Source organism: Streptomyces sp. NPDC057616, from assembly GCF_042800575.1.
Taxonomy (GTDB): Bacteria; Actinomycetota; Actinomycetes; order Streptomycetales; family Streptomycetaceae; genus Streptomyces.
On the sequence record NZ_JBHVGU010000019.1, the window covers coordinates 82,774 to 138,556 of the forward strand.

At 72.0% G+C, this 55,783-nt stretch carries 49 protein-coding genes and 1 pseudogene (2 of these 50 running past the window's edge); 29 read left to right on the plus strand and 21 right to left on the minus strand.

What is annotated here, in order from left to right; genetic code table 11:
* The 6 genes from ACFU97_RS24175 to ACFU97_RS24200 form a co-directional block, all read left to right on the plus strand.
* Positions 1–134: the final stretch of an aspartate aminotransferase family protein gene (locus ACFU97_RS24175; protein WP_384259979.1), read on the plus strand. 1,150 nt of this gene lie to the left of the window's left edge; the window shows 134 of its 1,284 coding nt (coding positions 1,151–1,284); its start codon lies beyond the left edge, outside the window; its stop codon occupies positions 132–134.
* A gap of 27 nt (positions 135–161) precedes the next feature.
* A complete protein-coding gene (locus ACFU97_RS24180; protein ID WP_384259981.1) occupies positions 162–1,721 on the plus strand; it encodes a PucR family transcriptional regulator in 1,560 nt (519 codons plus the stop codon).
* Between the two features lie 155 nt (positions 1,722–1,876).
* Positions 1,877–2,719, plus strand: coding sequence for a nitrilase-related carbon-nitrogen hydrolase (locus ACFU97_RS24185; protein WP_384259984.1), 843 nt, complete (start codon positions 1,877–1,879; stop codon positions 2,717–2,719).
* Between the two features lie 31 nt (positions 2,720–2,750).
* Entirely contained in the window at positions 2,751–4,154 is a 1,404-nt protein-coding gene (hydA, locus tag ACFU97_RS24190) for a dihydropyrimidinase (protein WP_384259986.1), read from the plus strand.
* A gap of 10 nt (positions 4,155–4,164) precedes the next feature.
* Complete coding sequence (locus ACFU97_RS24195; protein WP_384259989.1) at positions 4,165–5,187, plus strand: TIGR03842 family LLM class F420-dependent oxidoreductase; 1,023 nt, start codon at positions 4,165–4,167, stop codon at positions 5,185–5,187.
* Positions 5,188–5,317: 130 nt separating this feature from the next.
* Entirely contained in the window at positions 5,318–6,853 is a 1,536-nt protein-coding gene (locus tag ACFU97_RS24200) for an NCS1 family nucleobase:cation symporter-1 (protein WP_384259991.1), read from the plus strand.
* 28 nt (positions 6,854–6,881) lie between these two features.
* Here ACFU97_RS24200 and ACFU97_RS24205 read toward each other — a convergent pair whose 3' ends face one another.
* Positions 6,882–7,547, minus strand: a complete 666-nt coding sequence (locus ACFU97_RS24205) for a hypothetical protein (RefSeq protein ID WP_384259993.1) — start codon at positions 7,545–7,547, stop codon at positions 6,882–6,884.
* A 601-nt stretch (positions 7,548–8,148) separates the two neighbouring features.
* Positions 8,149–9,150: a carboxymuconolactone decarboxylase family protein gene (locus ACFU97_RS24210; protein WP_384259996.1), complete on the minus strand. Its 1,002-nt coding sequence runs from the start codon at positions 9,148–9,150 to the stop codon at positions 8,149–8,151.
* A gap of 166 nt (positions 9,151–9,316) precedes the next feature.
* On the opposite strand from ACFU97_RS24210, the gene ACFU97_RS24215 reads away from it, so the two are divergent.
* Together ACFU97_RS24215 and ACFU97_RS24220 are read left to right on the plus strand one after the other, a co-directional pair.
* On the plus strand, positions 9,317–10,420 hold the full coding sequence (locus ACFU97_RS24215; protein ID WP_384259998.1) for a sensor histidine kinase: 1,104 nt from the start codon (positions 9,317–9,319) through the stop codon (positions 10,418–10,420).
* A gap of 97 nt (positions 10,421–10,517) precedes the next feature.
* The gene (locus ACFU97_RS24220; protein WP_384260001.1) at positions 10,518–11,180 is read left to right on the plus strand and encodes a response regulator; all 663 of its coding nucleotides are present in this window, start codon (positions 10,518–10,520) and stop codon (positions 11,178–11,180) included.
* Between the two features lie 21 nt (positions 11,181–11,201).
* Here ACFU97_RS24220 and ACFU97_RS24225 read toward each other — a convergent pair whose 3' ends face one another.
* Positions 11,202–12,194, minus strand: coding sequence for a phospholipase D-like domain-containing protein (locus tag ACFU97_RS24225; RefSeq protein ID WP_384260003.1), 993 nt, complete (start codon positions 12,192–12,194; stop codon positions 11,202–11,204).
* A gap of 272 nt (positions 12,195–12,466) precedes the next feature.
* On the opposite strand from ACFU97_RS24225, the gene ACFU97_RS24230 reads away from it, so the two are divergent.
* From ACFU97_RS24230 to ACFU97_RS24245, 4 genes are all read left to right on the plus strand, one after another.
* Positions 12,467–14,296, plus strand: coding sequence for a gamma-glutamyltransferase family protein (locus tag ACFU97_RS24230; protein WP_384260005.1), 1,830 nt, complete (start codon positions 12,467–12,469; stop codon positions 14,294–14,296).
* Positions 14,297–14,396: 100 nt separating this feature from the next.
* A complete protein-coding gene (locus ACFU97_RS24235) occupies positions 14,397–15,242 on the plus strand; it encodes an inositol monophosphatase family protein (protein WP_384260008.1) in 846 nt (281 codons plus the stop codon).
* A 111-nt stretch (positions 15,243–15,353) separates the two neighbouring features.
* Entirely contained in the window at positions 15,354–16,763 is a 1,410-nt protein-coding gene (locus ACFU97_RS24240) for a phytoene desaturase family protein (protein ID WP_384260011.1), read from the plus strand.
* Complete coding sequence (locus ACFU97_RS24245) at positions 16,760–17,269, plus strand: O-acetyl-ADP-ribose deacetylase (RefSeq protein ID WP_384260013.1); 510 nt, start codon at positions 16,760–16,762, stop codon at positions 17,267–17,269. Before ACFU97_RS24240 ends, ACFU97_RS24245 begins: the two co-directional genes overlap by 4 nt.
* Before the next feature lie 22 nt (positions 17,270–17,291).
* On the opposite strand, the gene ACFU97_RS24250 is transcribed toward ACFU97_RS24245, so the two are convergent.
* Complete coding sequence (locus ACFU97_RS24250; protein ID WP_384260015.1) at positions 17,292–17,708, minus strand: BlaI/MecI/CopY family transcriptional regulator; 417 nt, start codon at positions 17,706–17,708, stop codon at positions 17,292–17,294.
* Positions 17,709–17,809: 101 nt separating this feature from the next.
* Between ACFU97_RS24250 and ACFU97_RS24255 the strand changes: the two genes are divergently transcribed.
* From ACFU97_RS24255 to ACFU97_RS24270, 4 genes are all read left to right on the plus strand, one after another.
* A complete protein-coding gene (locus tag ACFU97_RS24255) occupies positions 17,810–18,493 on the plus strand; it encodes a DedA family protein (RefSeq protein WP_384260018.1) in 684 nt (227 codons plus the stop codon).
* 61 nt (positions 18,494–18,554) lie between these two features.
* Positions 18,555–18,938 carry a BlaI/MecI/CopY family transcriptional regulator gene (locus ACFU97_RS24260; protein WP_384260020.1) on the plus strand — a complete coding sequence of 128 codons (384 nt, stop codon included), beginning with the start codon at positions 18,555–18,557 and terminating at the stop codon, positions 18,936–18,938.
* 146 nt (positions 18,939–19,084) lie between these two features.
* On the plus strand, positions 19,085–20,569 hold the full coding sequence (locus ACFU97_RS24265; protein WP_384260023.1) for a DNA-3-methyladenine glycosylase 2 family protein: 1,485 nt from the start codon (positions 19,085–19,087) through the stop codon (positions 20,567–20,569).
* Positions 20,570–20,580: 11 nt separating this feature from the next.
* A complete protein-coding gene (locus ACFU97_RS24270) occupies positions 20,581–21,072 on the plus strand; it encodes a methylated-DNA--[protein]-cysteine S-methyltransferase (protein ID WP_384260026.1) in 492 nt (163 codons plus the stop codon).
* A gap of 93 nt (positions 21,073–21,165) precedes the next feature.
* Here the strand turns inward: ACFU97_RS24270 and ACFU97_RS24275 are convergent, their stop codons facing one another.
* Positions 21,166–21,903 (minus strand): NAD-dependent deacetylase, encoded by a 738-nt coding sequence (locus tag ACFU97_RS24275; RefSeq protein ID WP_384260028.1) that lies wholly within the window; start codon positions 21,901–21,903, stop codon positions 21,166–21,168.
* A gap of 87 nt (positions 21,904–21,990) precedes the next feature.
* Here ACFU97_RS24275 and ACFU97_RS24280 point away from each other — a divergent pair, with 87 nt between their 5' ends.
* Entirely contained in the window at positions 21,991–22,254 is a 264-nt protein-coding gene (locus ACFU97_RS24280) for a hypothetical protein (RefSeq protein ID WP_384260031.1), read from the plus strand.
* 7 nt (positions 22,255–22,261) lie between these two features.
* On the opposite strand, the gene ACFU97_RS24285 is transcribed toward ACFU97_RS24280, so the two are convergent.
* Together ACFU97_RS24285 and ACFU97_RS24290 are read right to left on the minus strand one after the other, a co-directional pair.
* Complete coding sequence (locus ACFU97_RS24285; RefSeq protein WP_384260033.1) at positions 22,262–22,756, minus strand: NUDIX domain-containing protein; 495 nt, start codon at positions 22,754–22,756, stop codon at positions 22,262–22,264.
* Positions 22,757–22,779: 23 nt separating this feature from the next.
* Positions 22,780–23,853 (minus strand): ADP-ribosylglycohydrolase family protein, encoded by a 1,074-nt coding sequence (locus ACFU97_RS24290; RefSeq protein WP_384260036.1) that lies wholly within the window; start codon positions 23,851–23,853, stop codon positions 22,780–22,782.
* A 216-nt stretch (positions 23,854–24,069) separates the two neighbouring features.
* Here ACFU97_RS24290 and ACFU97_RS24295 point away from each other — a divergent pair, with 216 nt between their 5' ends.
* Positions 24,070–25,188, plus strand: coding sequence for a glycerate kinase (locus ACFU97_RS24295; RefSeq protein WP_384260038.1), 1,119 nt, complete (start codon positions 24,070–24,072; stop codon positions 25,186–25,188).
* A gap of 181 nt (positions 25,189–25,369) precedes the next feature.
* Here ACFU97_RS24295 and ACFU97_RS24300 read toward each other — a convergent pair whose 3' ends face one another.
* Positions 25,370–26,566 (minus strand): PucR family transcriptional regulator, encoded by a 1,197-nt coding sequence (locus tag ACFU97_RS24300; RefSeq protein WP_384260040.1) that lies wholly within the window; start codon positions 26,564–26,566, stop codon positions 25,370–25,372.
* Positions 26,567–26,746: 180 nt separating this feature from the next.
* On the opposite strand from ACFU97_RS24300, the gene ACFU97_RS24305 reads away from it, so the two are divergent.
* From ACFU97_RS24305 to ACFU97_RS24325, 5 genes are read left to right on the plus strand one after another with little or no spacing between them, the layout of a single operon-like run.
* Positions 26,747–27,547: an ABC transporter ATP-binding protein gene (locus tag ACFU97_RS24305; RefSeq protein ID WP_384260043.1), complete on the plus strand. Its 801-nt coding sequence runs from the start codon at positions 26,747–26,749 to the stop codon at positions 27,545–27,547.
* Positions 27,548–27,555: 8 nt separating this feature from the next.
* A complete protein-coding gene (locus ACFU97_RS24310; RefSeq protein ID WP_384260220.1) occupies positions 27,556–28,347 on the plus strand; it encodes an ABC transporter ATP-binding protein in 792 nt (263 codons plus the stop codon).
* Entirely contained in the window at positions 28,344–29,234 is an 891-nt protein-coding gene (locus ACFU97_RS24315) for a branched-chain amino acid ABC transporter permease (protein WP_384260045.1), read from the plus strand. Before ACFU97_RS24310 ends, ACFU97_RS24315 begins: the two co-directional genes overlap by 4 nt.
* Entirely contained in the window at positions 29,227–30,372 is a 1,146-nt protein-coding gene (locus ACFU97_RS24320; protein WP_384260048.1) for a branched-chain amino acid ABC transporter permease, read from the plus strand. The genes ACFU97_RS24315 and ACFU97_RS24320 overlap by 8 nt, the downstream gene beginning before the upstream one ends.
* Positions 30,369–31,622 (plus strand): ABC transporter substrate-binding protein, encoded by a 1,254-nt coding sequence (locus ACFU97_RS24325; RefSeq protein ID WP_384260050.1) that lies wholly within the window; start codon positions 30,369–30,371, stop codon positions 31,620–31,622. Before ACFU97_RS24320 ends, ACFU97_RS24325 begins: the two co-directional genes overlap by 4 nt.
* 82 nt (positions 31,623–31,704) lie before the next feature.
* Here ACFU97_RS24325 and pssA read toward each other — a convergent pair whose 3' ends face one another.
* From pssA to ACFU97_RS24370, 9 genes are all read right to left on the minus strand, one after another.
* Positions 31,705–32,559, minus strand: a complete 855-nt coding sequence (gene pssA / locus ACFU97_RS24330) for a CDP-diacylglycerol--serine O-phosphatidyltransferase (RefSeq protein ID WP_384260052.1) — start codon at positions 32,557–32,559, stop codon at positions 31,705–31,707.
* Positions 32,546–33,202: a phosphatidylserine decarboxylase gene (locus ACFU97_RS24335; RefSeq protein WP_384260222.1), complete on the minus strand. Its 657-nt coding sequence runs from the start codon at positions 33,200–33,202 to the stop codon at positions 32,546–32,548. Before ACFU97_RS24335 ends, pssA begins: the two co-directional genes overlap by 14 nt.
* Before the next feature lie 170 nt (positions 33,203–33,372).
* A complete protein-coding gene (locus ACFU97_RS24340; RefSeq protein ID WP_384260055.1) occupies positions 33,373–34,578 on the minus strand; it encodes an acyl-CoA dehydrogenase family protein in 1,206 nt (401 codons plus the stop codon).
* 5 nt (positions 34,579–34,583) lie between these two features.
* Positions 34,584–35,090 carry a MaoC family dehydratase gene (locus tag ACFU97_RS24345; protein WP_383602233.1) on the minus strand — a complete coding sequence of 169 codons (507 nt, stop codon included), beginning with the start codon at positions 35,088–35,090 and terminating at the stop codon, positions 34,584–34,586.
* Positions 35,091–35,095: 5 nt separating this feature from the next.
* A complete protein-coding gene (locus ACFU97_RS24350; RefSeq protein ID WP_384260058.1) occupies positions 35,096–36,055 on the minus strand; it encodes an HpcH/HpaI aldolase/citrate lyase family protein in 960 nt (319 codons plus the stop codon).
* Positions 36,052–38,100: a protein meaA gene (locus ACFU97_RS24355; protein WP_384260061.1), complete on the minus strand. Its 2,049-nt coding sequence runs from the start codon at positions 38,098–38,100 to the stop codon at positions 36,052–36,054. Before ACFU97_RS24355 ends, ACFU97_RS24350 begins: the two co-directional genes overlap by 4 nt.
* Before the next feature lie 17 nt (positions 38,101–38,117).
* Positions 38,118–39,461: a crotonyl-CoA carboxylase/reductase gene (ccrA, locus tag ACFU97_RS24360; RefSeq protein WP_384260063.1), complete on the minus strand. Its 1,344-nt coding sequence runs from the start codon at positions 39,459–39,461 to the stop codon at positions 38,118–38,120.
* A 422-nt stretch (positions 39,462–39,883) separates the two neighbouring features.
* Positions 39,884–40,696, minus strand: a complete 813-nt coding sequence (locus ACFU97_RS24365) for a TetR family transcriptional regulator (protein WP_384260225.1) — start codon at positions 40,694–40,696, stop codon at positions 39,884–39,886.
* A gap of 241 nt (positions 40,697–40,937) precedes the next feature.
* On the minus strand, positions 40,938–42,752 hold the full coding sequence (locus ACFU97_RS24370; RefSeq protein ID WP_384260065.1) for a 3-hydroxyacyl-CoA dehydrogenase family protein: 1,815 nt from the start codon (positions 42,750–42,752) through the stop codon (positions 40,938–40,940).
* 395 nt (positions 42,753–43,147) lie between these two features.
* Here ACFU97_RS24370 and ACFU97_RS24375 point away from each other — a divergent pair, with 395 nt between their 5' ends.
* Positions 43,148–43,723, plus strand: a complete 576-nt coding sequence (locus ACFU97_RS24375) for an adenylosuccinate lyase (RefSeq protein ID WP_384260068.1) — start codon at positions 43,148–43,150, stop codon at positions 43,721–43,723.
* A gap of 36 nt (positions 43,724–43,759) precedes the next feature.
* On the opposite strand, the gene ACFU97_RS24380 is transcribed toward ACFU97_RS24375, so the two are convergent.
* From ACFU97_RS24380 to ACFU97_RS24390, 3 genes are all read right to left on the minus strand, one after another.
* Positions 43,760–44,152, minus strand: coding sequence for a RidA family protein (locus tag ACFU97_RS24380; protein WP_384260070.1), 393 nt, complete (start codon positions 44,150–44,152; stop codon positions 43,760–43,762).
* 60 nt (positions 44,153–44,212) lie between these two features.
* Complete coding sequence (locus tag ACFU97_RS24385) at positions 44,213–45,790, minus strand: alpha/beta hydrolase (RefSeq protein ID WP_384260072.1); 1,578 nt, start codon at positions 45,788–45,790, stop codon at positions 44,213–44,215.
* Between the two features lie 135 nt (positions 45,791–45,925).
* Positions 45,926–46,969, minus strand: coding sequence for an Rv2578c family radical SAM protein (locus ACFU97_RS24390; protein ID WP_384260075.1), 1,044 nt, complete (start codon positions 46,967–46,969; stop codon positions 45,926–45,928).
* Between the two features lie 167 nt (positions 46,970–47,136).
* On the opposite strand from ACFU97_RS24390, the gene ACFU97_RS24395 reads away from it, so the two are divergent.
* From ACFU97_RS24395 to ACFU97_RS24410, 4 genes are all read left to right on the plus strand, one after another.
* Positions 47,137–47,580 carry an SRPBCC family protein gene (locus tag ACFU97_RS24395; protein ID WP_384260077.1) on the plus strand — a complete coding sequence of 148 codons (444 nt, stop codon included), beginning with the start codon at positions 47,137–47,139 and terminating at the stop codon, positions 47,578–47,580.
* 168 nt (positions 47,581–47,748) lie between these two features.
* Positions 47,749–50,178, plus strand: coding sequence for an MFS transporter (locus ACFU97_RS24400; RefSeq protein WP_384260080.1), 2,430 nt, complete (start codon positions 47,749–47,751; stop codon positions 50,176–50,178).
* 217 nt (positions 50,179–50,395) lie between these two features.
* Positions 50,396–52,906: a SpoIIE family protein phosphatase gene (locus ACFU97_RS24405; protein WP_384260082.1), complete on the plus strand. Its 2,511-nt coding sequence runs from the start codon at positions 50,396–50,398 to the stop codon at positions 52,904–52,906.
* A 123-nt stretch (positions 52,907–53,029) separates the two neighbouring features.
* The gene (locus ACFU97_RS24410; protein WP_384260084.1) at positions 53,030–53,755 is read left to right on the plus strand and encodes a class I SAM-dependent methyltransferase; all 726 of its coding nucleotides are present in this window, start codon (positions 53,030–53,032) and stop codon (positions 53,753–53,755) included.
* A gap of 30 nt (positions 53,756–53,785) precedes the next feature.
* Here the strand turns inward: ACFU97_RS24410 and ACFU97_RS24415 are convergent.
* A pseudogene (locus ACFU97_RS24415) lies at positions 53,786–54,765 on the minus strand (aldo/keto reductase).
* 276 nt (positions 54,766–55,041) lie between these two features.
* Between ACFU97_RS24415 and ACFU97_RS24420 the strand changes: the two are divergent.
* Positions 55,042–55,783, plus strand: partial view of a M55 family metallopeptidase gene (locus ACFU97_RS24420; RefSeq protein ID WP_384260086.1) — the 5' portion only. Its footprint extends 92 nt past the window's final position; only the first 742 of its 834 coding nucleotides appear in the window; the start codon lies at positions 55,042–55,044; its stop codon lies off the right edge, out of view.

The window sequence follows — 55,783 nt, forward strand, 5'->3', positions numbered from 1 at the left end:
GCGGGCTGCTCATCGGCAAGGGAGGCGGCCACGACACCAGCGCCCTGCGCATCGCGCCGCCGCTGTCCCTCACGGTCGCGGAGGCCGAGGAGGGCGCCGCGATCCTCGAAAGCGCCCTGAGGAGCCTCGCGTAGCGGCGCACTGAGCAAGGGATGACTGCCATGACCACCACCTTCGGGACCCCCGAACCCGCCCTGTCGGTGCGCCAGGTGCTGACCCTGGAACGGGTGCTCGCCGGGGAGCCCGAGGTGGTGGCTGGCGCGGGCCAGCTCGACCGTCCGGTGCGCTGGGTGCACGTGGCCGAGGCGCCCGACGTGGGCGTGATGCTCACCGGCGGCGAGATGGTGCTCACGACGGGGGTGCTGCTCGCCGGGGACGAGGAGAAGCAGGCCGAGTACATCCGCTCGCTGCACCGCGCGGAGGCGGCGGCCGTCGTGCTCGGCCTCGGGCGGGCGTTCCCCGCCGCGCCGGACGTGATGCGCCGGGCCGCCGAGCGCTGCGGCTTGCCCATGGTGGTGCTGCACCGGCCGTTTCCCTTCGCCGAGTTGACCGAGGAGGTCCAGGCCCGGCTGGTGCGGCGGAAGTTCGCCGCGGTCAGCCTCTCGGAGTCCGTCCGCACGGCCCTGACCGGACTCATCACCGCGGGTGCCCCGCTGCAGGCGCTCCTGGACGAGGTCGCCCAGCACAGCGCCTGCCCGGTCGTCGTCACCAACCTCGCCCACCGCGTCCTCGCCACGGCGGGGGAGCGGCCGGCCGTGGACGACGTGCTGCGCGACTGGGAGCGCATCGCCCGGCAGGCCGGTGGCAGCGAGGGCGACGGCTGGATCCGCGCCGAGCTCGGCGGGCGCGGGGAGCGCTGGGGCCGGATCACGCTGTGCGGCTACCGCGGCGACACCGCCACCGGACGGCTGCTCGCCGACCGGGCCGCCGAGGCCCTCGTGCTGCACCGCATGCTCGGCGGCACCCAGGCCCACACCTGGGAGGAGCAGTCCGCGCAGAGCCTGCTGACCGACCTGGTCAGCGGCGTCGTGGCGGCACGGCAGCTGCTGCCCCGCGCGCGGGCCGCCGGACTGCCGGTCAACCGGCGCACCTTCGTGCCGCTGGTCGTACGCGACGGCGAACCGGCCCAACTCGAGCGGGTGCTGCGGCTGCTGGGGCTGCCCGGTCTCGTCGCGGAGCTGGCCGACGGAGCCACCGCGGTGCTGCTCAGCCTGGCCCGCGACCAGGACGCGGCGGTACTGGTCGCGAACTTCGCGGCCCGGATGCGCTCGGAGGCCGGGCGGACGGTCGTGGCCGCCGCCGACCCGCGGACCGCCTGGGACGACGTGCCGGCGGGACTGCGCGAGGCACAGCACGTCGCCGACGCCGTGGCGGACTCCTCGGCCGCCCTCGACCTGCCGTGCGTCGTACGCCTCAAGGACGTCCATCTGCGGGGCCTGATAAGGCTGTTGCGGGACGATCCGCAGGTGCAGTCGTTCGCGGAGCGGGAGCTGGACGGGCTGCTGTGCCCGGCCGACGACGATCTGCTGTCCGTGCTGCGCACCTATCTCGCCACCGGCCGCAACAAGTCCCGCACCGCCCAGCTCCACCATGTCTCCCGGCCCGCGCTGTACCGCCGGCTGGAAGCCATACAGGGCCGGCTGGGCGTGGACCTCGACGACTTCGAGCAGGCCGCGTCGGTCCACATCGCGCTTCTCGCGCACGACGCGCAACAGGGCTGAAACACGCAACGACCTGGGAAAACGGCGGTGAAACATGGGATCGCGAAAGGGTGACACCGTGACACGCCGAACGCCCGCAGACGTGACACCGTGCAACTCAAAGACGACTTCCGGTCTTTCTACGCTTCCGGCACACCGAGCGACCGGAGGTCCCGATGAGCCGAGTGATCCGTGCCGCCCTCTTCCAGACCGCGTGGACGGGCGACAAGGAATCGATGATCCAGGTGCACGAGCAGGCGGCCCGCGACGCGGCCGCCCAGGGCGCCCAGGTGCTGTGCTTCCAGGAGCTGTTCTACGGGCCCTACTTCTGCCAGGTCCAGGACAAGGCCTTCTACGAGTACGCCGAGCGGATCCCGGACGGCCCGATCGTCAAGCGCTTCCAGGCGCTGGCCAAGGAGCTGGGCCTCGTCCTGATCCTGCCGATGTACGAGGAGGAGCAGCCGGGCGTCCTCTACAACACCGCCGCGGTGATCGACGCAGACGGCTCGTACCTCGGCAAGTACCGCAAGCACCACATTCCCCAAGTGCAGGGATTCTGGGAGAAGTTCTACTTCCGCCCGGGCAACAGCGGCTGGCCCGTCTTCGACACGGCCGTCGGCAGGATCGCCGTCTACATCTGCTACGACCGCCACTTCCCGGAGGGCTGGCGGGCGTTGGGCCTCGGGGGAGCGGAGATCGTCTTCAACCCCTCGGCCACCTCGCGCGGACTCTCCCGCTACCTGTGGCAGCTGGAGCAGCCGGCGGCGGCCGTCGCCAACGAGTACTTCGTCGGCGCGATCAACCGGGTCGGCGTGGAGGAGCTGGGCGACAACGACTTCTACGGGACCTCGTACTTCGTGGATCCCGAGGCCCAGTTCGTCGGCGAGGTGGCCTCCGAGAAGGAGACCGAGCTGATCGTGCGCGACCTGGACCTGGCCAAGCTGCGCGAGGTGCGCGACCGCTGGCAGTTCTTCCGCGACCGCCGCCCGGACGCGTACGAGCCGCTGACCGCACCCTGACCCCACCGTCCATCCTGGCAGGAGAGGGACCATGAGCAGCCGTACCGTCATCCGTGGTGGCCTCGTCATCACCGCGTCCGACGAGATGCACGCCGACGTCCTGATCGAGGACGGCCGTATCGCCGCACTCGCGGCCTCCGGCACACCGGCCGCCGAAGCGTTCACGGCCGAGCGGGTCATAGACGCCGCAGGCAAGTACGTCATCCCGGGCGGCGTCGACGCCCACACCCACATGGAGCTGCCGTTCGGCGGCACCTTCGCCTCCGACACCTTCGAGACCGGCACCCGGGCGGCCGCCTGGGGCGGCACCACCACGATCGTCGACTTCGCCGTGCAGAGCGTCGGGCGCTCCCTGCGCGAGGGCCTGGACGCCTGGCACGCCAAGGCCGAGGGCAACTGCGCGATCGACTACGGCTTCCACATGATCGTCTCCGACGTCAACCAGGAGACGCTCAAGGAGATGGACCTGCTCGTGGAGGAGGGCGTCACCTCCTTCAAGCAGTTCATGGCCTACCCCGGCGTCTTCTACAGCGACGACGGCCAGATCCTGCGCGCCATGCAGCGCTCCGCCGAGAACGGCGGCCTGATCATGATGCACGCCGAGAACGGCATCGCGATCGACGTGCTGGTGGAACAGGCGCTGGCGCGCGGGGAGACCGACCCGCGCTTCCACGGGGAGGTCCGCAAGGCCCTGCTGGAGGCCGAGGCCACCCACCGCGCCATCAAGCTCGCGCAGGTCGCGGGCGCTCCCCTGTACGTCGTGCACGTCTCGGCGACGGAGGCGGTCGCCGAGCTGGCCCGGGCACGTGACGAGGGGCTGCCGGTCTTCGGCGAGACCTGCCCGCAGTACCTGTTCCTGTCCACCGACAACCTCGCCGAGCCGGACTTCGAGGGCGCCAAGTACGTGTGCAGCACGCCGCTTCGGCCCAAGGAGCACCAGGCCGCCCTGTGGCGGGGCCTGCGCACCAACGACCTCCAGGTGGTCTCCACCGACCACTGCCCCTTCTGTTTCACGGGCCAGAAGGAGCTCGGCCGGGGCGACTTCTCCAAGATCCCCAACGGCCTGCCGGGCGTCGAGAACCGGATGGACCTGCTGCACCAGGCCGTCGTCGACGGGCACATCAGCCGCCGCCGCTGGATCGAGATCGCCTGCGCCACTCCGGCCCGGATGTTCGGCATGTACCCCAAGAAGGGCACCATCGCGCCGGGCGCCGACGCCGACGTCGTCATCTACGACCCGCAGGCCGAGCAGGTCGTGTCCGCCGAGACGCACCACATGAACGTCGACTACTCGGCGTACGAGGGCAGGCACCTCACCGGCCGCGTCGACACGGTCCTCTCGCGCGGCGAGGTCGTCATCAACGAGCGGGAGTACACCGGACACGCAGGTCACGGCGTCTACACCCCGCGCTCCACCTGTCAGTACCTCACCTAGGAGTGGCGCCATGGACTTCGGACTCGTCCTGCAGACCGACCCACCCGCATCGAGGGTCGTCAGCCTGATGAAGCGCGCCGAGCGCAACGGCTTCACCCACGGCTGGACCTTCGACTCCGCCGTGCTGTGGCAGGAACCGTTCGTGATCTACAGTCAGATCCTCGCGAACACGCAGAGGCTGACCGTGGGCCCGATGGTCACCAACCCGGGCACGCGTACCTGGGAGGTCACCGCCTCCACCTTCGCCACCCTCAACGACATGTTCGGCAACCGCACCGTCTGCGGCATCGGCCGTGGCGACTCCGCGATGCGCGTCGCGGGCCGCAAGCCCAACACCCTCGCCCGGATCAGCGAGGCCATGAAGGTCATCCGCGCCCTCGGCCGCGGCGAGGAGGCCGACCTCGGCGGCGGCACGGTCGTGAAGTTCCCCTGGATCAAGCCGGACGCCCGACTTCCCGTGTGGATGGCGGCGTACGGCCCCAAGGCCCTGAAGATGACCGGCGAGGAGGCCGACGGATTCATCCTGCAGCTGGCCGACCTCTACCTCACCGAGTACATGGTGAAGGCGGTCAAGGACGCGGCCGTCGCGGCCGGCCGCAATCCGGACGACATCACCATCTGCGTCGCCGCGCCCGCCTACGTCACCGCCGACGACTCGCCCGAGGCGCTCGCCCACGCACGTGAGCAGTGCCGGTGGTTCGGCGGCATGGTCGGCAACCACGTCGCCGACCTCGTCTCCAAGTACGGCGAGCACTCCTCCCAGGTCCCGGAGGAGCTCACCGACTACATCAAGGCCCGTGAGGGGTACGACTACTCGCACCACGGCCGCAGCGGAAACCCCGACACCCAGTTCGTGCCCGACGAGATCGTCGACCGGTTCTGCCTCATCGGGCCGGTGGAGCGGCACGTCGAGAAGCTGAACGCGCTGCGCGAGCTGGGCGTCGACCAGTTCGCCGTGTACGACATGCACGACGCGCAGGAGGCCGTCATCGACGCCTACGGCGACAAGGTCATCCCGGCACTCAACACCTGACACCCGCGCCACCCGCACCACACCACGTCCCCCCACCCCCGTCCTCCCCTCCCCACCTCCCCGGGGAGGGGACCGGAGACCGGAGACCCGCACGGCCTTTCCGGACCACCCTTGATCGATTGGCCTGCTCATGACTGACACCGCTCCCTCAGCCATACCGCCGACCGTCCAAGTCACCCTGGACGACGGGCGCGTGGAGATCGCCCATGGATCTCCGCTGCCCAGCGGTCCGTACGCGAACAAGGACCTGCTCCCGGTGCCCGTCGAACGGCGCACCTGGACCACGTACAACTTCTCCGCCCTGTGGGTCGGCATGGCCCACAACACGGCCTCCTGGACGCTGGCCTCCGGCCTGATCGCCGTCGGCATGGACTGGAAGCAGGCGGTGTTCACCATCGCCCTGGCCAATGTGATCGTGCTGATCCCGATGCTGCTCACCGGTCACGCGGGTCCGAAGTACGGCATCCCCTTCCCGGTCTTCGCGCGGGCCTCCTTCGGCGTCCGCGGCGCCAACCTGCCCGCTGTCGTAAGGGCGTTGGTGGCGTGCGGCTGGTTCGGCATCCAGACCTGGATCGGCGGCGAGGCGATCTTCTTCCTGGCCGGCAAGCTGATCGGCAACGGCTGGTCCGAGGCCGGGGCGATCGGTGGTCACCCCTGGACGATGTGGCTGTCGTTCGCGATCTTCTGGGTCATCCAGATCGCCATCATCTACCGGGGCATGGAGACGATCCGCCGCTTCGAGAACTGGGCGGCGCCGTTCGTCATCGTCGGCGCGCTGGTGATGCTGGTCTGGATGAGCAACAAGGCCGGCGGCTTCGGCCCACTGCTCGACCAGCCCTCCAAGCTCGGCTGGGGCGGCGACTTCTGGAAGCTGTTCTGGCCCTCGCTCATGGGCATGATCGGTTTCTGGTCCACGCTGTCGCTGAACATCCCCGACTTCACCCGCTACGGCAAGAGCCAGAAGGCGCAGACCTGGGGCCAGGCGCTGGGCCTGCCGACCACGATGACGCTGTTCGCGTTCCTCTCGGTGCTGGTCACCTCCGGCTCGCAGGCGGTGTACGGCCAGACGATCTGGGACCCGGTCCAGCTCGCCGCCAAGACGGACAACGTCCTCGGCCTGCTCTACGCGCTGGTGACCGTGCTGGTGGCGACCCTCTCCGTCAACATCGCCGCCAACCTCGTCTCGCCGGCCTTCGACTTCTCCAACGTCGCGCCGCGCAAGGTGAGTTTCCGTTCGGGAGCCATGATCACCGCGGTGCTCGCCGTGCTGATCTTCCCGTGGAAGCTGTACTCCGACCCGCAGGGCTACATCTTCACCTGGCTCGGCCTGGTCGGCGGGCTGCTCGGCACGGTCGCCGGCATCCTCATCGCCGACTACTGGATCCTGCGCCGCGCCAAGCTGGACCTGGTCGACCTGTACCGCGCGGGCGGCCGCTACTGGTACACGGGCGGCTGGAACTGGCGGGCCGTGCTGGCCTTCGTGGTGGGCGGCGTGCTCGCGATCGGCGGGGCGAGCTTCAAGCCGCTGATCGACGGCCGGCCCATTCCGGCCCTGAAGTCCCTGGCGGACTACGGCTGGGCGGTCGGCCTGGGCACCTCGATGGTGCTCTACCTGGCGCTGATGCTGCTGCGGGCGCGCGGACGGGACGGGGAGCGCACCGCCTGACGCGCGGTGCGGGGGCGGCCGGGCGGGCTCAGCTCGTCCGGCCGCTCTGCAGTGCGGCCACGGCCTCCTTGGCGGCCTTGATGGCGCCCTTGTTGATCTCGTCCGTGCTGGGCGCCTTCTTCGTCTCGAAGTCGCTGCCGTTGTAGGTGACGACCACCAGCACGTTGCCCACCCGGGAGATCACCACGCCCTCGCGCGTCTGCTGCTTGTCCTGGGTGGTCAGGTTCACGACGGAGTAGCCCTCGTCGCCGAGTCCGGGAACAGCCCCTCCGCCGCTCTTGTCCGCGATGCGGTTCTTGTAGGCGGTCTGTCCCGCCTCGTCCGAGTTCATGACCTCGTAGGAGACGTCGAGCCAGCGGTAGTCGTAGCCGTCGAGCGCGTTCCAGGAGCAGGTGCGGCGCAGCTTCTCGTCCGTCGACTTGATCTCCTTGCCGGCCGTCTTGGCGCCCGGCACCAGGGACTTGAGCGTCTTGACGTCCACGCTGCCGCACGGTGCGGGCGCGGCGGAGTACGACTTGCTCTGCGCGGCAGTGGCGGGGGCGGTGGCCGACTGCGTGCCGGTCTTCTGCGCCTCCTTGTGCGCGGAGGCGGGCGTCGCGGCGGGTCCGGACGACAGCGCCCAGCCGGCCGCCGCCAGCACGACGACCGGGGACAGACGCGCGGTCAGGGCGAGCGGCAGAGGGAAATCGCGCACGGCACACTTTTCGGTGGGGGACGGTGTGCGGAGGGGGTCCGCACTGCGGACGGGGCGCCAGTTTCACATGAGTCTCTGTGAGACGGAAGTGTCAACTCGCTCCGTGCACGCGTGGTTACCGCCGGGTCACCGCGCGCGGGTGCGTGACGGGCGCGCGGCGGGCGCGCGCCGTGGACGGTTCGCGGTGACCGGCCAGAGGCCGGTGCGCGAGCGGGTTTCCGAGGTGAGCGGCGTGATCTCGACGCCATCCCGGCCCTCCAGGGCGGCCCGGACGCCGCCTGCCGGATGGTCCGCGCAGGACGTCACGCCGCCCTGGCTGACGATGACGTCGTGGGCGCACGGCGCGAAGACGTGGACCCGCGCGTCCGCCTCCAGGAACGGCGCGTCGTGGATCCTCTGCGCCGCCGTCAGCCGCTGCGCCCGCCGCAGCAGCCGCGCCGAGACGTCGATGCCGACCGCGTACCCGTGCGAGGCCGGCCGGGCGGCGGTCCGGGTGGCGTCCCCGGCGCGCAGCCGACGTCGCGGACCCGGTCGCCGGGTCGGACGCCCGCCGCCGCGAACGGTGCGTCGCAGGACGTCCGGCCGAGGCCCGCGCTCGTCGTCACGCGCTCTCCCGAGCCGCGTGCAGGGTGAAGGCGCCCTCGACGCGGTCCACCGCGGCGAACGCGCCGTGGGCGATAAGGCGGACCAGGCGCTCGTCCGAGTCCTCCGGCCGCCGCCAGGCCGCGACGTCCTCCTGCGTGATGCGGTAGGGCGCGAGGGCGGCCAGCAGCGTCAGGCGCGCGCCGGGGCGCTCACGCCGGTCCGGGAGCCCCTCCCAGGACAGCGGCGGATGCGAACCGTCCCAGTCCCACAGCGCCTCTCGTACGAGGGCCTGGTCGTCCGCGTCGAGCAGGTCCGCGCCCGCCGCTGTGGCCGCGCGCAGCGCGGCGTAGGCCGGGCCGACGGTCGTGCCGGCCGCCCACGCGGGGCCCTGCGCAGGGTCGTCGAGCAGGGCGAGGGCCGCGCCGGGCACGGCGGTGCGGCGCACGGTCCCGGCCAGCGAGCGGCCCGCGAGGCTGCGCACCGGGCGCCACCGCTGGACGTTGCCCGGCAGCAGCCGCTCGATCAGCAGGGCCGACACGATCCGGTTGATGAAGTGGAAGGCGAGCGCCGTGCCGATGTAGGAGGGTGCGTGCTCCGGCGGGAACGGGTACGGCATCAGCCCGGCGCCCGGCACACGCGTGTGCTGCCCCCAGGCCAGCACGCGCGCGTGCTCCTCGCTCTCCGGCTGCTCGCCCCGCGCCAGCCGCTCGGCGAGCGCATGGTCGCCGGTGGCGTGCAGCAGGACCGTGTGCGCGTCCACGCAGAACGGGCACTTGTTGGCGCGCGAGACCCCGTACGCCGCCAGCTCCTTGCCGGTGCGGCTGCCCGCCCCGGCGATCAGCGACTCGCGCATCAGCGCCCAGGCCGGGGCCAGGATGTCGGGGGCCGAGGACAGCACCACGAAGGTGGGCGCCCCGTCGATGCCGAAGTCGCGGGCGAGCTGCTCGTACACCTCGGCGACGCGGCCGGTGGCCGCCTTGGGCGGCAGGGGTTCGGTGAAACGGAAAGGTGTGGGCATGGGCAGCAGCGTGCGCCCCGGGGGCGGCCGGCGTCGTCGTACGGCCGAAGGCAGTGCGCCCTGCGACGGCCGGGCCACCGGGGGCCGGTTCTACTACGGCGGGAGTAGCGCGAGAGCCGTCCACAGGGCTGACGCCGTCGTCCGTGGGGCCGTCTAGTGTGCGGTCATGAGCGGGAACCGGGTCTCACGCGGGCGGCTCGCCGACGTGGCGTTCGCGGTGGCCGTCGGCGTCATCGTGCTGACCGCGGCCGCCTTCGACGCGGACACCACTGCCGTCGACTACGGCCTGATCGCGGTGAGTTCGGCCGCGCTGGCCTTCCACCGCGCGGCCCCGCAGGTCGTGCTGGCGGTGTCGACGGTGACCGGCAGCGCGTACGTCCTGCACGCCCACCCCGGACCGGCCGCGTCGCTGCCCGTGTTCTCCGCCGTGCTGGTGGCGGCCCGCGCGGGGCACCGCGGCTACGCGGCCGGTGCGAGCGGGGTCTTCGTGGCCGCGTACATCCCGACCGGGCCGACCACCCATGACGTCGTCGAGCGGACCGCGCTGCTCGCGGGCTGGTTCCTGTGCGCGGTCATCACGGGCATGGCGGACCGCAACTGGCAGGCGTATCTGCGCCAGACCGAACAGCGCGCGCTGGAGGCGGAGCGCACCCGGGAGGAGGCGGCGCTGCGCCGCGCCGGTGAGGAACGCCTGCGTATCGCAAGGGAGTTGCACGACTCGCTCACCCACAGCATCTCGATCGTCAAGCTCCAGGCGGGGGTCGCGGTCCACCTGGCGCGCAAGCGCGGCGAGGAGGTGCCGCCCGCGCTGCTCGCCATCCAGGACGCCAGCAGCGAGGCGATGCGGGAACTGCGCTCCACCCTGGAGGTGCTGCGCAGCGACGAGCCGACCGGCACGCCCGCGCTGCTGGTGGAGCGGGCCTGCGCGGCGGGTCTGGCCGCCGACCTCAAGGTGACCGGCGAGGCCGGCCCGCTGCCGACGGCGCTCGACCGCGCCGTCTACCGCATCGTCCAGGAGGCCCTGACGAACGCGGCCCGCCACGCGGGCCCCGCGAAGGTGCAGGTCCAACTGGCGTACGAGAAGGACGGATTGACGGTCACGGTGACCGACGACGGTACCGCCGACCCGTCCCGCCCACCCACCCCCGGCGTGGGCCTCACCGGCATGCGCGAACGCGTCACGGCCCTCACCGGCACCCTCCACGCGGGCCCGCGCGAGCAGGGCGGGTTCGAGGTGCGGGCGTGGTTGCCGTTGGGGGAGGCGGGGTGATCGGGGTGGTGTGCGTGGCCGACCGGGCGCGGGTGACCGGCCCGCGGCAGCGGGGTGGTTGCCAGGCGCGGGCCTGCTTGCCGTGGGGGGAGGGGCGATGATCAGGGTGGCTCTCGTCGACGACCAGGCGCTCATGCGGGCGGGGTTCCGGGCGCTGCTGGAGGCCGAGGACGGCATCGAGGTGGTGGGGGAGGCGTCCGACGGCGAGCGGGGCCTCGCGCTGGTGCGGGCGCACACGCCCGACATCGCCCTGATCGACGTGCAGATGCCGGTGATGACGGGGATCGAGGCCACCCGCCGGATCGCCGCCGACCCCGCACTCGCGGCCGTGCGCGTCGTCATCCTCACCAACTACGGCCTGGACGCGTACGTCTTCGAGGCGCTGCGCGCCGGCGCGAGCGGCTTCCTGCTGAAGGACACGGAACCGGCGGACCTGCTCCAGGCTATCGAGGTGGTGGCCCGCGGCGAGGCCCTGCTCTCGCCGTCGGTCACCCGCACCCTGATCGGCGAGTTCGTGTCCCGGCCGCCGGACCGGGCGACGGCGCCCGGGCTCGACTGCCTGACCCGGCGCGAGCGCGAGGTGACGGCCCTGGCCGCCCGGGGCCTGAGCAACGAGGAGATCGCCGCCCACATGGTGGTCAGCCCCTTCACGGCCAAGACCCACGTCAGCCGCGCCATGACCAAGCTGGGCGCGCGGGACCGGGCCCAACTCGTCGTCTTCGCCTACGAGTCGGGCCTGGTCTCACCACGCCACGCCTGAGCGGTCCCGCGCCCGGCGCGGTCAGGCGGCCGTACCGCCCGCGTAGTCGCCGGCGAACGTCGTCTCGACGGTGGTGGCCACGGACTGGGCCACCCCGGTGCCGGTGAGGACGATGCCCAGCTCGCGGTTGTTGGAGAGCGAGTTGCTGCTGATGTTCATCGAGCCCGCCTCCACCTCCTGGGTGGACAGCCCGTAGTCGGCGACCATGGCCTTGGCGTGGATGTAGAAGCCGTTGGGGTCGGAGTAGCCGACGACCTTGCCGCCGGCACTCTTCACCGCGGAGACCTCGGAGGAGTAGTCACCCGGGCTCTCCAGCACCATCCGTACGGCCACACCCGCCTTCGCCCGCGCCACGATCGCGTTGACGACCGTGCTGTCGCTGAACTCCAGCTCCTCGACGTCGAGCGTCCTGGTCGCGCTGTTGATCACCGACAGCAGGCGGTTGCGGGAGTCGGTCGGCGACCAGAGCAGGTGGTCGCCGTCGGTCGGGGTCACCGCGGTGCCGGCGTAGTCCGCGTTGAAGACCTTCTCGATCGCGGCGACGTCGCGGGTGTCGTCGGTGAAGACGCCGTAGTCGCGGCCGGTCGCGTAGTACTGCGAGGTGAGATTGCCGGTGAGGACCAGCGACTTGGTGCCGTCGACCGTGATCGTCTTCTGGTGGGTGTAGACGAACGTGGACGGCGACCACACCACGCCCACGCCCGCGTTCGTCAGCGAGGTGTAGGCGGAGTTGTTCGCGGTCTTGTGCTGCCGGTCCAGGACCACCCGCACCGTGACGCCCTTGTTCTTCAGGGCTATGAGGTCGTTGACGGCGGTGGTGTCCTCCAGCTCGTACATCGTCATGTCGAGGGAGCTGGTGGCCGAGTTGATGAAGTCGTAGACGTCCGGCTCGCCGCCGCTCTGCGAGAAGGCGAACGCGGAGTAGCTCGCGGCGTTCGCGGGGACGGCGGTGGCGAGGACGGCGGCGCCGGCGGTGAGGGCGACTCCCGCGCGCGCGAGGACCTTCCACAACATGCGTGACTCCTGGTCGAGTTGAAGCCCACGTGGGGGGTGGTGAGCGTGGGCATGACACCACGCGCGTAGAACGCCGAGAAGGACCCGCGGGGTCAACGCCTCGTCTCCGCCCGCCCGGACCGCCGGACAAAGAGGACTTCGCGCAGGTGGGACCCGGTTCATGGGCTTCCCGTGAGAACGCAAAATCTTGGTAGGCGTGGGGGATGGGTAGCCTGCCGGTGGACCCGAGCGCCGACCGGACCGGCGAAGGCGCGTCAGCAGTGAGGTGAGAGATGCCGTTCACGACCCGGCCGACCTTGCAGGGCACCTTCGGGATGGTGTCCTCCACCCACTGGCTGGCCTCGCAGTCGGCGATGGCGGTGCTGGAGGCGGGCGGGAACGCCTACGACGCGGCCGTGGCGGGGGCGTTCGTGCTGCACGTCGTCGAGCCGCATCTCAACGGGCCGGCCGGCGAGGTGCCGATCCTGCTCGCCCCGGCGGGCGGCGAGGTGCGGGTGCTGTGCGGCCAGGGCGTCGCGCCGGCCGGGGCCACCGCCGCGCACTACCGGTCGCTGGGACTGGAGCTCGTCCCCGGCACCGGGCCGCTCGCCGCCGCCGTGCCCGGCGCCTTCGACGCCTGGATGCTCCTGCTGCGCGACCACGGCACCAAGCCCCTCGCCGACGTCCTCGCGTACGCGATCGGGTACGCCGAGCACGGGCACGCGCCCGTGGAGAACGTCGGCGCGACGGCCGAGACCGTACGGGAGCTGTTCGAGACGGAGTGGACCTCCTCGGCGGAGGTGTACCTCCGGGGCGGGAAGGCCCCGGAGCCCGGTGAGCTGTTCCGCAACCCCGCGCTGGCCGCCACCTGGAAGCGGCTGCTGGCCGAGGTCGGGGGCGCCGGCGACCGGGTCGCGCAGATCGAGGCCGCGCGCGAGGTGTGGCGCTCCGGGTTCATCGCCGAGGCCCTGGTCCGGCAGGCGCGGCGGCCGACCCTGGACACCAGCGGCGAGCGCCACGCGGGCGTGCTGTCGGCCGCCGACCTCGCCGGCTGGTCCGCGACCTACGAGACCCCGGCGACGTACGACTGGCGGGGCTGGACCGTCTGCAAGGCCGGTCCCTGGAGCCAGGGCCCGGCCTTCCTCCAGCAACTCGCCCTGCTCCCGCCCGAGCTGCCCGCGTACGGGTCCGCCGACTATGTCCATCTGCTGATCGAGGGCTGCAAGCTCGCCATGGCCGACCGGGAGGCCTGGTACGGGGACGCGGCCGCGGTCCCGCTCGCCGACCTGCTGTCGCCGCACTACAACGCGGCCCGGCGCCACCTCGTCGGCGCCAAGGCCTCGCACGAGCTGCGCCCCGGCAGTCCGGGCGGGCGCACCCCGCGGCTCAGCCCGCACGCGCACGTGGTCGTCGCCGACGAGCCCGGGTTCAGCCCCATGGGCGCCGGCGAACCGACCGTGGCAAAGCCGCCGGTCTCCCCGGTGCCGGGCGAGCCCCCGGTCGCCGCGGACGGCACCACCCGCGGCGACACCTGCCACCTCGACGTCGTCGACCGCTGGGGCAACATGGTCGCCGCCACCCCCAGCGGCGGCTGGCTCCAGTCGAACCCGGTCGTGCCCGAGCTGGGCTTCCCGCTCGGCACCCGGCTGCAGATGACCTGGCTGGAGGAGGACCTGCCGAACACGCTCACCCCCGGCCGCCGGCCCCGCACCACCCTCACACCCTCGATCGTCCTGCGCGACGGCGTCCCGGTCCTGGCCTTCGGCACGCCCGGCGGCGACCAGCAGGACCAGTGGCAGCTGCACTTCTTCCTGGCCGTCGCCCTGCGCGCGCCGGTCCGCGGGGGCCTCGACCTGCAAGGCGCCGTCGACGCCCCGAACTGGCACAACGACAGCTTCCCGGGCTCCTTCTACCCGCGCGGCATGCGGCCGGGGAGCGTGACCGTCGAGTCCCGCACGGACCCCGGGGTGGTCGAGGAACTGCGCCGCCGGGGCCACGACGTGACCATCGGCGACCCCTGGTCGGAAGGGCGGCTGTGCGCGGTCGCCCGCGATCCCGCCACCGGGGTCCTGTCGGCTGCCGCCAATCCGCGGGGCATGCAGGGATACGCGGTGGGCCGCTGAGCGGGGCCACGGGAGGCGCCGCCACGGGAGTTCACCCCGATTCCATCGGGGATCCACCCTCCCGGCGGGGACTGTCAGTGGCGCGTGCTCTCATGGAGGCATGATCGAAGACAAGGAAACCATCGACGAGTTTCTCGCCCGCCACTCGGCCGACGTGGAGGAGGCGGTCCGCAGGGCCGCCGCGGCCGAGATCATGCCCCGCTTCCGCAGCCTGGCCGCGCACGAGGTCGACCAGAAGAGCGGGCCGCACGACCTGGTGACCGACGCCGACCGCCTCACCGAGCGGTATCTCACCAAGGTGCTCGGCGACCTCCTGCCCGGATCCGTCGTCGTCGGCGAGGAGGCGGTGCACGCCGACCCCGAGGTGTACGAGGCGATACAGGGCGACGCCCCGGTCTGGATCGTCGACCCGGTCGACGGGACACGCCAGTTCGTGCACGGCAACCCCGGTTTCTGCACGCTGGTCGCGCTCGCCCGGCGCGGCGTCCTGCTCGCCTCGTGGACGTACCTGCCGGCGGCCGGTCAACTCGCCACGGCCGTGCGCGGACAGGGCGCCTTCCTCGACGGCGAGCGGCTGCGCAGCGGCTCGCCCGACCCGGGGCGCGACCTCCAAGTGGCCACCTCCCACCCCGACTACACGACCGACGCGCAGAAGCGGGCCCTGGTCGGCCTGTGGACCGACGGTGTCGCCTCGCGCCCCTGCGGCTCGGCCGGCCTGGAGTATCTGGCCGTCGCCCGGGGCGAGTTGGACGCGCTCGCCTTCAGCTGGGAGGCCGCGTGGGACCACGCCGCGGGCATCCTGCTGGTGGAGGAGGCGGGCGGCGCCCATCTGACGCTGTCGGGCGAGCCGTTCCGCATCACGGGAGGCAACAGCCTGCCGTTCACGGCCGCCCGCGACGCGGCGACGGCCCGCCGGGTGCAGGGGCTGCTGTCGGGAGTGGCGTGATCCGGACGACCGTTCAGGAGTGAACCACCCACCTCGGGAGACCGCCGGTCCCCCGGCATATCCTGATCCTCAGTGGCCATCGGCTGACGAAGGGGTCCGAAGGTGCCGTCGATGCTCGATGCTGTCGTGGTGGGTGCGGGGCCGAACGGACTGACGGCCGCCGTGGAGCTGGCCCGCCGCGGATTCTCCGTGGCGGTCTTCGAGGCCCGTGACACCGTCGGCGGCGGAGCGCGCACCGAAGAGCTCACCCTGCCCGGGTTCCGGCACGACCCGTGCTCCTCGGCCCACCCGCTGGGCATCAACTCCCCGGCGTTCCGTGCCCTGCCGCTGGAGCGGTACGGCCTCGAATGGCTGCAGCCCGAGCTGCCCATGGCGCACCCCTTCACCGACGGCAGCGCCGCCGTGCTGTCCCGTTCGGTGGCCGAGACGGCGGCCTCGTTCGGGCCGCGGGACGCGGGCGCCTACCGCAGGCTCGTCGAGCCGTTCCTGCCCAAGTGGGACACCCTGACGCGGGACTTCATGTCGCTGCCGGGCACCGCCCTGCCGCGCGACCCGGTCACCCTCGCCCGCTTCGGCCTGGTCGGCCTGCCGCCGTCCACCTGGCTGACCCGCCGCTTCCGCGACGAGCCCGCCAAGACCCTGTTCGCGGGCCTCGTCGCGCACGTCATGGCGCCCCTGAGCGGCGTCGCCACCGGCGCCATCGGCCTGGTCTTCGCGCTCGCCGCGCACGCCCGCGGCTGGCCCGTGGCCCGCGGCGGCTCGCAGTCCATCTCGGACGCGCTCACCGCGTACCTCAAGGACCTGGACGGCGTGGTGCACACGGACTACGAGGTCAAGCGCCTCGACGACCTGCCGCCCGCGCGCGCGTACATCTTCGACACCTCACCCACCGCCCTGGCCCGCATCGCGGGCTTCGGCCGCTACTACGAGGGCTACCGCTACGGCCCGGGCGTCTTCAAGGTCGACTACGCGCTGGACGGCCCGGTGCCCTGGACCGCCCCGGAGGCCCGGGCCGCCGGCACCGTGCAGATCGGTGCGGACAGCGCCGAGATCGGCACCGCGCTGCGGGACGCCTCCCGGGAGGGCAGGGCGCCCGAGCGGCCGTTCATGATCACGGTCCAGCCCGGCGTCGTCGACCCCACCCGCGCCCCCGAGGGCAAGCACGTCTTCTGGGCGTACGGCCATGTGCCGAGCGGCTGGACCGGCGACCTCACCGGCGCCATGGAGCGTCAACTGGAGCGCTTCGCACCGGGGTTCCGCGACCGCGTCCTCGCCCGGGCGACCGCCGGCCCGCCCGAGATCGCCGCCCGCAACCACAACTACATCGGCGGGGACATCGGCTCCGGCGCGGTCTCCGGACTCCAGACCCTGCTGCGCCCCAAGCTCTCCCTCTCTCCGTACAGCACCCCGCATCCGGCCATTTTCATCTGCTCGTCGGCGACACCGCCCGGGCCCGGGGTACACGGAATGTCCGGGCACAACGCGGCGAAGGCCGTCTGGAAGAGGCTGAGGCAGACATGACCACCATCACGCTCGCCCAGGGCGACATCACACGCGAGAGCGTCGACGTGATCGTCAACGCCGCGAACTCCTCCCTGCTCGGCGGCGGAGGCGTCGACGGCGCCATCCACCGCCGCGGCGGCCCGGCGATCCTCGAGGAGTGCCGCAAGCTGCGGGCCTCGCGGTACGGCAAGGGCCTGGCCACCGGCCAGGCGGTCGCCACCACCGCGGGCGACCTCGACGCGCGCTGGGTGATCCACACCGTGGGCCCGGTCTGGTCCGCCGGCGAGGATCGCTCCGAGCTGCTCGCCTCCTGCTACCGCGAGTCGCTCCGCGTCGCCGACCAGCTCGGCGCCCGCACGGTCGCGTTCCCCGCGGTCTCCACCGGCATCTACGGCTGGCCCATGGACGACGGCGCCCGGATCGCGGTGGAGACGGTCCGGGCCGCGGACACGTCGGTCGAGGAGGTCCGGTTCGTGCTCTTCGACGAGCACGCCTACGAGGCGTTCGCGGCGCGAACCCGCTGACGTGGAGCCGCCCCGGGGCTGCTCACCTGCCGGCGTCGCCGCCGTCCGGCCGGGCGTCGTCCAGCAGGGAGCGCAGCAGCTGCTCGTCCGCGGGGCTCAGATCGGAGACGAAGCGGGCGAGGACGGTGCCGCGGTCGGCGTCCTTGTCCAGTTCGGCGTGCATCCGGCGCGCCGTGAGGCCGTGCGAGTCCTGGGCCGGGGCGTAGGCGTAACCGCGGCCCGAGCGCGCGCGGGTCACGGCGCCCTTGGCGTGCAGGCGGGTGAGGATCGTCGTCACCGTGGTGCGCGCGAGGCCGCCGCCGAGTTCCTTCCGGACCGCGCCGGGTGTGAGCGCCTTGCCCGCGGCCCACAGCGCGGCGAGTACGCTCGCCTCCAGCTCGCCGGCGGGCCGACGGTCCGTGCGTCCGTCGACCGGCTCGTCACTGTGCCGCTCGGACATGGGAACGCTCCTCGGCTCTCGTTCGTCTACAGTGCAGTAGACGGTCTACATGACTGTAGTCGTTCGGTGCGGGCCCGTACCCGCTCCGTCCACGTCCCAGTATGAGAGGGGTCGTCTCCGTGGCAGCTGCCCACATGGCCATGACCCAGGCGGTGAACGTCCTGGACGCCGGTTCCCTGCTGTCCACGTTCGGTGCGCTCGGCGTCGCCGTGGTGATGTTCGCCGAGACCGGACTGCTGGTCGGCTTCTTCCTGCCCGGCGACTCCCTGCTGTTCACGGCCGGACTGCTGTGCGCGGGCAGCTCCGACAACTCGGTCCATCTCTCGCTCTGGCAGGTGCTGGTGGCCGCCGTGGTCGGCGCGCTCCTCGGTGCCCAGACGGGGTACTGGCTCGGGCGCCGGGGCGGCCGCGCGCTGCTGGCACGCAGCAGGGCGAAGAAGCTGCACGAGGGCGCGGAGCGCGCCGAGCAGCTGCTGGAGCGGTACGGCCATGCCAAGGCGGTCGTCCTGGCCCGCTTCGTGCCGATCGTGCGCACCGTGCTCAACCCCCTGGCCGGTGCGCTGGAGGTGCCGCCGCGGGTCTTCACGGTGTGGCAGGTGGTGGGCGGCCTGGTGTGGACGATCGGCCTGACCCTGGGCGGTTACGCGCTGGGCTCCTCGGTGCCGAACGTCGACCGCTACCTGCTGCCGCTGGTCGCGCTCGTGGTCCTCGCCTCCCTGACCCCGATCGCCCTGGAGGCGCGCCGCGCGCGGGCCCGCCGCGCTTCCGAGGGGACCTCGTCCTGACCGGCAGGCAGGGCCGGCCGCCGCGCTGACCGCCGTCGCGTATGCGCCGTAATGTGGTGCCATGGCCGGCGCGACTCCTCGCGACAGGGCCGTACGACGCGGTCCGGGCGAGCTGGAGAGCGAGATCCTCGCCACCCTGTGGGCGACGGACCGCGCCCTGACGCCGGCGGAGATCCAGGCCTGTCTGCGCGGCGGCCTCGCCTACAACACCGTGCACACGATCCTGCGGCGCCTGCACGACAAGGGCCTCGTCCTGCGGGACGCCGACGGCCGGCGCGGCGCCTACCGCCCGGTGAAGAACGCCGCCCAGCTGACCGCCGAGGCCATGCACCGCGCCCTGGCCCGCGGCCCCGATCCGATCGCCGCGCTCCGGCACTTCGTCACGGGCCTGACCTCGGCGGAGGAGGCGGCGCTGCGGGCGCTGCTGGACGAGAGCGGGGCGTAGGGTCCTGCGGCCGGGCTTGTGAGGCGGGGCGTTCCGGGCTGTGGCGGTGGACGTAGGGAGAAGGTGATCCGGGGTGTTCCAGCGCACGTGAGGTTGATGTCGGATTCTCGCCAGCCCCGGTGCCGCGCGTCCTCGATGCTGGACGTATGCAGAACGGGATGCACACCGACCGAGAGCGCTGCGTGCGCGCCGTCCAGTCCAAGGACGCGCGCTTCGACGGATGGTTCTTCACGGCGGTCCTGACGACCCGCATCTACTGCCGGCCCAGCTGCCCCGTCGTCCCGCCCAAGCCCCAGAACATGACCTTCTACCCGAGCGCGGCCGCCTGCCAGCAGGCCGGCTTCCGCGCCTGCAAGCGCTGCCGCCCCGACACCAGCCCCGGCTCCCCGGAGTGGAACCAGCGAGCCGACCTCGTGGCCCGCGCGATGCGCCTGATCGCCGACGGCGTCGTGGACCGCGACGGCGTCCCCGGCCTCGCCGCCCGCCTCGGCTACAGCACCCGGCAGATCGAACGCCAGCTGCTCGCCGAGCTGGGCGCCGGCCCGCTCGCACTGGCGCGGGCCCAACGCGCCCAGACCGCCCGCCTGCTGATCGAGACGACGACGCTCCCGATGGCGGAGATCGCCTTCGCCGCCGGCTTCTCCTCGATCCGCACCTTCAACGACACCGTGCGCGAGGTCTTCGCCCTGGCCCCCGGCGAACTGCGGGCCCGGCTGCCCAAGAAGAACGCCCCCTCCGGCACCCCGGGCGCCCTGACACTCCGCCTGCCCTTCCGCACCCCGCTCAACCCCGACAACCTCTTCGGCCACCTCGCCGCCACCGCCGTACCCGGCGTGGAGGAGTGGCGCGACGGCGCCTACCGCCGCACGCTCCGCCTCCCGTACGGCCACGGCATCGCGACCCTGGCACCCGAGCCCGACCACATCGCCTGCCGGCTCACCCTCGGCGACCTGCGCGACCTCCCCGTCGCCATCAGCCGCTGCCGCCGCATGCTCGACCTGGACGCCGACCCGGTCGCGATCGACGACCAGCTGCGCACCGACCCCCTGCTGGCCCCGCTGGTCGACAAGGCCCCGGGCCGGCGCGTCCCGCGCACGGTGGACGAGGAGGAGTTCGCCGTACGGGCCGTGCTCGGCCAGCAGGTCTCCACGGCCGCGGCCCGCACCCACGCGGCCCGCCTCGTCACGGCGCACGGCGACCCGGTGGACGACCCCGAGGGCGGCCTCACCCACGTCTTCCCGACCCCCGACGCGCTCGCCGCCGTCGACCCGGAGTCCCTGGCGATGCCCCGCACCCGCCGCACCACCTTCACCACACTCGTACGCCAACTCGCCGACGGAACCGTCCACCTGGGTCCGGAGAACGACTGGCCGGAGACCCGCGCCCGGCTCCTGGGGCTGCCCGGCTTCGGACCCTGGACCGTCGACGTCATCGCCATGCGCGCCCTCGGCGACCCCGACGCCTTCCTCCCCACCGACCTCGGCATCCGCCGCGCCGCCCAGGAGCTGGGCCTCCCGTCCACCCCGGCGGCCCTCACGGCCCGCGCGGCGGCCTGGCGCCCCTGGCGGGCGTACGCCGTCCAGTACCTGTGGGCGACGGACAGCCATCCGATCAACTTCCTCCCGGTATAAGGACGTTCGCCATGAGCTCCACGAAGCAGCACACGGTGGTCACCAGCCCGTACGGCCCCCTCACCCTGGTCGCCGACGACGGTGTCCTGTGCGGCCTCTACATGACCGACCAGCGCCACCGCCCGCCGCAGGAGACCTTCGGCGACCGCGACGACAGCCTCTTCGCCGAGGCCGAGCAGCAGCTGAAGGCCTACTTCGCGGGCGAGTTGACGGAGTTCACGCTGCAACTCCGCCTGGACGGAACCCCGTTCCAGCGCACCGTCTGGGACGAACTGCGCCGCATCCCGTACGGCGAGACCCGCTCCTACGGTCAACTCGCCGACGCCCTGGGCAAACCCGCCGCCTCCCGCGCCGTCGGCCTCGCCAACGGCAAGAACCCGATCGGCATCATCGTGCCCTGCCACCGCGTCGTCGGCGCCGACGGCAGCCTCACGGGCTACGGCGGCGGCCTCGAACGCAAGCAGCGCCTGCTCGACTTCGAAGGCGGAAGGGCCCTGTTCTAGCCCCCGTCCGGCGAGGGACAGCACCGAGCACGGCCCGGGCCACGGCCACGCCGGCGCCCTGGTCGCCCACACCCTCGCGGAGGGACGCGGCGCCTAGCCCGCCGGCTCCGTGCCCAGCTCGCGCAGCAGTGCGGGCAGCGCGGTGCCGATGGGCTCGCGTACGACCTCGTCCGCGAGGTCGTCGTACGGCGTGGGTTCGGCGTTGACGATGATCAGCCGCGCCCCGTGGTCGGCGGCGACGCCCGCGAGACCGGCGGCGGGCTGCACCTGGAGGCTGCTGCCGACGGCGACGAAGACCTGGCACGCCTTGCTGATGGCGAGCGCGTCACCGAGCACCTCCGGGTCGAGGCGCTCGCCGAACATCACGGTCGCCGACTTCAGGATGCCGCCGCACTCCCGGCAGGGCGGGTCGGCCTCACCGGCGTCGACGCGCGCGAGGGCCTCCTCCATCGACCCGCGCGCATGACACCCGGTGCACACGACACTCCGAGCGCTGCCGTGCAGTTCGAGCACCTTGCGGGCGGGCAGGCCGGCGAGCTGGTGCAGCCCGTCGACGTTCTGCGTGATGACCCTGACCGGCACGCCGGAGCTCTCCAGCTCGGCCACCGCCCGGTGCGCGGCGTTCGGCCGGGCCTCCAGCGCCCGGCTCTCGCGCCGCATCAGCCAGGACCGCCGCCGGATCTCCGGATCGCCCATGTAGTACTCGTACGTCACCAGCTTCTCGGCCTCGGGATCCCGGCGCCACAGCCCCTGCGGGCCGCGGTAGTCGGGGATGCCGGAGTCGGTGGAGATGCCGGCGCCGCTGAGGATGGCGACGAGGGGCCTGTTCATGGGCCGAGGGTACGGGCGCTCGCCTGCTCGGGGCCACGGGATGTCCGGTGGCGTGACCTGGCCGATCCCGGTCTCGTTGGCCAGGCCATGAAGAAGATCGGCGCCCTGGCGGCGCTCACCATGGTCGGTCTCACGCTCGCCACCCCGGCCCAGGCCGACGACGGCGACCACGGACGCATCAACATCGGCGGCAGGACGCTGACCACCAACGGCCTGTGCAAGGAGGCCATGGCGCTCGTCCCGGTGGCCGCGCCCTGGACCGCCCAGTCGGTGGACGACGCCTGCAACGACCGCGACCACAGCCAGATCCACCACGGCCACATCGACCCGGACGAGGCGCTCGCGCGGTAGCGGCGGCTCAGCCCACCCGGCGGCCGTTCTCCAGCTCCGCCGTGCCCGAACCCTCCGCCAGCACGTCCAGGGCGGCCTGGACGCGGTGGCCGAGGGTGCCGAGCAGGAAGTCGCCGAGGTCCTCGCGGCCCACGAGCCGCCAGGACAGCAGCTCCTCCTCCTGCAGACGGATCGCCTTGAAGTCGTCCTCGGTGAGGACACCGCCGTCGTAGAGGTACGCCACCAGCGGCGGCCAGCCCGGCCGGTACACCCAGTCCACCGCGAGCAGCCGCCCCAGCTCGCGGTCGAGGCCGATCTCCTCCAGCGTCTCGCGGTGCGCACCCTGGCGCGGGCTCTCACCGTCGTCGGACTCGATCGTGCCGCCCGGAAGCGCCCAGCCCTCGCGGTAGTTGGGCTCGACCAGCAGCACCCGGCCCTCGGCGTCGCGGAAGAGGGCCGCCGCTCCGGCGAGGACGCGGGGGAGACCGGCGATGTACGTGGCGAAGTCTGGAGTGGAGGTCATCCAGGAAGGGTAACCAGGCGGCGTCAGCTCTCCGTCCCCGCGAGCTGGAGCGTCCGCTCGGCCAGCTCGCTGATCCGCGCCCGGTCGAAGCCGAACACCGCGCTGCGGACGGTGTCCTCCAGCGGCTCCTTCCACTGCTCCGGGATGGCGTCCGCGCCCGTGAGGACACCGGCCACCGAGCCCGCGGTCGCGCCGTTGGAGTCGGTGTCCAGGCCGCCGCGGACGGTGAGGGTGATGGTGCGGGTGAAGTCCCCGTCGCCGTACAGGAGGCCCGCGGTGATGACCGCCGCGTTCGGGACGGTGTGGATCCAGCCGAGCCCGGCGGTCTCCTCCGAGACCGTGGACAGGGTGTCCTCCCAGGTCATCCGGGTGTCGTGGAGCGAGACGACGCGGCGCACGGTGCGCGCGAGCCTGCTGCTCGCCGGGATCACGGCCAGCGCCTCGTCCACCGCGTGCCGCACGGTGGGCGCCGTGAACGCCGCCGCGATCAGCGCCGCCGCCCACATCGCGCCGTACACGCCGTTGCCGGTGTGCGACAGCACCGCGTCCCGGCGGGCCAGGGAGGCGGCGCGGCGCGGGACGCCGGGGCAGGTCCAGCCGTAGATGTCGGCGCGGATCAGTGCGCCGATCCACTCCTGGTACGGGTTGTCGTACGTGGCCGTCAGCGGCGGCTTGATCCCGTTCGCGAGGTTGCGGTAGGCGGCCCGCTCCGCGGTGAAGGTCTGCAGATACGGCAGCCGCAGCAGCCACAGCTCCCCGACCTGCTCGGTGCTGAAGCCGAAGCCGTGCGTCTCCAGCAGATCCAGGCCGAGGATCGCGTAGTCGACGTCGTCGTCGCGGCAGCTGCCGTGGATGCGGCCGCGTACGCACTGGCGCCACTCGGGGCGCAGCTCGAAGCCGTCGCTCTCCACGGCGGGCTCGGGGAGGTAGTCGGTCAGGGGCAGGGCGGCTGCCTGCCGCAGATAGCGGTCGATCCGGTCGCGCGTCCACAGGTCGCCCTGCTCGACCGGCTTGCCGAGCATGTTGCCCGCGATCCGGCCGAGCCAGCCCCCGAGGATGCGGTCGGCGAGCTCTGGCTCAGTGCCCACAGGGGTCATAGCTCATGGTGTACCCGATTCCGGACCCCGCTGCCCGCCCCGCGCGCAAGGAAGCGGCGGAGGCTTCGGGGCGCGTCCCACGGGCCGGGCGGAGCATGACGGCGGGGGCTTCCTCCGGTTATGGTCGCAGCGGCGCGACTGGCCTTGACACGTGCGAGGCCCGGAGAGCAAGGGGAAGACAAGGTGGCGGACGCTGCAGGTAGGGGTGCCCGGAGGGTGCTCATCGCCGCGGACAAGTTCAAGGGGTCGCTGACGGCCGTGCAGGTCGCGGAGCGGGTGACGGCCGGGCTGCGCCGGGTCGTACCGGACCTCCCGGTCGAGGCCCTGCCCGTGGCCGACGGCGGCGACGGGACCGTGGACGCGGCGGTCGCGGCCGGTTTCGAGCGGCGCGAGGTGCGCGTCGCGGGACCGCTCGGGGACGAGGTCACGGCGGCGTTCGCGCTGCGCGGCGGCACCGCGGTCGTGGAGATGGCGGAGGCGAGCGGACTCCAGCGGCTGCCGGCCGGTGTCTTCGCACCGCTCACGGCGTCCACGTACGGCTCCGGCGAGCTGCTGCGCGCCGCGCTGGACGCGGGTGCGCGGACCATCGTGTTCGGGGTGGGCGGCAGTGCGACCACCGACGGCGGCGCCGGGATGCTGTCCGCGCTCGGCGCGCGGTTCCTGGACGCGCACGGGGAGCCGGTGCCTCCGGGCGGCGGCGGCCTCGGCGAGCTGGTCTCCGCCGACCTCTCGGACCTGGACCCGCGCCTCGGCTCCGTCGAACTGGTCCTGGCCAGCGACGTCGACAACCCGCTGACCGGCCCGAAGGGCGCGCCCGCCGTCTACGGCCCGCAGAAGGGGGCCGCACCGGACGACGTGGAGAGCCTGGACCGCGCCCTCGCGCACTACGCGAAGGTGCTGGAGGAGGCGGCCGGGGCGAAGGCGGCCGAGTTCGCGGCCGCGCCGGGTGCCGGTGCGGCCGGCGGGATCGGCTACGGCGCGCTCCTGCTCGGCGCCCGTTTCCGCCCCGGCATCGAGGTCATGCTCGAGGTGCTGGGCTTCGCGCCCGCGCTGGAGTGGGCGGACCTGGTGATCACCGGCGAGGGCTCCCTGGACGAGCAGACCCTGCACGGCAAGGCGCCCGCGGGCGTCGCCGCCGCGGCCCGCGCCGCGGACAAGGAGGTCGTCGCGGTCTGCGGCCGCGTCGCCCTGCCGCCGGAGGCACTCGGCCGCGCGGGAATCCGCCGCGCCTACCCGCTGACGGAGCTGGAGCCGGACGTGGCGAAGTGCATCGCGGACGCGGGCCCGATCCTGGAACGCGTCGCGGAACACATCGCCCGGGACTTCCTCTCCTGAGACCACCAGAGGTCGGCTGCCGCCTACGGGCGCTGCCCCAAGCCAGGGCAGGCAACGTCGGCGGCGGCCGCCGACCCGGTCGGACGGTCGCCGCGCCCAGATAAATGGCGTGCCGGCGGCAGCCGCCGGAGTGCACGGGCGTCCGCCGTGCCCCGGACTTCCGCCCCGGAGACCCGCCACCTCAGCCACGGACCCCCGACAGCCGGTACGCGTCCAGGGCCAGGGTCATTTCGATGAGGTCGCGGGGGCGGGCCAGGGAGCGGGACGTCAGTTGCTCCAGGCGCCGCAGGCGGTTGAAGACCGTGTTGCGGTGGCAGTACAGGCGACCGGCGGCCCGGCCCGCCGAGCCCTCGCACACCAGCCACACATCGAGGGTCTCCAGCAGGACCGCGCGGTCGGCCGGCTCCAGTTCCAGCAGCGCCCCGAACACGTCCGCCACGAGACGGTCGGCGAGCTCGGGCTGGCTCACCACGAGCGCGGTCGGCATGCGCTGGTCCAGGCGTACGACGGCGCTCGCGTCCGGCGGGCAGGTGCGCAGCGCCAGTTCGGCGAGGCGCCGGGCCCGGCCCAGCTCGGCGAGCCCGGGCACCACCGGGCTGATCCCGCCCGGCCCCGAGCGCCGCCCGTCGAGCACCCGCGCCACGCCGTCCAGGTTCTGCCCGGGGGCCAGCGCGACGACCCCGACCTCGCAGTCGGCCCGCATCCGCCAGACGAACCGGAACCCGGCGCCCCGCACGGGCCGTTCCCACGCCTCCCGCCGCCCGGCCCGCAGCACCACCACCGCGTAGGGCCCGTGCTCCGGCAGATCGAGGCCGGCGGCCGCCCGGGCGGCCAGCCCCGGCGTCGCCTGCCCCTCAAGCAGCGCGTCCAGCAGCGCCTGCAACTGCTCGTCCGTCCGCCGCCGCAGCTCCGCCTCCGTGGCCCGGTACGCCTCCGAGGCGGCCTGGGTCTGCGCGTCCACCGCCGACCACACCATCGTCGTCGAGCGCATCAGCGCCGTGAGCCGCTCCGGTTCGCGCCCGGACGCGCCCTCCACCAGGGCGTCCCACAGCAGGTAGCCGGCGTTGCGGTAGGCGTGCACCAGGAGGTCGAGCGGCAGCCCCTGCCGGGCCCGCCGCCGCCCCGCGTCCTCGGCGAGCTCCAGGTCGCGGCGCGGCGAGTCCCGGGGCGCGGCGAGCGTCTCGATCCCGATCCGCATCGCCTCCTCCGCCTCCCGCCACTGCTGGTCGTACGGCAGCACCTGCCCGTAGACGGGGGAGTACTCGATCAGCTGCCGCACATGCTCGTCGACGAGTTCCGGCAGCCGTTCCAGCAGAGACGTGCAGGACTCCGCGAGCAGCTTCCAGTCGTGACCGGTCCGCGGTCGGCGCCCTCCCATGGCCGGAGCATGCCACCGGGACCCGGTCGCGCACAGGCCCCTGACACGCGGTGTTGTGCACGTGCACAACGTCCCGCGGGCCCGGCTGGGCGCCCGCAGCGATTCCGCCGCCCGCCGTGGACGCACGCCCCGGCCGGTGCTGGGGTGAGCGCCACACCGGGAGAGAGCGAGGGGGAATCCATGGGCGGATCCGGACTGGTCGTCAGCGACCTGTCGGTCGGATACGGACCCGTGCGGGCACTGCGACGCGTGTCCCTTCAGGTGCCCCGAGGGGCCGTGGTGACGGTGCTCGGCGCAAATGGCGCGGGCAAGTCGACCCTGCTGCGGGCGATCAGCCGCACGCTGTCCTTCCACGGCGGCGCGGTCACCGAGGGCACGGTGAGCCTGGACGGCCGCCGACTCGACTCGCTGCCTCCGGACCGGGTGGTCGCCGCCGGGGTGTCCCAAGTCCCGGAAGGGCGGCAGGTGTTCGCCCGGATGACGGTCGCCGACAACCTGCGTGCGGGGGCCCTCCGCAGCGCGCGCTCGCGCCGTGCGGCGGCCCTGGACCGCGTCCACGAACTCTTCCCCGTGCTCGCGGTGCGGGCCCGGCAGCGCGCCGGCCTGCTCTCCGGCGGCGAGCAGCAGATGCTCGCGGTCGCCCGCGCCCTGATGGCGGCACCGTCGGTCCTGCTGCTGGACGAACCGTCCCTCGGCCTCGCCCCGCTGATGGCGCAGCGCATCGCCGAGACCGTCACGGAGATCAACGAGCAGGGCACCGCGGTCCTCCTCGTCGAGCAGAACGCCGCGCTCGCGCTGCGCCTGGCCGAGCGGGCGTACGTCCTCGAAGTGGGCGAGGTGACGCTCTCCGGCCCGGCCGCCGAACTGGCCGCCTCCGACGAGGTGCGCCGCCGCTACCTGGGCGTGGTCGACGAGGACGCGGCGGCGGACGCGGCACAGGCCGGCGGCGCCCGGCGGACGCTGACGCGGTGGCAGGGGTGAGCCGCGCGATGGAGACCCTCGACGTGTCCCGTACGACGGAGACCCTCGAAGTGCGGAACCTGACCGTCCGATTCGCCGGCCTGACCGCGCTCGACGACGTCGGCTTCACCGTCCGCCCCGGCACCGTGCACGCCCTCATCGGGCCCAACGGCGCCGGGAAGTCCACCTGCTTCAACGTGCTGTCCGGGGTCTACCGGGCCACCTCGGGCAGCGTCCGCTTCGGCGGGCACGAGCTGACCGGCCTGGCCCCGCACCGCATCGCCGGCCTCGGCGTCGCCCGCATCTTCCAGAACCTCGCGCTGCCGCCCCGCGCCACCGTCGAGGACTGCCTGCTCCTCGGCCGGTACCGGCTGACCCGGACCGGCTTCCTGGCCGCCGGGCTGCGGCTGCCCTCGGCGGCCCGCGAGGAGCGCAGGCACCGGGCCCGCGTACGGGAGATCGCGGAGTTCGTCGGCATCGAGGACTGCCTCGACCGCCCGGCGGGCTCGCTGCCGTACGGGCGGCAGAAGCTCGCCGAACTCGCCCGCGCGCTGTGCATGGAACCGCGTCTGCTGCTCCTCGACGAGCCGGTCGCGGGCATGACCGCCGACGAACGGCGCCGTACCGCCGCGGTCGTCGCGGGCGTCCGGGACGGCCTCGGCGTCTCGATCGTGCTGGTCGAGCACGACATGGGGGTGGTGATGCGGCTCGCGGACGCGGTGACCGTCCTCGACTTCGGGCGCCGTATCGCCGACGGCCCACCCGCCGACGTACAGAACGATCCGGCGGTCGTGCGCGCGTACCTGGGAGCGGAGTCATGAGCACCTTCGTCGAGACCGTCCTCAACGGGCTGTCGCTGGGGTCGGTCTACGCGCTCATCGCGCTCGGGTTCGTGGTGATCTTCCGGGCCACCGAGGTCGTCAACTTCGCCCATGCCTCGCTGCTGCTCGCGGGCGGCTACATCACCGCCGTCCTCCACGACGACATCGGCTTCTGGCCCGCGCTGGCGGCGGGGATCGCGGGCGCCGCGCTGGTGGGCGCCACCGTCGAGTTCCTGGTCATGCGGCGCTACCGGGGCGGCGACCACAGCGTCCTGGCCATCGTCACCATCGGGGTCGACATCCTGCTCACCACCGAACTGGCCCGCCGGATCGGCACGGACGTCCTCACGCTCGGCGATCCGTGGGGCGACGCCGTCCTCACGATCGGGCCGATCTCGCTGGCGCACACGCGCATCGCCGCGTTCGTGACCGCGGCGCTGCTCATCACCGCGTTCCTGCTGGCCTTCCGGTACACCTCCTGGGGCGTGGCCATGCGCGCCGCGGCGGAGCGCCCGGAGACGGCCGCGCTGATGGGCGTACGCCTCGGACGGGTCTCGCTCGGGGCCTGGGCGGTGGCGGGCGCACTGGCCGCCGTGGCCGCCCTCTTCCTCACCGTCTTCCCCACACCGGGGCTGGAGCGGGCCACCTCGCTGACCGCGCTCAAGGCGTTCCCGGCGGCGATCCTCGGCGGACTGGACTCCACGACAGGCGCGCTCGTCGGCGGCCTCGTCGTCGGCGTCACGGAGTCCCTGGCCACCGCCTATCAGAGCGACCTGACATTCCTCGGGCGCGGCCTCGGCGACCTCGCGCCCTACCTCGTCATGGTCGCCGTCCTGCTCGTCCGCCCCGCCGGGCTGTTCGGCACGAAGGAGCTCGCACGTGTCTGAGGTCCTGCGCCGCGACAAGGCGGGCGCGTCGGCTCCCCGGACCGGCCGCCGCCCGGCTCTCCGCGTGCGCCCGCGCACCTGCCTGTGGACCGTCGCCGTGGTCCTGCTGCTCGCGTTCCCGTTCTACCTGGACCGCTTCTGGCTCCAGGCCGGGCTGTTCGCGATGGCCGCCGCGATCGGGGCCATCGGCCTCAACCTGCTCACCGGGGCGACGGGCCAGCTCTCCATGGGACACGCCTTCTTCCTCGCCGTCGGCGCCTACGGCTACTGCACCTTCGCCGCGGACGGCTCCGACGGCCTGACCGGCCTCGGCCTGCCGACCTGGCTCGCGGCCGTGCTCGCCGTGCTGGCCGCGGGCGCCGCGGGCGGCCTGTTCAGCCCGATCTCGGGCCGGCTCAGCGGCGCCTACCTGGGCATCGCCACCCTCGCCCTGGTCTTCATCGGCCAGCACGTGATGTTCAACGCGCACGGCCTGACCGGCGGCGCCAACGGCCGAGACGTACCGCCGCTGAACCTGTTCGGGCTCCCCTTCGACGACCGTGAACTCGTGGTCGCCGCCGTGCCGTTCGGCTCCGCGGAGAAGCTCTGGTACGCCGGTCTCGCGGTGCTGCCGGCCGGCGCCCTGTTCGCCCGCGGGGTGCTGGCGGGCCGGCCGGGCCGGGCCATGAACGCCATCCGCGACCACCGCATCGCCGCCGGCGTGCTCGGTGTGCCGGTGGCCCGCCACCGCGCCGCGGTCTTCGTGCTGTCGTCGATGTACGCGGGCCTCGCGGGCGTCCTGCTCGCGCTGGTCTTCCAGCGGACGGTGCCCGACTACTTCGGCATCACGCTGTCCCTCGACTACCTCGCCATGATCGTCATCGGCGGGCTCGGCTCGGTCTCCGGGGCGGTGGCCGGGGCCCTGTTCGTCTCCCTGCTGCCGCAGCTGCTGACCCGCTACAGCGACGCGCTGCCCCTGGTCTCCGCGCCGGGCACGGGCGGCATCGCTCCGGGCGAGGCGGCCCGGTACCTCTACGGCGCCGCCGTCGTGCTGGTGGTGCTGTTCCTGCCGGGCGGCCTGGCGGGGCTCGCCGTCCGGCGCCGCGGGAGAACCCGGTCGGCGCAGACCCATCCAGGGCACACAGGGGAGGAACGATGAACAGGACGTTCGCGGCGAGGGCCGCGGCCGGCGGGATCGCCGCCGTACTCGTGCTGGCCGGATGCAGTTCCAAGGCCGAGGACGGCGGCGACAAGACGTCGGCGGGCGGGGTGAAGACCGCGGAGGGCGTCTCCGGGAAGACCATCACGCTCGGCGCGCTCACCGACATGAGCGGCGTCTACGCGACGCTCGGCAAGAGCGTCACCCAGGCACAGCAGCTGTACGTGAAGCAGCTCGACGCCGCCGGGGGCGTCTGCGGCTACAAGGTGCGGCTCTCCGTCCGCGACCACGGCTACGACCCGCAGAAGGCCGTGTCCGCGTACACCGAGCTGGAGCCGAAGGTGCTGGGCTTCGTCCAGTTCATCGGCTCGCCGTTCGTCGCCGCGGTCAAGCAGCGCGTCGACGGCCAGGACAAGGGCCTGGTCCTGCCGCAGGCGTGGTCGGCGACGCTGCTCGGCAGCCCGTACATCCGGGTCATCGGGTCCACCTACGACCTGGAGACGATCAACGCCGTCGACTTCCTGATACGGGAGAAGGGGATCAGGAAGGGCGACAAGATCGGTCATGTGTACTTCGAGGGCGACTACGGCGAGAGCGCGCTCGTGGGCTCGAAGCACATGGCGAAGGAGGCCGGTCTGACCGTCGTCGAGCAGAAGATCAAGCCGACCGACAACGACATGACGGCGCAGGTCACCGCCCTGAAGAAGGCCGGGGTCAAGGCGATCGTGCTCAGCGCGGGCCCGCGCCAGGCCGCCTCGCTCGTCGGCGTCGCCGCGGCGAGCGGCTTCGACGTGCCGGTCATCGGCAACAACTCCGCCTTCGCCCCCCAGCTCCTCGCCACCGAGGCGGGGCCGGCCCTGACGAAGAACTACTACGTCGCCTCTCCCTCGCTGCCGATCGGCGCGGACACCCCGCAGGCGAAGAAGCTCGTCGCCGACTACCGGGCGGCCTACCCGAAGGACGCCCTCGACAACGGCATCGTCGCCGGCTGGACCGCCGCGTCGGTCTTCGGCGAGGCCCTGAAGAAGGCCTGCGCGAGCAAGGACCTCACCAGGGAGGGCGTCGACAAGGCACTGCTGACGCTCGACTCCTACGACATCGGCTTCGGCGTCGTCCAGGACTTCAGCGACCCGGCGGCCGCCTCCTCCCGCGAGAGCGTCATCCTCCAGCCGGACAAGAGCGTCACGGGCGGCATGAAGGTCGTCCGCCCGGCCGAGGCGTCGAAGGCGGCGCAGACGTACACTCCGTAGTCCTGAGACACCGGCACCGCGCGAACGAGGGGGCCCGGACCGTTGAACGGTCCGGGCCCCCTCGGGAGCGTCGCGGCGGAGCCTAGGGCAGCTGGGCCGCCCGCGCCTCACGCCGGTTGCCGCGGAAGTTGTTCACCCGGCGGGCCGTGGCGAACAGCGGGATCACCGCGCCGGTGACCAGCTGCAGCGCGCAGCCCGTCTGGAGCAGCAGCTGACCGCTCGGGGCGTCGAAGGCCCAGGCGGCCAGGAGCCCCATCGACACCACGATCCAGGACAGCATCGCCACCGCGAGGCGGCCCCGCGGCTTCGGGTACTCGACCCGGCTCACCATCAGCCAGGCCGTGCCCACGATCGCCAGCAGCGTCGCCACGAAGGGCAGCTCCAGCAGCACGATCGAGACGACCGTCAGTGCCCCGAAGGGCGACGGCATGCCCTGGAACATGCCGTTGGGCACCGTCACGCAGGAGAAGCGCGCCAGCCGCAGTACGACGGCCAGGAGCACCACGATTGCCCCGACCGCGGCCATCCGCTGGTGCGCGTCGTCGGCGACCATGCCGTACACGAGGACGAAGTACGCCGGCGCCAGACCGAAGCTGATCAGGTCCGAGAGGTTGTCCAGCTCCGCACCCATGGGGGAGGAGCGCAGCTTGCGTGCCACCAGGCCGTCGAACAGGTCGAAGACCGCCGCGCACAGCATCAGGATGACCGCGGTGGCCGCGCTGTGGCGGGCCATGCCGGTCTCCTGGTCGCCGGTGAGGTGCGGGATCAGGATGCCGGTGGTGGTGAAGTACACCGCCATGAAGCCGCACGTGGCGTTGCCGAGTGTGAGGGTGTCCGCTATCGACAGGCGCAGAGAGAGGGGCATCTCCTCCTCTTCGTCCACCTCGTCCGCCTCGGGCACCCAGCCCGCCTGGGTCTCAGGATCAATCACGGTCAATGCGAGTCACCCCAGCCACGGTCTTCTGACCGACCTCGACCGCGACCTCCACGCCCTCGGGCAGGTAGATGTCGACGCGCGAGCCGAAGCGGATCAGCCCGATGCGGTCACCCTGCTCGACCTTCGTGCCCTGCGGGATGTAGGGGACGATGCGGCGGGCCACCGCACCGGCGATCTGGATCATCTCGATGTCGCCGAGTTCGGTGTCGAAATGCCAGACTACGCGCTCGTTGTTCTCGCTCTCCTTGTTGAACGCCGGTACGAACCCGCCGGGGATGTGCTCGACCGACGTCACCGTGCCGGAGAGCGGCGCGCGGTTGACGTGGACGTTGAGCGGGCTCATGAAGATCGCGACGCGGGTGCGGCCGTCCTTCCACGGCATGATGCTCTGCACCACACCGTCGGCGGGGGAGATGACCCGGCCCTGGGCGATCTCGCGCTCAGGGTCGCGGAAGAACCACAGCATGCCCGCCGCGAGTGCGGTGGCGGGCACGGCCACGGCCTTGGCGGCGCCGGAGCGGCGCGCGCGGGCGAGGCTGAGTGCTGCGGTGGCGACGGTCGGGAGAAGCCACGGCGATGCTCCGCGCGCGAGGCGTACGCCGGCCCGGCTGTCGCTTGGTGCAGAGGTTTGGCTGTGGGGCATGGATGACCTTCGTAGCGGATGATGCCGCGCAGTAACGGGGGACGGCGGCTTTCCCGGGATGGTACCGGTCGCGGACCACAACTGGGCAAGCCAGGAAGCCGAGTCGGGGGCCGAAGAAGGATGACGGGGTGTGATCTTCTTCTCCAAGAAAACACCCCGTATCCGGACATCTAGCCCTGGAATCGATACTCTTCGAGCAGCCTGCGGCCGATGATCATTTTCTGGATTTCGGCGGTACCTTCGCCGATCAGCAGCATCGGGGCCTCACGGTAGAGGCGCTCGATCTCGTACTCCTTGGAGAAGCCGTAGCCGCCGTGGATCCGGAAGGCGTCCTCCACGACCTCCTTGCAGTACTCGGAGGCGAGGTACTTCGCCATCCCGGCCTCAAGGTCGTTTCGCTCTCCGGAGTCCTTTTTGCGTGCCGCGTTCACCATCATCGCATGCGCGGCCTCGACCTTGGTGGCCATCTCCGCCAGCTTGAACTGAATGGCCTGGTGCTGGGCGATCGCCTTGCCGAAAGTGTGGCGTTGCTGGGCGTACCGGACGCCCAGCTCGAAGGCACGCTGGGCGACGCCGCAGCCACGCGCCGCCACGTTGACGCGGCCGACCTCGACTCCGTCCATCATTTGGTAAAAACCTCGGCCGGTGACGCCGCCGAGCACCCGATCGGCCGGAAGCCGCAGGCCATCCATGATCAGCTCGGTGGTGTCGACGCCCTTGTAGCCCATCTTGTCGATCTTCCCGGGGATGGTGAGGCCGGGCCGGACCTCTCCGAAGCCGGGCTCCTTCTCGATCAGGAAGGTGGTCATCGACTTGTGGGGCGCCGTGCCCTCGGGGTGTCCTTCGTCACTTCGGACGAGAACGGCGACCAGGCTTGACGTTCCGCCGTTCGTCAGCCACATCTTCTGGCCGTTCAGGACGTACTCGTCGCCGTCCTTGACCGCCTTGGAGCTGATCGCCGAGACGTCCGAGCCCAGCGCGGGCTCCGACATGGAGAAGGCGCCGCGGATGTCGCCGGCCGCCATGCGCGGCAGGAAGTGGTCCTTCTGCTCCTGCGTGCCGTGCTGCTTGAGCATGTACGCCACGATGAAGTGGGTGTTGATGATGCCGGAGACCGACATCCAGCCGCGGGCGATCTCCTCCACGCACAGGGCGTAGGTGAGGAGCGACTCGCCCAGGCCGCCGTACTCCTCAGGGATCATCAGGCCGAACAGGCCCAGTTCCTTGAGGCCGTCGACGATCTGCTGCGGATACTCGTCGCGGTGCTCCAGCTCGGTGGCGACCGGGATGATCTCCTTGTCCACGAAGTCGCGGACGGTGGAGAGGATCTCCTGCTGGATGTCGGTCAGACCGGCGGTCTGGGCGAGGCGTGCCATGGGGCTCAGCCCTCCTGAAGTTCCGGGCGGCCGGGCTGCTCGCCGCCGCGCTCCTTGATGTACGTCTCGGTCGGCACCATCACCTTGCGGCGGAACACGCAGACCAGCGTGCCGTCCTGCTTGTAGCCCTTGGTCTCGACGTGGACGATGCCGCGGTCGTTCTTCGACTTCGACGGCCACTTGTCGAGCACGGTCGTCTGGCCGTAGATGGTGTCGCCGTGGAAGGTCGGCGCCACGTGCTTGAGCGACTCGATCTCCAGGTTGGCGATCGCCTTGCCGGAGATGTCCGGGACGGACATGCCGAGCAGCAGGGAGTAGATGTAGTTCCCGACGACGACGTTCTTGCCGAAGTCCGTCGTCTTCTCCGCATAGTTGGTGTCCATGTGGAGCGGGTGGTGGTTCATGGTGAGGAGACAGAAGAGGTGGTCGTCGTACTCCGTGACCGTCTTGCCCGGCCAGTGCTTGTACGTCGCCCCGACCTCGAACTCCTCGTAGGTGCGTCCGAACTGCATGACCGTCAGGCCTCCGGGATCTCGAACTTGCTGGTGCGCTGCATGCCGGCGGCCCGGCCCTTGCCGGAGACGACCAGGGCCATCTTGCGGCTGGCCTCGTCGATCATCTCGTCGCCGAGCATCGCGGAGCCCTTCTTGCCGCCCGCCTCGGACGTGTAGTAGTCGTACGCGTCCAGGATCAGCTCGGCGTGGTCGTAGTCCTCCTGCGAGGGCGAGAAGATCTCGTTGGACGCCTCGACCTGGCCCGGGTGCAGCACCCACTTGCCGTCGAAGCCGAGCGCGGCGGCGCGCTGGGCGACCTCGCGGTAGCCGTCGATGTTGCGGATCTGCAGGTAGGGGCCGTCGATCGCCTGGAGGTTGTTGGCGCGGGCGGCCATCAGGATCTTCATCAGGATGTAGTGGTAGGCGTCCGCCGGGTAGCCGGGCGGCTGCTCGCCCACGACCAGCGACTTCATGTTGATGGAGGCCATGAAGTCGGCCGGGCCGAAGATGATGGTCTCGACGCGCTGGGAGGCCGTCGCGATCTCGTTGACGTTGTTCAGGCCCTGGGCGTTCTCGATCTGCGCCTCGATGCCGATCTTGCCGACCTCGAAGCCCATGGTCTTCTCGATCTGGGTCAGCAGGAGGTCGAGCGCGACGATCTGCTCGGCCGTCTGCACCTTCGGCAGCATGATGCAGTCGAGGTTCTGACCGGCGCCCTCGACGACTGTGACGACGTCGCGGTACGTCCACTCGGTCGTCCAGTCGTTGACGCGCACGACCCTCGTCTTGCCGGTCCAGTCACCCTCGTTGAGGAACTTCACGATGGTGTGCCGCGCCTCGGGCTTGGCGAGCGGGGCGCACGCGTCCTCCAGGTCCAGGAAGACCTGGTCGGCGGGCAGACCCTGGGCCTTCTCCAGGAAGCGGGGGTTCGAGCCCGGCACGGCCAGGCAGGAGCGCCTCGGGCGGAGACGGTTGACGGTCATGCGGGGACCTCCAGGGGGTCGAGCTTGTTCGCGTTCCGGATCTCGTCGACGATGCGGCCGATGATGCCGGTGATGTCGAAGTCCTTCGGGGTGAAGACGGCGGCCACACCGGCGGCCCTGAGCTGTTCGGCGTCGCCATTCGGGATGATGCCACCGGCGATCACCGGGATGTCTGTGGCACCGGCCACACGCAGCCGCTCCAGGACGTCCGGCACCAGCTGGGCGTGCGAGCCGGAGAGGATGGACAGGCCGACCGCGTGCACGTCCTCGGCCAGGGCCGCGTCCACGATCTGCTCGGGGGTGAGCCGGATGCCCTGGTAGACCACCTCGAAGCCGGCGTCACGCGCGCGCACGGCGATCTGCTCGGCGCCGTTGGAGTGGCCGTCCAGGCCGGGCTTGCCGACCAGGAAGCGGAGCTTGCCCACGCCCAGGTCCTTGGCCGTGAGGTCGACCTTGCGGCGCACCTGCGCCATCGCCGAGCCCTCCTCGGCGGGGACCGCCACCGGTGCCGAGGAGACACCGGTCGGCGCGCGGAACTCGCCGAACACCTCGCGCAGGGCCCCGGCCCACTCGCCGGTCGTGACGCCGGCGCGGGCGCACTCCAGGGTGGCCTCCATGAGGTTGCCGGTGCCCTTCGCGGCCTCCTTCAGCTTCTCCAGCGCCTTGCAGGGGCGCGGGTGGTTGAAGGGCGGCTGGTAGCGGGTGTCGCGCCAGTTCTGCAGACCCGCGATCACCCGGGCCTCGACGGCCGGGTCGACCGTCTGGATGGCCGTGTCGAGATCGGCCGTCAGCGGGTTCGGCTCGGTGGTCTCGAAGATGTTGACGCCGACGATCTTCTCCTGGCCGGACTCGATACGGCCGCGCCGCTCGGCGTGCGAGGAGACGAGCTGCGACTTGAGGTAGCCGGACTCGACGGCGGCCATCGCGCCGCCCATCTCCTGGATCCGCTCGATCTCGGCGAGGGAGTCCTCGACGAGCTTCGCGACCTTCGCCTCGATGACGTGCGAGCCCTCGAAGATGTCCTCGTACTCCAGCAGGTCGCTCTCGTGCGCCAGCACCTGCTGGATGCGCAGCGACCACTGCTGGTCCCAGGGGCGGGGCAGGCCCAGCGCCTCGTTCCAGGCGGGGAGCTGGACGGCACGCGCGCGTGCGTCCTTGGAGAGGGTCACGGCCAGCATCTCCAGGACGATGCGCTGGACGTTGTTCTCCGGCTGCGCCTCGGTCAGGCCCAGGGAGTTGACCTGGACGCCGTAGCGGAAGCGGCGCTGCTTGGGGTTCTCGATGCCGTAGCGCTCGCGGGTGATCTTGTCCCAGATGCGGCCGAACGCCCGCATCTTGCACATCTCCTCGACGAAGCGCACGCCGGCGTTGACGAAGAAGGAGATGCGGGCGACGACGTCGCCGAACTTCTCGGTGGGCACCTGACCGGAGTCCCGGACGGCATCCAGGACCGCGATCGCCGTGGACATCGCGTACGCGATCTCCTGCACCGGCGTGGCGCCCGCCTCCTGCAGGTGGTAGCTGCAGATGTTGATCGGGTTCCACTTCGGGATGTGGGAGACCGTGTACGCGATCATGTCCGTCGTCAGGCGCAGGCTCGGCCCGGGCGGGAAGACGTGCGTCCCGCGGGAGAGGTACTCCTTGACGATGTCGTTCTGGGTCGTCCCCTGGAGCTTGGTGATGTCGGCGCCCTGCTCCTCGGCGACGACCTGGTAGAGCGCCAGCAGCCACATGGCGGTGGCGTTGATCGTCATCGAGGTGTTCATCTGCTCCAGAGGGATGTCCTGGAACAGCCGTCGCATGTCACCGAGATGGGCCACCGGCACGCCGACCCGGCCGACCTCGCCGCGGGCGAGGATGTGGTCGGAGTCGTAGCCGGTCTGCGTCGGCAGGTCGAACGCGACCGACAGTCCGGTCTGGCCCTTGGCGAGGTTGCGCCGGTACAGCTCGTTGGACGCCTCGGCCGTGGAGTGACCGGCGTACGTGCGCATGAGCCACGGCCGGTCCTTCTCCCGCTTGCCTTCGGCGGGCTGACGCTCAGTCATCTATGACCCCGGGTGTCTCAGATGTTGCGGAAGCGGTTGATGGCGTCGAGGTGCTGGGCGCGCATCTCCTCGTCGCGCACGCCGAGACCCTCCTCGGGGGCGAGGCACAGCACGCCGACCTTGCCCTGGTGGAGGTTGCGGTGCACGTCGTAGGCCGCCTGGCCGGTCTCCTCCAGGGAGTAGACCTTCGACAGCGTCGGGTGGATCTTGCCCTTCGCGATCAGCCGGTTGGCCTCCCAGGCCTCGCGGTAGTTGGCGAAGTGCGAGCCGATGATCCGCTTCAGCGACATCCACAGGTAGCGGTTGTCGTACTCGTGCATGTAGCCCGAGGTGGAGGCGCAGGTGGTGATGGTGCCGCCCTTGCGGGTGACGAAGACACTCGCGCCGAAGGTCTCGCGGCCGGGGTGCTCGAAGACGATGTCGATGTCCTCGCCGCCGGTGAGTTCGCGGATGCGCTTGCCGAAGCGCTTCCATTCCTTGGGGTCCTGGGTCTGCTCGTCCTTCCAGAACCTGTAGCCCTCGGCGTTGCGGTCGATGATCGACTCGGCGCCCATCGAGCGGCAGATGTCCGCCTTCTGCTCGCTGGAGACGACACAGATCGGGTTGGCGCCGCCGGCCAGCGCGAACTGCGTGGCGTACGAGCCGAGTCCGCCGCTCGCGCCCCAGATCAGGACGTTGTCGCCCTGCTTCATACCGGCGCCGTTGCGGGAGACCAGCTGGCGGTAGGCGGTGGAGTTGACGAGGCCGGGGGCCGCCGCCTCCTCCCAGCTCAGGTGACCGGGCTTGGGCATCAGCTGGTTGGACTTGACGAGCGCGATCTCGGCGAGGCCGCCGAAGTTGGTCTCGAAGCCCCAGATGCGCTGCTCGGGGTCGAGCATCGTGTCGTTGTGGCCGTCGCTGGACTCCAGCTCCACGGAGAGGCAGTGCGCGACGACCTCGTCACCGGGGTGCCAGGCGTTGACGCCCGGGCCGGTGCGCAGGACGACGCCCGCGAGGTCGGAGCCGATGATGTGGTACGGCAGGTCGTGGCGCTTGGCCAGGTCGTTGGTGCGGCCGTAGCGCTCCAGGAACCCGAACGTGGACAGCGGCTCGAAGATCGAGGTCCACACCGAGTTGTAGTTGACCGAGGAGGCCATGACGGCCACCAGGGCCTCGCCCGGGCCGAGTTCGGGCAGCGGCACGTCGTCCAGGTGGATCGACTTGCGCGGGTCCTTGTCGCGGGTCTCGAGGCCCGCGAACATCTCGGTCTCGTCCTTGTGCACGGTGATCGCGCGGTACGACTCGGGGAGCGGCAGGGCGGCGAAGTCGCCCGGCGTCGAGTCCGGCGACTGGATCGCGTCCAGGATGTCCTTCACGGTCACGGTGTTGCCTCCGGCGGTACGCGTCCTTGAGGGAAGGGCGCTGAGGGGTTCGTCGGTGCTGCTGAGGGTTTTGAAGGTGCCGTCGGTTCGGCTCGGTGGTGCTTCGGCAGCGCTGGGTGGCGCGGGAGGTTGCCTGTGACGCAGGCGTCCGGGCGGGCAGGTCGATGACTTGCTGGGACAGCCGGCGTGCGAAAGGTCGCTGCACGCCGGCCGCCCGGACTCCTTCAACGTATGACACCGCGTGTCACCTCGCAAGGCACTGAGTGCCAGAGATTGCGCTCAGGCGAAATCTTTACGTAACAAATGAGCGATGATCGATCGAACGAGGCCTGAAAACCGCTGGAAAAGGGCGCCTGACATGCCAAAACGGCCACCCCGAAGGGTGGCCGTCATCACAGGGCCGAGGAGCTCCCCGGCGTGCCTCAGCGCTCCTTGAGCGCCTCCTCGATGGTCCGCATGACCTCGTCCAGCGGGGCGTCCGTGCGGGCGACCGTGACCAGCACCTCACCCTGGTGGGAGACCGCCGCGGGGGCCGGCGGCTTCGGCGCGGTCGAGCGCCCCGCCCCGATGCCGGTCCCGAACGTCTTGCGCACGATGGCGAAGGCGTGGTCCAGCTGCGCCTCCACGTCGCCCTGGCCGCCGGCCCTGAGCCAGCGCCGCAGGACGTGGTTGTGGGCGGTGACCACGGCGGACGCGGCGACCTCCGCCAGCAGCGGGTCGTCGTTGGCGTCGTCGTCGTGCGCGTGCTCGTCGAAGTGGCCGAGCAGGTAGCGGGTGAACAGGCGCTCGTAGCGGGCCACCGACGCGATCTCCGCCTCGCGCAGGGTGGGTACCTCGCGGGTCAGCTTGTAGCGGGCGACCGAGATCTCCGGCCGGGCCGCGTACATCCGCATGACCTCCTTGATGCCGCGGCACACCGTGTCGAGCGGATGCTCGTGCGGGGGCGCCGCGTTGAGGACCGCCTCCGCCCGGACCAGCGTGTCGTCGTGGTCCGGGAAGATCGCCTCTTCCTTGGAGCGGAAGTGGCGGAAGAAGGTGCGGCGCGCGACCCCGGCCGCGGCCGCGATCTCGTCGACGGTGGTCGCCTCGTACCCCTTGGTCGCGAACAGCTCCATCGCCGCGGCCGCCAGTTCGCGGCGCATCTTGAGGCGCTGGGCGGCCGCGCGACTGCCCGCGGCACTTTCCGGCGCGTCGGGCGTGGCTGGTGTACGTGAGGACTTGGCGGGCTGGGACATGACCTGAACGTACTGCATGTGCGCAGCTTGTTGCGCATGTACGGGGTTTCCCCCGCCCTCCTCGGGCGGGGGAGCGCCGCGGTGCGCGGCAGGGGGGTGGCTGCCGGGTTCCAGCAGCCCGCCCCAGTCCGTCTCGCCGCCGAACCAGCCGCCGACGCCGTCAGGGGGCCTGCCGTGGACCATGCCGCGGTCGCGCGAGAGGGACCGCTCCTCGGAGTCGGCCTGATCCACGAGACGCCCCCTAGCGCCGGGCGTACTCACGGAAGCCGCGGCCCGTCTTGCGGCCGAGGCAGCCGGCGGCCACCAGGTGCTCGAGCAGCGGGGCCGGGGCCAGGCCCGGGTCCCGGAACTCGCGGTGCAGCACCTTCTCGATCGCCAGGGAGACGTCCAGCCCGACGACGTCCAGGAGCTCGAACGGGCCCATCGGGTAGCCGCCGCCCAGCTTCATGGCGGCGTCGATGTCGTCGAGGGTCGCGTAGTGCTCCTGGACCATCTTGATCGCGTTGTTGAGGTACGGGAACAGCAGCGCGTTCACGATGAAGCCGGCCCGGTCCCCGCAGTCCACCGCGTGCTTCCTGATCTTCGTGCAGACCTCGCGGACCGTCGCGTGCACGTCCTCGGCGGTCAGCACCGTACGGACGACCTCGACCAGCTTCATCGCGGGCGCCGGGTTGAAGAAGTGCATGCCGATCACGTCCTGCGGGCGCGAGGTGGCGCGGGCGCAGGCGACGACGGGCAGCGAGGAGGTCGTGGTGGCCAGGATCGCGCCCGGCTTGCAGACCTTGTCCAGCGCCTGGAACAGCTGCTGCTTGATCTCCAGGTCCTCGGCGACGGCCTCGACGGCCAGGTCGACGTCGGCGAAGGCCTCGTAGGAGCCCGCCGCGGTGATCCGGTCCAGGGTCTGCGCCGCGGCCTCGGCGGTCATCCGGCCCTTGTCGACCGAGCGCGCGAGGGACTTGCCGATCCGGGCCTTGGCGGCCTGCGCCTTCTCCTCGCTGCGGGCGGCGATGACGACGTCGTAGCCGGCCTTGGCGAAGACCTCGACGATGCCGGACGCCATGGTGCCGGAGCCGGCGACGCCGACCGAGCGGACCTCGCGGCCCGGGGTGAGGGTGCCGCCCTCCAGCGGGGTCAGCGCGTCGCGCACGACGGCGGCGCTGCCCGGGGCCTCGTAGGTGTAGAAGCCGCGGCCCGACTTGCGGCCGGTCAGGCCCGCCTCGCTGAGCTGCTTGAGGATCGGGGCCGGGGCGTGCAGCCGGTCGTGGGACTCCGCGTACATGGCCTCCAGGACCGTGCGGGCGGTGTCGACGCCGATCAGGTCGAGCAGCGCCAGCGGGCCCATCGGCAGACCGCAGCCGAGCCGCATCGCGGCGTCGATGTCCTCGCGGGAGGCGTACTTCGCCTCGTACATCGCGGCGGCCTGGTTGAGGTAGCCGAACAGCAGCCCGTCGGCGACGAATCCGGGCCGGTCGCCGACCGCGACGGGCTCCTTGCCGAGGTCGAGGGCGAGGTCGGTGACCGCGGAGACGGCGTGCGGCGCGGTCAGCACCGAGGAGACGACCTCGACGAGCTTCATGGCCGGCGCCGGGTTGAAGAAGTGCAGGCCGAGCACGCGCTCCGGGCGGGAGGAGTCGGCGGCCAGCCGGGTCACGGACAGGGCGTTGGTACCGGTCGCGAGGATCGCCTCCGGCCGCACGATGCCGTCGAGTTCACGGAAGATCTGCTGCTTGATCTCGTACGACTCCGGAGCCACCTCGATGACGAGGTCGGCGTCGGCCGCGGCGCGCAGGTCGGTGGAGGTGCGGACGCGGGCGAGCGCGTCGGCGCGCTCCTGCTCGGTCAGCCTGCCCCGCTCCACGGCGCGGGCGGTGGCGGTCTCCAGGGTGGCGACGGCCTTGGCGGCCGCGGCCTCGCTGATGTCGATGCCGACGACCTCGCGGCCGGCCCTGGCGAGGACCTCGGCGATGCCGGTGCCCATGGTGCCGAGGCCGACGACGGCGACGGTCGACAGCGGCGACGAGGAGGAGGGGGCGGAGTGGGACAGGGGAGTGGCCATCGCGGGACTCCAGGAATGAGGGGTGACGACTGGGAGCGCGTCCGGGTGCGCCGGGCCAGACCGGCGGGAGCCGGGCCTGGGGCGCACCGGATGCGGTGCTGAATGCGGGTGTTGCCGGGCTGCGAGCGCACACGCCCGGATCCGTCGCCATGGGCGCGCACACGCCTGGAGCGAACGGCGGAAACCGACCGGCCCTGTCCCGAGGCCGGGTCGTGCTGCGGTACTCGAGGTACCGAACCGACTGCTCTCACGGCGGCTGCGTCACCAGGCCGCCGTAAGGGGGTGCGAGTGGGTAACTCGCTCGTCTGAGCTTAACCGGCGGGTAACGAGCGCGCCAGCCCCCGGCTTTGTGATGTACGTCCCGGGAGATCGGCACCCCCTCTAGTCTCGGTGCCATGGACGAAGAGTTGCGATCACTCACGGAGCGCTTACGGACGGAGTCGGGAGGCTCCCTCGCGTACGACCGCCTCCTGGCGACCGACGACCTCGACGAGCTGGCGCGGGTGCTCACCGCGAGCGGACAGCCGCTGTGGGCCCGGGAGCTGGCCGCGTTCCGGCTGGGGCTCGCGGGTGACCGGCGGGCCTTCGAATCCCTCGTCCTGTTCCTCAACCACCGCGATCCGCAGCGCTGCGCCTCCGCCGCCCACGCCCTCGCCCGCCTCGACGACCCCCGCACCGCACGCGCCGCCGCCGCCCTCGCCACCAACGAACTCCGCGTCGCCTACGCCCTGTACCCGGTCCGGCTGCTGATCCGCCTGCACGCCCCGGAGTCCGTCCCCGCCCTGATCACCACCCTGGAGCGCAGGCTGCGCCCGCACGATCCCTACCGGCGCGTGGCGCTGGCGTGCGTGGAGGGTCTCGGCACGCTGGAAGATCCCCGGGCCCGTCCCGTGCTCAGCGAGGCCCTGGCCCACCCGGTGCTGGCGGAGGCGGCCGTACGGGCGCTGGCGCGGATCCCGAAGCAGCGCTGACCCGGCCCCGCCGGGGTCCGCACCGGCCCCCGGGGTCTACACGACGGCGAACGCCTCGATCTCCACCAGGAACTCGGGCCGGATCAGCGCGGCCACCTGGACCGCGGAGGCCGCCGGGAGGCGGTCGTCCGGTATGTGGGCGGCGCGGGCCTCGCGGATGGCGGGCATGTGGGCCATGTCCGTGACGAAGTAGGTGAGTTTGACGACGTCGTCGAAGGTGGCGCCGGCGGCGGCGAGGCAGCGGCGGAGGTTCTCGAAGACCTGGCGGGCCTGGGCGCCCGCGTCGTGCTCGCCGACGAGCTTGCCGTCCTCGTCGAGGGCGAGCTGGCCGGCGATCGCGACGAAGCGGCCGGTGCCCATGACGACGTGGCTGTACTGGGCGGCGGGGAAGACCCCGTCGGGGGCGGAAATCCTGGTCGGCTCACTCATGCGTCCATGGTGGACCATGGGTCCGACAACGCCCCCGACGGGCCTTCGGGTACGGGCTGTTCAGCCGTGGAAGCCCACCATGCCGTGCAGCGCCGAGCCGCCGGCGGACGTGGTCGCCGCCTTCGCGCTCAGCGGGGTGGGATCGGGCAGCTTGGGGCAGACCGCGTCGATCTGGCCGCCGCTGCGCGGAACCTGGCCGCTCGCCAGGTAGTCGGCGAGGTACTTGTCCAGGCAGGCGTTGCCGCTCAGGGTGATGCCGTGGTTCCCGCCGCCCTGCTCGACCACGAAGCTCGACCGGGCCAGCAGGCGGTGGACCGTCGCGCCGCCCTCGTACGGGGTGGCCGCGTCGTTGGTCGCCTGGAAGAGCAGGACCGGCGGCAGCTTGTGGTTGGCGATGCTGACGGGGTGCTTGTAGTGCGTCGGCCAGAAGGCGCACGGCGCGTTGTACCAGGCGTTGTTCCAGGCCATGAACGGCGCCTTGTCGTAGACCGCCCAGTTGTCCTTGCGCCACTGGTTCCAGTCCCGCGGCCAGGCGGCGTCACGGCACTGCACCGAGGTGTAGATGCTGTAGCCGTTGTCGCCGGAGGCGTCGACGGCGGCGAAGTTGTCGTAGGCCTCGACCAGCGGGTCGGAGTTGTGGTCGTTCACGTACGCCGCGAACGCCTCGGCCAGATACGGCCAGTAGCCGTTGTAGTAGCCGCCGGGGATGAAGGTGTCCTCCAGTTCGGAGGCGCCCACCTTGCCGCCGGCCGGCTTCTTCGCGAGCGCCTTGCGCATCGCGTACCACTTGGCCTCGATCTTGGCCGGGTCGGTGCCCAGCTTGTACGTCGAGTCGTACTTGGCGATCCAGGCCATCAGCGCCTGGTGGCGGGCGTTGAAGGCGTAGTCCTGCGAGATGTTGTCGTCGTACCAGACCCCGGTGGGGTCGACGATCGAGTCGAGGACCAGGCGCTTGACGCGCTCAGGGAAGAGCTTGGCGTACACCGCGCCGAGGTACGTGCCGTAGGAGTACCCGAAGTAGCTGGTCTTCGGGGCGCCCGTGGCCGCGCGGATGGAGTCCATGTCCCGTACGGCCTGGATGGTGTTGATGTACGGCAGCAGGCCCGCGTACTTCTGGCCGCAGGCCGCGGCGAAGGACTTCGCGCGGGTGAGATTGGCCTGCTCGAGGGCCGGCGTGCTCGGCACCGAGTCGGGGCGCACGGGGTTGAAGTAGCCCGGCTTGCAGTCCAGGGCGGGCTTGCTCTGGCCGACGCCGCGCGGGTCGAAGCCGATGACGTCGTACTGCGACGCGACCGACTTGGGCAGCGAGGAGGCGACGAATCCGGCCAGCGAGAGACCGCTGCCGCCGGGACCGCCGGGGTTGACCAGCAGCGGGCCCTGGCTCTTCCGCGCGGTGTGCGGCACGCGCGAGAGGGCCAGCGTGATCTGCCGCCCGTGCGGGTTGTCGTGGTCCAGCGGCACCTTCAGCGACGCGCATTGCAGCGTCGGGTAGTCGGTGGTGCCGCAGCCCTTCCAGGTCAGTTTCGCGGCGGAAGCGGTGGGCGAGGTCTGCGCGGTGCTGGCGTCGGCCGGGAGCGCCGTGAAGGACCCGGCCACGACGACGACGGCACCACACAGCACGGCTGCGCGTTTTCTCATGGAGTCCTCCCAGGACGGAGGGTTGCGGACCGCGAGTCTCACGGTTCTCGCCGCATCGTCCCGGAAAGCGCCCCCGGAAGAACTCGTTCTGGCAAGACTTGACCCAATTGGGCCGCGGGATGCCCTCGAATGATCTCAAATCAGCGTTAGTTGGGTCGATTCGGTCACGGCCGGGGCTTCCGGCTCCGGTGGCCGGATCCGGCGGGGCATCCCCGCGTGCGCGGGCCCGATCCCGTATTCCTGCGCCAGCTCGTGGACCTGACGGGTGATCCGGCGCTGGTACCACTTCGGGGCGTAGGCGCCGTCCGCGTACAGGCGCTCGTAGCGGCGCACCAGGTGCGGGTGGTGATGGGCCAGCCAGGCCATGAACCACTCACGGGCGCCGGGGCGCAGGTGCAGTACCAGCGGTGTGACGGACGTGGCGCCGGAGGCGGCGATCGCCCGCACGGTGGCGCGCAGTTGGGCGGGCTGGTCGCTCAGGAACGGCAGCACCGGGGCCATCAGGACACCGCAGCCGAGGCCGTGGTCGGCGAGCGTGCGGACCACGTCCAGGCGGCGTTCCGGGGCCGGTGTGCCCGGCTCCACCGTGCGCCACAGCTCCGGGTCGGTGAAGCCGACCGAGACGGAGATGCCGACGTCCGTCACCTGTGCCGACTGCACCAGCAGGTCCAGGTCGCGCAGGATCAGCGTGCCCTTGGTCAGGATCGAGAAGGGGTTCGCGTGGTCGCGCAGGGCGGCCAGGATGCCCGGCATCAGGCGGTAGCGGCCCTCGGCGCGCTGGTAGCAGTCGACGTTCGTGCCCATCGCGATGTGCTCGCCGGGCCAGCGGCGCGAGCCGAGCTGGCGGCGCAGCAGGTCCGGGGCGTTCACCTTCACCACGATCTGCGAGTCGAAGTCGATCCCCGAGTCGAGGTCCAGGTAGGTGTGCGTCTTGCGGGCGAAGCAGTACACGCACGCGTGCGAGCAGCCGCGGTAGGGGTTCACCGTCCACTCGAAGGGCATGCGCGAGGCCCCGGGCACCCGGTTGATGATCGAGCGGGCCCGCACCTCGTGAAAGGTGATCCCGCGGAATTCGGGAGTGTCGAAGGTCCTGCTCACGACCGCGTCCGCGCCGAAAAGCGCGGCGTCGGCCGCGCGGCTGTGGCCGCCGGACTCCACTGTGAGGTTCTCCCAGCGCATGACGCCTCCTCGGTAGCGCTGCCACCCGAGTGAAACACGTGTTCGATTTTCTGTGCAAGGGTGTTCCCGATCGGTTCGGGACTGCCGGGAGGCACCCCGATTTGGGGCGCCGTGGGCGGGGGTGGTTGGCTTGCCCCAACCCCGAGAAGCAAGTCCTGGAGGAACCGATGGCGCAGGTCGAGGCCACTACCGAGCGGGTCGTCGCGGCAGACGCGGAGAAGGTGTTCGACGCCCTCGCCGACTACAGCGGCACGCGCGCGAAGCTGCTGCCCGAGCAGTTCAGCGAGTACGAGGTGCGCGAGGGCGGCGACGGCGAGGGCTCCCTCGTCCACTGGAAGCTGCAGGCCACCAGCAAGCGGGTCCGCGACTGCCTGCTGGAGGTCACCGAGCCCACCGACGGCGAGCTCGTCGAGAAGGACCGCAACTCCTCGATGGTCACCACCTGGCGGGTCACCCCGGCGGGCGAGGGCAGGTCCCGGGTCGTCGTGACCACCGTCTGGAACGGCGCCGGCGGCATCGGCGGCTTCTTCGAGAAGACGTTCGCCCCGAAGGGCCTCGGCCGGATCTACGACGCGGTGCTCGCCAGGCTCGCCACCGAGGTCGAGAAGTAGTTCCCCGCGCTGTGAGAAGCAAGTCCCCGGTGTTCAGGGGCTGTTGAGCCCCTCACCGGATCGGGTGGATCTGCATGGACCGCTCCGGTCTGCCGTAACTCGTCGTGCTTGCTCGTAGTTGTCGCCTTACGCGGGAATTGCGTGGCAGTGCGACGAGGGGAGCGGTACGTGGGCGGGACGACTCTGGTGCACCGGGAAGCGGCACCGGCACCTCCGCAGACCCCCGCCGCCGCACCGGTCGTGACGGCCGAACTCGGCCCGCGGCGGGTGCGGTTGGTCTTCCTCGGGCTGATGCTGGCGCTGCTCCTCGCCGCCCTGGAGCAGATGATCGTCGCCACCGCGCTGCCGAAGATCGTCGGCGAGCTGCACGGCCTGGACCGGATGTCCTGGGCGATCACCGCCTATCTGCTGACCGCCACCGTCGGGCTCCCGATCTACGGCAAGCTCGGCGACCTGCTGGGCCGCAAGGGCGTCTTCCAGTTCGCCATCGTGGTCTTCGTGATCGGCGCCGCGCTCGCCGGCCGGGCGCAGTCCATGGACCAGCTGATCGCCTTCCGCGCGGTCCAGGGCGTCGGCGCGGGCGGCCTCATGATCGGCGTGCAGGCGATCATCGCCGACATCGTGCCGCCCCGGCGGCGCGGCCGCTTCATGGGCCTGATCGGCGCCGCGTTCGGCCTCGCGTCGGTCGCCGGACCGCTGCTGGGCGGCTACTTCACCGACCACCTCTCCTGGCGCTGGTGCTTCTACTTCAACGTCCCCTTCGGCCTGGTCACCCTGGCCGTCGTCACCGTCGTGCTGAAGCTGCCGAGGCCCAGGACCAGGCCGCGGCTCGACGTCCTCGGCGCGCTGCTGCTCGCCGCGGCCTCCACCTGCCTTGTGCTGCTGACCAGTTGGGGCGGCACCGAGTACGCGTGGGGCTCGCGGCAGATCATCAGCCTGGGCGCGGGCGCGGCCGCAGCCACCGTGCTCTTCCTCGTCGCCGAGCGCTTCGCTGCCGAACCCCTCATCCCGCTCAGGCTGTTCAGGGACTCGGTCTTCAACGTCACGAGCCTGGTGGGCCTGGTGATCGGTGTCGCGCTGTTCGGCGCCGCCAGCTATCTGCCGACCTTCCTGCAGATGGTCGACGGGGCCTCCGCCACCGAGTCCGGCCTGCTGATGCTGCCCATGATGGGCGGGATCGTCGTCGCCTCCATCGTCTCCGGGCAGCTCATCAGCCACACCGGCCGCTACAAGCTCTACCCGGTACTCGGCAGCGCGGTGTCCGTGCTCGGCATGTGGCTGCTGTCCCGCCTGGAGGTCGACACGCCCCGGCTCCAGTACAGCGTGTGGATGGCGGTCCTCGGCGCCGGCATCGGCATGGTGATGCCGGTCCTGGTCCTCGCCGTGCAGAACTCGGTGCCCCCGGCCGACCTCGGCACCGCCACCAGCGCCAACAACTACTTCCGGCAGATCGGCGGCAGCGTCGGTGCCGCCGTCTTCGGCACCCTCTTCTCCCGGCGGCTCGCCGACGCCCTCGCGGAACGGCTGCCCGCACGCGAGGGCGCCCGCCTGCCCGACCCCGAGTCGATCACCCCGCAGCTCGTCCGCGCGCTGCCCGTACCGCTGCGGGACGACTACGTCCGGGCCTACGCCGACGCCATGCCCCGGATCTTCCTCTACCTGGTGCCGGTGCTCGCCCTCGGCCTCGTCATCGCCTTCTTCCTCAAGGAGATCCCCCTCTTGAACAGCGCAGCGGCCCACCACGCGGCCGAACCGGACTCCGTGAACGCCTCGGTCCCGCAGGCCTTCCCCCGGCCTTCGGCCGGGGGGACCCCCGTCTCGCTGCGCTCGCCCTTCCCCGCGGGCATCCCCGTCTGCGGCACGGTGCAGCACCCGGACGGAACCGCCGTCCCGCGCGCCGCGCTCACGCTCATCGACGTGGCGGGGCAGCAGATCGGGCGGGGCGCGAGCGGCGAGGACGGGCGGTACGCGCTGTCCACGCCGGACTCCGGGCCGTACGTGCTCATCGCCGCCGCGAGCGGCCACCAGCCGCAGGCCGTGTCCGTGACCGTCGGTGAGCGCCCGGTCGAGCTGGACGTGGTCCTCGGCGGCGCCGGACGGCTCGCGGGCAGCGTGCTGACCGCCGACGGCGCCCCCGTGCGGGACGCCGCCGTCACGCTCACCAACGTGCACGGCGAGGTCGTGGCCACCACCCGCAGCGGACGCGAGGGCGGCTACGTCATCACCGAACTGGTCGCGGGCGAGTACACCCTCGCCGCCGGGGCGCCCGCGTTCCGCCCGGCCGCGCTCCCGGTCACCGTCCAGGCCGCCCGGGAGACCCGCCAGGACGTCGAGCTCGCGGGCGGCGCCGTGCTGCGCGGCACCGTGCGGGCGGGCGGCGGGCGGCCCGTCGAGGACGCGCGCGTGACGCTGCTCGACGCCGCGGGCAACGTCGTCGACACGCTCACCACCGGACCTGACGGAACGTTCCGGTTCGTCGACCTGTCGTCCGGCGAGTACACCGTGATCGCCGCGGGCTACCCGCCGGTCGCCACCGTCCTCCAGGTCGCCGGGGGCGGACGGACCGAGCGGGACCTGCAGTTGGGGCACGAGGACTGACGGCTGCGCGCCCGCCCGGCGCCTCCGGATCACGGGCTCCGGCACGGCCTGACGCAGCGTCACAGGGGCCCGCGCGCCCAGGGCGCACGCCCCCGCGCGCGGGTGACCGTCCCGGTGCACCAATTCCCGTATTGCCGCACATCACCACCGGCCCGAGCCTTACGGTGGGGTAGGCGGCACAGATCTTGCGGAGCCGTGGGGAGAGAGGGCCTGGGCCATGGAAAATGGCACCGACCGTGGCACCGAGAGGGACACACCTCCCAGCCGCGGGGACGGCGAGGCGGCGGAGCCTGCCGCGGTCGGCCGTATCCCGCTGGCCGTGGTGGTCGTGGACCGCGACGGCCTCGTGTCCCACTGGAGCCGGGGTGCGGGCAGGCTGTTCGGTGTCCCCAAGGAGGAGGCGCTCGGGCACTCCGCGGTCGACCTGCTGCCGGTCTCCGGCGCGCTGCCCGATGACGACGATGTCGCCCCCTACGGTGCCTTCGCCCCCTACGACGAACTCGGCCCCGACCTCGAATCCTCCCTGGACGGGCGGCTCTCCTACCCGGCCGCGGGCCGGGCCCGGCTGACCGTTCCGCCGCCCGACCCGGCCCTTTTGGCCCCGCAGGGCCACCACACGCGCGCGGACGTACTGTGGTGGGCGTACCCCCTGGTGGGCCCCGGTCACGAGCGGCTGCTCGTGCTCGCGGCCGACGCGGGCGGGCTCCGCCAGGACGAACACGGCGACGAGGCCACGGACATGGCGTTCGAGCGGATCGCGCCCGGCTTCGCCCTGCACACCGACTTCCCCGGGGCCGAGCAGCTCGCGAGCCGGCTGCCCGAGATCCTGCCCAGCATGAGCGTCGACGAGAGCGCCCGCATCGTCGCGCAGGTCCTCGAACTGGGCTATCCGGTCCTGGAGTTCAGCCAGAACGACCGGGTGCCGGTCACCCCCGACTGGGGCGTGCCGCGGCGCGCCGAGCGCAGGGCCCGCCGCGAGCGCGCCGCCCGCGCGAAGGCCGAGGGGCTGCCGGTGCCGCAGGACCTCGCCGACGAGGCCGAGGACCTGGAGTACGCGGCCGTGCGGGAGCACCTGGAGTTCCTCAAGGAGGTCAGCGGGCACATCGGCACCTCCCTCGACCTCTCGCGCACCATCGTCGAGGTCAGCAAGGCCGTCGTCCCGCGGTTCACGGACGTCGCCGGCACCTATCTGCGCGAACAGGTCGTCGCCGGCGAGGGATTCCCCGACGGCGTGCCCGACACGACCACGATGTGGCACCGGGTCGCGCTGGAGCACACGGACGAACCCGGGCGCTGGGACGACGTCGTGCCGGTCGGCGAGGCCATGCCCTTCCCCGCGCACACGCCGTTCTTCCAGTGCATGACCAGCGGCGAGCCCGTCCTGGTGCCACGCATCACGGAGGAGATGGGCCACGCGATCGCCGCGCAGTTCGAGAAGCGTGACATCCGGCCGCTGATCACCCACCGCTCCATGCTGGTCGTGCCGCTCAAGGCGCGGAACGTCGTGCTCGGCTTCATGATCCTGCTGCGCCATCCGGAGCGGCCCGTCTTCAGCGACATGGACCGCGACACCGGCGCCGAACTCGCCGCCCGCGCGGGCCTCGTGCTCGACAACGCGCGCATGTACACCTACCAGGAGAGCGTCGCCGAGACCCTTCAGGACAGCATGCTGCCGCACATCCCGCCGCGCATGGCGGGCTGCGACATCGCCACCCGCTATCTGCCGGGCACGCTGCTCGGCCGGGTCGGCGGCGACTGGTTCGACTCGGTGAAGCTGCCCGGCGCCCGTACCGCCCTAGTCGTCGGCGACGTCATGGGCCACGGCCTCAACTCCGCCGCGATGATGGGCCAGTTGCGGACGGCCGTGCAGACCATGGCGGCCCTCGACCTGCCGCCCGCCCAGCTGCTGCGCAACCTCGACGACCTCGCGCAGCGCCTCGGCGACACCTACCTCGCGACGTGCCTGTACGCTGTGTACGACCCGATCGCGGGCGAGCTGGACATCGCCAACGCCGGGCACATCCCGCCCGTCCTGGTGCGCGCCCGGGACGGCCGCAGCGAGCTGCTCGACCTGCCGACCGGCGCGCCGATCGGTGTCGGGGGAGTGCCGTTCGAGGCGGTACGCGTGCGCGTGGAGCCCGGCGACCGGCTCGTGATGTGCACCGACGGTCTCGTCGAGGTGCGCGGCGAGGACATCGAGCTGGGGCTGGCGACGCTGTGCGAGTCCGCGGCGCACCCGGCCGCCTCCATGGACGACGCCTGCGACATGATCATCCGCGCCCTCAACACCCGCGGCGGCCGCAAGGACGACGTGGCCCTGCTGATGGCGCGGCTCAATGGCGTGGAGCCGGACGACGTGGCCGAATGGCGCCTGGCCCTCGACCCGATCGAGGTCGGCCGTGCGCGTGCCGTCGTCCGCGAACAGCTGTACGACTGGGGGCTGGACAGGCTCGTCCAGCCCGCCGAGCTGATGGTCAGCGAACTGGTCACCAATGCCGTACGGCACTCCCACAGCCGCTCGGTCGACCTGCGGCTGATCCGGGGCGACACCCTGCTGTGCGAGGTGGACGACGACGACCACGACCTGCCGACGCTGCGCAGCGCCGGTCCGTCCGACGAGTTCGGACGCGGGCTGCGGGTGGTCAGCACCCTGGCCCGCGAGTGGGGCACCAGCCGTACGAAGGCGGGCAAGACCGTCTGGTTCGAACTGACGCTGCCGCGACGCTGAGCGCGCACCTCTCGAATGCGGAGTGAAGGAATGCGCCACGCGCTTGTCGCCATGACCGGGCCGCGATAGACCGTACTCGCCCGTCACTTGGGCCGGGCGCCGTCGCACCCTGGGGAGTCGGTCATGAGCGTGACGAGTCGGTACCGGGAGGCCTGGGAGGGCTTCTGGCGTGAGGCCCCCGAGGAACAGGGAGCCGTCTTCTGGGACGCGGAACCGGCGCTGACCGCCGGCGTCCACCTCGCGCTGTTCGAGCCGTATCTCACCGACCCCGGCCTGGCGATGGTGGACCTGGGCTGCGGCAACGGCACCCAGACGCGCTTCCTCGCCGAGCGCTTCGGGCACGTCGTCGGCGCCGACCTGTCGGACGCCGCCGTGGGCCGCGCCCGGCACGCCGATCCGGCCGGGCAGGCGACGTACAGAGTGCTGGACGCCGTCGAGAAGGGCGAGACGCAGACGCTGCACGCCGAACTCGGCGACGCCAACGTCTACATGCGCGGTGTCCTCCACCAGGCCGAACAGGACGACCGGCAGCCGATGGTGGACGGGATCGCCGCGCTCGTCGGCGAGCGGGGCCGCGTCTTCCTCGTCGAGCTCTCCGAGGCGGCCAAGCCCGTCCTGCTGGGCCTGGCGGGCAGCCCCTCGGGACCGCCGCCGAAGCTCGCCCCGATCTTCCGGCACGGCATCGCACCCGGCGAGGTGGCCGACGACGCCGTGCCCGAGTACGTCCGCGCGGCCGGGCTCACCGTCCTGGCGAGCGGCGAACTGCCCCTGACCACCACGGAGTCGGCCCCCGACGGCAGCCGGATCGAACTCCCGTCGAAGTGGCTGGTGGCGGGGCGCACCCACTGAGATCCGGCCCTTTGCGGTGAAGGGACGAGGTCAGTAGCGGGCGCCGGCCGGGGCGGGCATGGCGTCGAGCTCGGCGAGGTCCGCGGCGGACAGCCGCACGTCCGCGGCGCCCGCGTTGTCGGCGAGGTACTTCGGTGTCTTGGTTCCGGGATGGGGACGACGTACGGGCCCTGGGCGTGGAGCCAGGCGAGGGCGACCTGCGCGAGGGTGGCACCGATCCGGTCGGCGACCGCACGGACCTTGGCGGCGATGTCGAGGTTGGCCCGCAGGTTGTCCTGCCGGAACCGCGGCAGGCGCCGCCGCTGGTCGTTCTGCGGGAGTTCGTCGAAGGAGGAGAAGCGCCCGGCGAGAAAGCCACGGCCCAGGGGCGAGTACGGCAGGAGGCCGATGCCGTGCTCGGTGCAGTACGGCAGTACCTCGTCCCGTACGTCACGGGTCCACAGCGAGAACTCGGCCTGCACGGCGGTGACCGGGTGCACGGCCTGGGCACGCCGGATCTGCTCGACGGTGACGGTGACCTCGGACAGGCCCAGCCGGCGGGCCTTCCCGGCGGTGACGGCATCGGCCATGGCGCCCCACGTCTCCTCGAGCGGGACCTCGGGGTTCACGCGATGGAGCTGGTAGAGGTCGATGTGGTCGGTGTTCAGGCGGCGCAGGCTCGCGTCGATGGCGGCACGGACGTGCTCGGGCCGCCCGCTGGGCCTGACCACCGGCGATCCGCCCGGGCCGCCGGTGGGGTCGACGGCCTCCAGGCCGACCTTGGTGGCGATCACCGCCCGTTCGCGCCGCCCGGCCAGTCCCCGGCCGACGAGTTCCTCGTTGGTGAAGGGGCCGTAGACGTCGGCGGTGTCGATCAGGTTCATGCCCCGCTCGAGCGCCTGGTGGATGACGGAGACGGACGTCGCGTCGTCGCGCGGGGTGGCCATGTCGTAGGCGAAGCTCATCCCCATCGCGCCGAGGCCGACGACGCCGACCTCCGGACCGTGGGTGCCGAGGGTGGTGGTGCGCATGGTGCCTGCTCCGTCTTCTGCGGATGGTCGGGAGAGTGGGACGGCCGGAGCTAACCGACCGGTCGACTAAGGACGACGTGAGCGGCGGGGGCGGGGCGGTCAAAGGCCGGCGGGGTGCCGGCCAGGACCGGCTTCCTCGCAGGTGGGAGGCCCCGACTTCCAGTGCGGATCGGTGGCGGGGCGGGTGATCCCGGTCCCGGGCCCGGCCGGCGTGTGCAGCGAGAAGCGGAGGGTGTTCCTGGCCCGTCCGGCCCGCGGCGCGTAACGTGACGCAGCATGAAGATCCTGATCAGCGCCGACATGGAGGGTGCCACGGGAGTGACCTGGCCGGCCGACGTGCTGCCGGGTACTCCGCAGTGGGAGCGGTGCCGTTCGATGTTCACCTCGGACGTGAACGCCGCCGTGCTGGGATTCTTCGACGGCGGGGCGGACGAGGTCGTCGTCAACGAGGCCCACTGGAGCATGCGGAACCTGCTCCTGGAGCAGTTGGACGAGCGCACCGAGATGCTCACCGGGCGGCACAAGTCCCTGTCCATGGTGGAGGGTGTGCAGCACGGGGACGTCGACGGGATCGCCTTCGTCGGGTACCACGCCGGGGCCGGGATGGAGGGGGTCCTCGCGCACACCTATCTCGCCAACTCCCTCACCGGCGTGTGGCTCAACGGCGTACGGGCCAGCGAGGGGCTGCTCAACGCGCACGTCGTGGCCGAGTTCGGGGTGCCCGTCGTCCTCGTCACGGGTGACGACGTGGCCTGCGAGGACGCGCTCGGGTACGCGCCCGAGGCACTGAAGGTCGCCGTCAAGGACCATGTCTCGCGGTACGCCGCCGTGTGCCGTACGCCGTCGCGCACCGCCTCCGACATCCGGGCCGCGGCCAAGGACGCCGCGCGCCTGGCGGTCCGTCACCGGCCGGTGCAGGAAGGGCCGTTCACCATGGCCCTGGAGTTCGACGCCGAGCACCTCGCGATGTCCGCCACCGTCGTGCCGGGAGTGGACCGGACCGGTGAGCGGAAGGTGG

Excerpts from the sequence above, each read along its gene's own strand:
- ACFU97_RS24180 (WP_384259981.1), top strand. The coding sequence starts at position 162 with ATGACCACCACCTTCGGGACCCCCGAACCCGCCCTGTCGGTGCGCCAG.
- ACFU97_RS24185 (WP_384259984.1), top strand. The coding sequence starts at position 1,877 with ATGAGCCGAGTGATCCGTGCCGCCCTCTTCCAGACCGCGTGGACGGGC.
- hydA (WP_384259986.1), top strand. The coding sequence starts at position 2,751 with ATGAGCAGCCGTACCGTCATCCGTGGTGGCCTCGTCATCACCGCGTCC.
- ACFU97_RS24195 (WP_384259989.1), top strand. The coding sequence starts at position 4,165 with ATGGACTTCGGACTCGTCCTGCAGACCGACCCACCCGCATCGAGGGTC.
- ACFU97_RS24200 (WP_384259991.1), top strand. The coding sequence starts at position 5,318 with ATGACTGACACCGCTCCCTCAGCCATACCGCCGACCGTCCAAGTCACC.
- ACFU97_RS24210 (WP_384259996.1), bottom strand. The coding sequence starts at position 9,150 with ATGCCCACACCTTTCCGTTTCACCGAACCCCTGCCGCCCAAGGCGGCC.
- ACFU97_RS24215 (WP_384259998.1), top strand. The coding sequence starts at position 9,317 with ATGAGCGGGAACCGGGTCTCACGCGGGCGGCTCGCCGACGTGGCGTTC.
- ACFU97_RS24220 (WP_384260001.1), top strand. The coding sequence starts at position 10,518 with ATGATCAGGGTGGCTCTCGTCGACGACCAGGCGCTCATGCGGGCGGGG.
- ACFU97_RS24225 (WP_384260003.1), bottom strand. The coding sequence starts at position 12,194 with ATGTTGTGGAAGGTCCTCGCGCGCGCGGGAGTCGCCCTCACCGCCGGC.
- ACFU97_RS24230 (WP_384260005.1), top strand. The coding sequence starts at position 12,467 with ATGCCGTTCACGACCCGGCCGACCTTGCAGGGCACCTTCGGGATGGTG.
- ACFU97_RS24235 (WP_384260008.1), top strand. The coding sequence starts at position 14,397 with ATGATCGAAGACAAGGAAACCATCGACGAGTTTCTCGCCCGCCACTCG.
- ACFU97_RS24240 (WP_384260011.1), top strand. The coding sequence starts at position 15,354 with ATGCTCGATGCTGTCGTGGTGGGTGCGGGGCCGAACGGACTGACGGCC.
- ACFU97_RS24245 (WP_384260013.1), top strand. The coding sequence starts at position 16,760 with ATGACCACCATCACGCTCGCCCAGGGCGACATCACACGCGAGAGCGTC.
- ACFU97_RS24250 (WP_384260015.1), bottom strand. The coding sequence starts at position 17,708 with ATGTCCGAGCGGCACAGTGACGAGCCGGTCGACGGACGCACGGACCGT.
- ACFU97_RS24255 (WP_384260018.1), top strand. The coding sequence starts at position 17,810 with ATGAGAGGGGTCGTCTCCGTGGCAGCTGCCCACATGGCCATGACCCAG.
- ACFU97_RS24260 (WP_384260020.1), top strand. The coding sequence starts at position 18,555 with ATGGCCGGCGCGACTCCTCGCGACAGGGCCGTACGACGCGGTCCGGGC.
- ACFU97_RS24265 (WP_384260023.1), top strand. The coding sequence starts at position 19,085 with ATGCAGAACGGGATGCACACCGACCGAGAGCGCTGCGTGCGCGCCGTC.
- ACFU97_RS24270 (WP_384260026.1), top strand. The coding sequence starts at position 20,581 with ATGAGCTCCACGAAGCAGCACACGGTGGTCACCAGCCCGTACGGCCCC.
- ACFU97_RS24275 (WP_384260028.1), bottom strand. The coding sequence starts at position 21,903 with ATGAACAGGCCCCTCGTCGCCATCCTCAGCGGCGCCGGCATCTCCACC.
- ACFU97_RS24280 (WP_384260031.1), top strand. The coding sequence starts at position 21,991 with ATGAAGAAGATCGGCGCCCTGGCGGCGCTCACCATGGTCGGTCTCACG.
- ACFU97_RS24285 (WP_384260033.1), bottom strand. The coding sequence starts at position 22,756 with ATGACCTCCACTCCAGACTTCGCCACGTACATCGCCGGTCTCCCCCGC.
- ACFU97_RS24290 (WP_384260036.1), bottom strand. The coding sequence starts at position 23,853 with ATGACCCCTGTGGGCACTGAGCCAGAGCTCGCCGACCGCATCCTCGGG.
- ACFU97_RS24300 (WP_384260040.1), bottom strand. The coding sequence starts at position 26,566 with ATGGGAGGGCGCCGACCGCGGACCGGTCACGACTGGAAGCTGCTCGCG.
- ACFU97_RS24305 (WP_384260043.1), top strand. The coding sequence starts at position 26,747 with ATGGGCGGATCCGGACTGGTCGTCAGCGACCTGTCGGTCGGATACGGA.
- ACFU97_RS24310 (WP_384260220.1), top strand. The coding sequence starts at position 27,556 with ATGGAGACCCTCGACGTGTCCCGTACGACGGAGACCCTCGAAGTGCGG.
- ACFU97_RS24315 (WP_384260045.1), top strand. The coding sequence starts at position 28,344 with ATGAGCACCTTCGTCGAGACCGTCCTCAACGGGCTGTCGCTGGGGTCG.
- ACFU97_RS24325 (WP_384260050.1), top strand. The coding sequence starts at position 30,369 with ATGAACAGGACGTTCGCGGCGAGGGCCGCGGCCGGCGGGATCGCCGCC.
- ACFU97_RS24335 (WP_384260222.1), bottom strand. The coding sequence starts at position 33,202 with ATGCCCCACAGCCAAACCTCTGCACCAAGCGACAGCCGGGCCGGCGTA.
- ACFU97_RS24340 (WP_384260055.1), bottom strand. The coding sequence starts at position 34,578 with ATGGCACGCCTCGCCCAGACCGCCGGTCTGACCGACATCCAGCAGGAG.
- ACFU97_RS24345 (WP_383602233.1), bottom strand. The coding sequence starts at position 35,090 with ATGCAGTTCGGACGCACCTACGAGGAGTTCGAGGTCGGGGCGACGTAC.
- ACFU97_RS24350 (WP_384260058.1), bottom strand. The coding sequence starts at position 36,055 with ATGACCGTCAACCGTCTCCGCCCGAGGCGCTCCTGCCTGGCCGTGCCG.
- ACFU97_RS24355 (WP_384260061.1), bottom strand. The coding sequence starts at position 38,100 with ATGACTGAGCGTCAGCCCGCCGAAGGCAAGCGGGAGAAGGACCGGCCG.
- ACFU97_RS24365 (WP_384260225.1), bottom strand. The coding sequence starts at position 40,696 with ATGTCCCAGCCCGCCAAGTCCTCACGTACACCAGCCACGCCCGACGCG.
- ACFU97_RS24370 (WP_384260065.1), bottom strand. The coding sequence starts at position 42,752 with ATGGCCACTCCCCTGTCCCACTCCGCCCCCTCCTCCTCGTCGCCGCTG.
- ACFU97_RS24375 (WP_384260068.1), top strand. The coding sequence starts at position 43,148 with ATGGACGAAGAGTTGCGATCACTCACGGAGCGCTTACGGACGGAGTCG.
- ACFU97_RS24380 (WP_384260070.1), bottom strand. The coding sequence starts at position 44,152 with ATGAGTGAGCCGACCAGGATTTCCGCCCCCGACGGGGTCTTCCCCGCC.
- ACFU97_RS24385 (WP_384260072.1), bottom strand. The coding sequence starts at position 45,790 with ATGAGAAAACGCGCAGCCGTGCTGTGTGGTGCCGTCGTCGTCGTGGCC.
- ACFU97_RS24390 (WP_384260075.1), bottom strand. The coding sequence starts at position 46,969 with ATGCGCTGGGAGAACCTCACAGTGGAGTCCGGCGGCCACAGCCGCGCG.
- ACFU97_RS24395 (WP_384260077.1), top strand. The coding sequence starts at position 47,137 with ATGGCGCAGGTCGAGGCCACTACCGAGCGGGTCGTCGCGGCAGACGCG.
- ACFU97_RS24405 (WP_384260082.1), top strand. The coding sequence starts at position 50,396 with ATGGAAAATGGCACCGACCGTGGCACCGAGAGGGACACACCTCCCAGC.
- ACFU97_RS24410 (WP_384260084.1), top strand. The coding sequence starts at position 53,030 with ATGAGCGTGACGAGTCGGTACCGGGAGGCCTGGGAGGGCTTCTGGCGT.